Origin of the sequence: Peribacillus frigoritolerans (genome assembly GCF_040250305.1) — a bacterium.
In the GTDB taxonomy this organism is placed as follows: Bacteria; Bacillota; Bacilli; order Bacillales; family DSM-1321; genus Peribacillus.
The window spans coordinates 1,899,389-1,957,059 of record NZ_CP158190.1; the positions used below are offsets into that span (position 1 = coordinate 1,899,389).

Consider the following 57,671-nt stretch of genomic DNA (forward strand, 5'->3'; position numbering starts at 1 on the left):
CCTGGCTAAAGGCGATGTAGTGAAGTTGTTCGATTCGAAAGGAAAGCTATTTGCTACATCTAAACCTGTTTCAGGTTCCTCTACAACTTTTAACATCAAACAATTAGGAAAAAATGCCGGCTTTATTTATGTGTCAAACATCCGGAGTGGTATGCTTGAGAGTTCAAGAGTAAAGGTATCGTTTAAAGCTGAACCGAAGACACCTAAGCCAAGCGTTTCCAACATTACGGTTAAGAATAATAAAGGAAAGTCAGATTCAGTAATAGTCAAAGGATTGAAAAAAAGCGATGTTGTAAAACTATATTCATCCTCCGGGAAGTATCTATCAAAAAAAACATCAACTTCTTCCTCTGCAACCATTACGGTTAAGCAGTTAGGTAAGGGCTCAGGATCAGTTTATGTAACCCTGACACGCCCTGGAATGAATGAAAGCGACAAAGTGAAAAAAACATTTAAAGCAGAATAGCATATTAGAAGAGTAGAGTGTATTATCAAAAAGGATTAGCGGCTTACAAAGCAAGGGGAGAAAATTTGGTATTAAAAATTTATATCATGGGGAATAAAGAAAAAGGGAGACACTCAAATAGGGAGTGTCTCTTTTTAGGCGATGAAGAAGATTGTTCAGAGCTGTATTCTTCATGAAATGTTAATGATATAAGGATATCGACTGAAAGCCTCTTAGGATACAAAGGGAATGGAGACAACCGCAAAAATGAAGTGAATAATCTGTTGCTGTATTAGGGAGAGCAATTTAGAATTTCTTATATTATAAGAAGAAACTCGATAGAATATATATAAAATGTATAATGACCAATTGTATCTAAGTGTGTATAGGAGTGATAATGCTCATAAACCATGCACCAAGATGTAAGTTATTGGAGTAAATGAATTCGGCTTTTTAAGCGGATCATGAAAAAGCAATGGAGAACCCTAATGTAATAGGTTTCTCCATTGCTTTTTTCGATTTATAGACGTCATCCATGACATGAAGGGGGAAAGGCCTTGATCAGGGTAAACGGCTTCCCAACGTTATCTTCAATAATAATATGGGGGATTTGGCTGGTAATGATAATTGTATGCCGGGGCAGTATACATTTGGTTACCATAGGAATTATTATATTGCGGATATTGCTGCATGTCTTCTTCGGCCGCTCGATGGCAGTTGGCTGGCGGACCGATGAATGTTGATGGCTGAACCGGTGCAATTGCTTTTTTCCATTGGTTTTCATCCATGCAATAAGTATGTGCCATAATATTTGCAGGCGTCAATTTCAAGATATCGGAACCGAGGATCACCTCAGGTGTTGGTGCATTAAAAATGGCGAGCAAATGAGTATTATCCGTATTAGCCACTTCATAATGCCACCAACCTTGTGGGACGTTGGCTACTTGACCGGGTTTAATGGGATAATTTTGTATTTGCTTTGTAAAAGGATTCAGTAATGAAACGGTTGCCGCTCCAGAAATGCAATACACGAGCTCTGCTGCATTTTGGTGATAATGCGGTTCTACGACATTGTCTGTACTAAGGTAAATATCTAATAATGAAACATTTTCGAGTGTGTTCAATTGTTTGATGCCTAATACATTTATATAGTTTTGATTGTCTTTTTTCATTAAATTGCTTTTATTAATATCGAAAAAGTATTGTGTGGATGGTGAAGTATAGTCCATATAGGAGACCATGAATTTATCATTCCTTTTTTTAAGACTTGATTTTTCAGGATATGTTAAATCTCATTTTAATGTGCAATAACCCAGTGGGTTATTTGCCTATGGAGCTAATAAGGAGTATTGAAGATACTGTCATTGAATGAATGATAGGCAGTGACTTCGTGTAACGAATAAGCCAAAAAACCGATGGTTATTAGAATAATATTATTTTTAAATATTTTAAAACCGAATCTACTAAACTGAATTTTTGATATAATCAAACTTTTGCTAAGCGTAATTTTCCCATTGCATGACTTTAAATTACAGTGATATAATGTTCTCTGTGATTTTAAAGTTTAACATAGGAAGTGGCTAAATTGTCGAACAATTCAAAAGAGAGTAAATTCGTCCCGTACGTCTCTGCATCTAAATCTCTACCGGAATTGACTGCAACTGCAATCATTCTAGGGATCATTCTTGCAATCGTATTCGGGGCGGCAAATGCATACTTAGGCCTACTTATTGGTTTAACTGTCTCTGCTTCAATACCCGCGGCGGTAATTTCAATGGCTATTTTAAGAGGGGTTTTTCGCAGGGATTCAATATTAGAAAACAATATTGTGCAAACGATGACCACGGCAGGTGAGGCTATTGGTGCCGGTGCTGTATTTACCATTCCAGCATTATTCATGTGGGACATGGACGTGAGTCAAGCATTCATCATTTTCGTTGTTTTAACTGGGGGATTTTTAGGGGTCTTCATGATGGTTCCCCTTCGCCAGCTTTTAATTGTAAGGGAACATGAAACATTACCTTATCCTGAAGGTACGGCATGTGCCGAGGTCCTAAAGTCAGGAGAAAAGGGTGGTACAAGCGCGAAACTAATCGGAGCCGGTTTGGTTATCGGCGGTGTGGTTAAAGGGCTTGGTGATGGGTTTAAGCTTTTCAAGACAGAGGTTGAAACAGGAATCACGAATTTTAAAAATGCGGTGGTTGGTCTTGATGCCTTTCCTTCCCTTTTGGGTGTAGGTTATATTATTGGACCTCGTGTTGCAGGACAAATGCTAGGTGGGGGTTTATTAGCCTGGGTTGTTCTAATACCGGCCATCAGCTTTTTTGGCGGAAGCAATGGAACAGCCATTTTCCCTTCTGATGTACCGATCGGTGAATTGGATGCATGGGGAATTTGGGATAATTATATACGCTACATTGGTGCTGGTGCCGTTGCAACTGGCGGATTGATCACATTGATCAAAACATTACCAATACTTTTCAGTTCAGTTTTCGATACTCTTAAAGGTGTAAAAGCCAATAAAGGGCAACTAAAATCAGGTTCGATCCGTACAGAACAAGACATACCGGCTAAATACGTTTGGCTGGGAACGATCATCGTTATTTTAATCATTGCTTTCACACCTATCACGGATGTAGGAATCATCGGTGCGATTGCAATTGCGATTTTTGGGTTTTTATTCGTGACAGTAGCTTCAAGGGTTGTTGGGATCGTCGGAAGTTCTTCTTCCCCAGTCTCAGGAATGACGATAGCTACACTATTGATTGTAGCGATTGTCTATAAAGCTACTGGTTTTACTGGTACGACGGGGATGGTAGCCGCTTTAACCGTCGCTGCGATCATTTGTACGGCACTTGCGGTTTCAGGTGATGTTTCTCAAGATCTAAAAACAGGATATATCGTCGGCGGAACACCATGGAAACAACAAGTTGCCATGATGATCGGTGTTGTTGCATCAGCTTCTGTCATTGGTTTTATCCTGGTTCTGATGGATAACGCATATACGATGGGATCTGCAGAACTGCCTGCACCTAAAGCGGCACTGATGAAAATACTTGCTGAAGGTGTTCTTGGAGGAGACTTACCTTGGACACTCATCTTTATCGGTGCGGCTATTTCGATCACATTAGAATTTTTCGGTCTAAATTCACTTGTTGTTGCTGTCGGCATATACTTGCCGGTTCATACTAGTGCCCCAATCATGATCGGTGGATTTATTCGTTTCTTCGTTGAGTTCTTCTCGAAAACAAAAGAAGCGCTTAAAGCACGGGTTGATAGAGGTGTATTATTTGCATCTGGTTTAATAGCGGGTGAATCATTGATTGGTGTACTTATTGCCATATTGATCGCAGCAGGTGTCCAAGTTCCGGCTGCGGCTAAATTAGCCAGCAATTTGCTACCTTTCCTACTATTCCTTGCTCTAGCTGGATTGCTATGGTTCGTATCCAGCAAAGGGAAAAAAGAAGATGCTTCGTAAACGCCAATCAAAAAAGAGGAACCTGTTAACCATGGTTCCCCTTTTGGAAAAACGCGTCACTATGGTACAAGAATCTTCGGAAGCAACTTTTTTAGTCATTCAAAGGACCAATTTTGTGGAACGAATTACAATTCGTTTCTTTAAACAACCATCAGTCCGTAAAATCAAGCTTGATAAGTTTGGGGCATATGCCATTAAACAGATGGAGTTCCAAAGAAATGTAAATCAGATTTCTGAAGCGATGAGTGAACATTTTGGAGAGGAAGCAGAACCAACCTTACCGAGGTTGATGAAATTCCTGGAAATTCTTGAGGTTCATGATTGGATCATATGGGATGATGAAGAAGAAAAATGAAAAAAAGCTGAAGCTCTTTTGGATGCTTCAGCTTTTTTCTGTTTTAAATTTGATAAAAATCAAAAATTTTCATAGTTTACGACATTCTAATAATCTGTATTTTTACGAAAATGAACTATGAGTATAATTATTTGTAATAACTTTATATACGTTGTATTCTTGTACTATTAGTCATGATTAATAAAAAAAAAAATTCATATTATGAAGAGCAGGTGGGTTATTATGGGAAGAGTACAAGGTAAAGTAGCATTAGTGACAGGTGGAGCTTCAGGTATAGGCTTATCCATATCCACACTAATGGCTAAAGAAGGTGCAAAAGTCGTGATTGCTGATTTTAACGAAACAGGAGCGAAAGAAGCGGCTGAAAACATTAAAAAACAAGGTGGGGAAGCGGCTGGAGTATTCTTGGATGCTGGACAAGCTGATTCCATCCAGGCAGCAGTCGACTTTACCATTGAACAATATGGAACGGTTACGGTACTTGTTAATAATGTGGGTTTAACTAACCTGCATAAAGATCTGGATGTCGTGAATTTAGATTTGGAAGAATGGGACCGACTTATGGATGTGAATTTAAAAAGTGTGTTATTGGGAAGCAGGTTTGCAATTCCTCACATGATTAAAGCAGGAGGAGGGTCGATAATCAATACGGCCTCCATGGCTGGATTTACAGGTGACTCCGTACGATCTGCATATGGTGCGTCCAAAGCGGGGGTAGTGAATTTGACCCGTTATATCGCTGCACAGTATGGTAAAGATCATATTCGTTGTAATGGAGTGGCACCGGGCCTTATTTTAACTCCTGCAGCGAAAAATAATATGCCTCCGGCCGTACTCGATATTTTTGCCAAATTTAATGCATTGCCATATCATGGAGAAGCGGATGATATCGGTTATACCGTACTATTCCTTGCATCTGATGAGTCCAAATTCATTACAGGTCAGACGATCCAAGTGGAAGGCGGTCATTATATGGCCAACCCAAGCATCTCTGATTTTAATGATTATGTAACTAAAGCAAAATCCAAATAATTGTCTGGACATTCCTACAACAAAACCTTACCCTGGATAAGATCAACCTTTCCGGGGTTTTTAGTTAGGAAGCCCTTTATTGAAAAACCATGAAGCAGGTGCATTAACAATGGAAGAAACGAATTATGACGAAATGCTGAACATCAAAACGGAAGGTGAACAAAAAAAATTCAATGATTCCTTGCATTACCACCGATACGAACCTACGCCTTACAGCGCATTAGAACATTTATTCAAAAAATATGCACTGAAAAGAAATGATCGCATTGTGGATTTTGGATGCGGTAAAGGCCGCTTGAATTTTTTCATCCATCATTTATATCAATCATCTGTGGTTGGCGTGGAGATGAATGAAAATTTCTATAAAGAAGCGATCGAGAATCTGAATGACTACGTGAAGAAAAGGAAAAACATCGATGGCAATATAGAATTCCACTGCTGTTTGGCGGAAGAATATGATATCGATACGAAAGACAATCGCTTTTATTTCTTTAACCCGTTTTCGGTACAGATCTTCATGAAAATCATCAATAACATATTGCTTTCCTTTGAAAAAGAACCGCGCCAAATCGAACTGATATTATTTTATGCTTCACAGGATTATATTTTTTTCCTCGAAAATCAAACCGCCTTCGAGCTGAAAGACGAGGTGATGTTACCTGGCCTGACAGAATCTAATCCTTCTGAAAAATTCGTCATATACCAATTGTTAATTTGAATGGATACTCGTTTTTTGGTGATAATCAAGCAAATATTAAAAGCACCCAAGCGATATTTCAATGATGCTTGGGTGCAATGAGTGAAGTCAATAAAGGTGCTTAATCTAAAGCATATTGTAAAATCCTTATTACTTTTTTTCTTTTTGCATGCTCCTATTCCATTTTTTATCTTTAGTTTTATGCTCTTCTATTTCTAAGGATGAATCACTTTGTTTGTGGGGAGCGAGGTTCTAGTTTATAGTTTGTAAGCCATAGTAAACATAAAAAAATTAATTCAAATGCATTGGTAACAGCCGAACTTTTTATGGGAATAGGGATGGCACTTCCAGCTATCATGACTATAACTCCTAAAAGCATCCAAATCCAACGTGTTCTTATAAATATGTAGATGCTAATCACCAATAATATAAAGGTTACAATAAGCACCATTAAAGGCGGGCCTGAAGATTCCTCACTAACATATCTTAAAACACCATACTCGTAGATTGGTACAAATGTCTTATGCATATTTTCAATAAATTCATAGATGATAAGCCCAGCTGTAAGGAAAAGGAAAAAGTAGGGTGCTATCATTTTTTTTGTAAAAGGAATATGTATCCTTTTCGCCATTCCCCATCCAAACAAGATCAATGTGGGAGTGATAAATCCATGACTCCAGAAACGTAATGCATTTAATGACTCTAACAAAGGGCTATCACCAATGAACTTTCCAGAGGCAATAATTAAGTTATCCACGATAAGCCCGAAAGTAACTAGAAGAAGAAAGCTTGAATACGAAAAGAGTTTACGGTCCTGTCGAAGTAACATCATTCCCATGATAAAAAGAATAATATAAATGATTGAATAACAAAAATATAAAATAGTATCCAACTACTTCACCCCCTATTTTGTTTTTTCCATACTATAATAGAACAAAACATATCACAAAAAATAACTTTAAATAAAAGTGCCATTTAAATATAATTTTAGTTTAATGTGAAATTCATATTCAGGAAAGATTGTAAATATCTATATCGGAGAATATAATGGGTAGGCTTTATATGTGGTTTTTATAAGTATCAAAGGACTACATAAGAAACTTTATATTTAAACAAGAATGGAAGCATAGCATGAAAAATGCCCATAGAAATACGTGTACAGATTGTGTAATAACTCCCAATGTGGACTTGACGAACTACGTGTCAAAAAACATGTGGCAATGATCGATAGCTGGCATCCAAACAAAGAGAGAGAAGATTCGTACAGGGGGGTTACACCTAATAAGGTGAGACATAGCACAGCAAGTAAATATGTGATAATCCAAACGAGACCAGCCTAAAGGTAACTATAAGACTTGAAAATGATAGAGATAATCCTCCTTTTCCTGAGAAGAAAATAAATAAGCACGCAAAACTGTGATAAAGGAAAGCCTATATAATCGTTAATAACCAGCACATTTCGCACCTTGTTTCTTTTTTAGTCTAAGTAGAGATGACATATCCGTCTACATGAGGAAAATGACATAAAATATTCAAAAGAGAAGGAAGTTAGATGTAATGTTCGTTTTATATAGCCCATAAGGACAGGGTGAATGAAAAGCAATACTAGTAGCTGTGTGTGTTCGTAACATCACCTAGAAATAAATTTTAGGAACAGTGAGGTATAAAATGAAAAAAGTTATTAAATATATTCTCGTTAGTATAATTGCATTAATGATTATCGCTTTCGGCGGCTTTTACATATGGTCAGAACAAACATACAAACCATCAGATGAATTGTATGCGTTAGTTGGAAAGAGGAATATAACAAAGGAAAATGGGTTTGTCACATTTGAACCAACAAAAACTAAGAAAGTGGGCATTGTCCTGTATCCAGGTGCCAAGGTTGAGCCGGAAGCATACGGATATTATGCAAAAGAATTATCGAAAGAGGGATATACAGTCGTTATCCCAGATGTGAGGTTCAATTTCGCTTTGTTTGATAAAAATAAAGCGGTGGAAGCTAAAGATGCATATCCAGCTGTGGAGAAATGGTACGTTGCTGGACACTCGTTAGGAGGAGTAGCCGCCTCCGCATATGCTTATGAAAATCCAAAAGAGGTGGAAGGGATTATCCTCCTCGGTTCATATCCCAGTAACTCAAATGACTTTTCAAAAATGAAAGTTCCTATGCTATCGTTATATGCAGAACATGATGGGCTATCTACATTAGAGAAGATTGAGGAGACAAAGCACTTACTATCTAAAGAGGCAAACATGCATAAGATAGCAGGGGGAAACCACGGTCAATTTGGAGTATACGGAAAGCAAAAGGGAGATAATGAAGCGACTATCTCGGCTAAGAAACAACAAGAAGAAATGATAGTAGTCACAAAAAAATGGCTTAATCAGAATGGGGAGTAAGTAAAATTCAGCTTGAGCCATGGGAAAAAGGACCCGCTATTCTAAGATAATGTAGAAATGCCCTCAATGAATTAATTGGGGGCATTTTCATACTGAAGTTTATTTGGACTTGGAAACAATGAGCCAAAGGGATCCGGTATGCAGAAAAAGGGGGGATGTAGACTTAACGACAATTCCTTGAGGAAGGTGAAGTGAAATGCAGTAGCGGATTCCGATTTTCTCTTTTAATCTTGGTTTTGCCTCGATTTCATTCACGAACTTCAACTTATGCGATAGAAAAAGGCTTACTATTACTTAATTTACCGTGCCCTGTCCGCCGACTGTCTGCAAGGCCTCATCAATGCAAGCGGCTGTGGGGTGTCGGCTAGCCAGTTATTCGGCAGGAGTGTCGCAAATTTCTTCAATCCAATGAGGGCTTTATCCATAAAAAGGTAAAGCGTAAAGGATAAAAAAGTCTCTTTTAAAATCATGGTTCGGTGTGAGAGCATACTGAATTAGAATCAAAGTGCCGTAGTACACAAAAAAAATGGCTGCCTTAATCAATAAGGCAGCCGTCTTATTTTTATATAATAATATTCAATAGTTTCGCTCGATGACAAAGTGCGCACGATCGGCTCTAAAGAGAGTTTTTGAGAATTCAATGACCGATCCGTCATTCTCATATGTGTAAGTTTCCAATGAAAAACAAGGTGAGCCGTTCGGTACGTCCAATTTGTCAGAAATGGAATCGTCGGCAAGTGAAAACTCCAAGTGTTCGACCGTTTTTTTTACTTTTAAATTGAATTGTGTCTCAAGTACTTTAAAGAGTGATTTTTCGCAGGCTTCGATATTAAGCCCGGGTGTTTTATACCAAGGGAGAAAAGCAATTTCATATTGAAGGGGGATGTCGTTTACGTAACGTATCCGTTCCAGTTTATTTACGGGGTCTCCAATATTTTGTTTGAAAAGCTTGGCAAGGGTAGCATTTGCTTCAATCACCTTTAAGCTAATGACCTTTGTAGAAGGGTTTTTTCCTTGCATCGTGACTTGCTCAGAAAACTTTTCAACCGTGCTTGAAAGAAATTGCTTCACTTTATTTTCCGAAACGAAAGTCCCTTTGCCCTGAACACGGTAGATGTAGCCTTCGACGTTCAATTGCTGTAAGGCTGTGCGAACTGTTGTCCTGCTTACTCCGTATATTTTACAAAATTCGGCCTCAGTCGGTAATTTTGTATTTGTTTGATATTCGCCATTTTTTATGAGATCGATAATCGATTCCTTAACTATGGAATGCAATGCCGCTTCTTTATTCATGGTCTCCACAGTGATTCCTCCTATGTTCATTCCCAATATATACATATAGATTATCTCGGATAAGTTCAATAATCAACTTTAATTCACAAATTTGTAGTAACAAATTAAAAATTGTGTTGATATTTTTTTAATTTGTAACTACAATGTATGTATGGAGGCAATAATACCCATTTCATTCCAAGGGAAGTGATAAAAAAGTAACATCGATTATTATAAAAATGCGATTTAGTCTTACTTAAAAATACTGAATAATCAATTATTAAAAAGGGGGGGTAATTTCAATGAATATCTTATTATGTTGTTCTGCAGGGATGTCTACTAGTTTATTAGTTACCAAGATGGAGGAAAGTGCTAAAAAACAAGGGGTAGAGTGTCATATATGGGCGGTTGGTTCTACAGAAGTGAACAATGAAATAGATAAGGCGGATGTGATTTTATTAGGTCCTCAGGTTAGATATCTTCTTTCCAAGCTACAGGAAGCGGGGAAAGAAAAGGGAATTCCAGTCGCAACCATCAATCCAATGTTCTATGGACTATGTAATGGTGAAGAAGTGCTAAAACAAGCCACTACTTTAATAAAAGGAGAATAAGGATATGATGACTTTTATTGATAAGTATATTATGCCTGGGGCGGTAAAGGTAGGAAATAACCGGCATTTGCTTGCAATTCGTGACGCATTGATTGGAATGATAGCGATTACAATGATCGGGTCATTCGCCGTCCTGTTTAATAATCTAGGGCAAGTCATCAAGCCTTACGGAAGAATGATGGAGGCCATCTTCGGTCCTGCATGGAATACGCTCGGCGGTGATATTTGGTTTGGAACCTTTGCATTCATGACTGTATTCGCTGTATTCGGCATCTCTTATAAATTGGCGCGATCATACGGTGACGATGGTTTTGAAGCGATGCTGGTATCTGCAGCCTGTTTCTTCTTACTATTGCCTCAAATCGGAAATGTCACTTTAACCATCGATGATAAGGATGTTACTGGAGGGGCCTGGGGTTTTGTAAGCGTGAACTATTTTAATGCTACAGCCCTCTTTACAGGAATTGTCGTTGCCTTGATAGCCACTGAAATATTTGTGAGACTTTCCCGAGTGAAGTATTTAGTCATCAAGCTTCCTGATGGGGTACCTCCTGCGGTTGCCCGTTCATTTGCAAAGTTAGTGCCGGGTATGGCAACGATCTTTATCGCTGGTATATTCGGACTGCTATTCCGTAAAGCTACGGATGGGCAGGTATTGAATGACTGGTTGAGTAAAGTGATTGTATCTCCATTACAAAGTGCAGTAGATTCATTGCCATTCGCTATTTTACTAGTATTTCTTGTTCATTTATTATGGATGATCGGTTTGCATGGACCCAATATCCTTGGTGGGATAACGACACCGCTTTTTGAAAGTTCGGGAGTGAAAAATATCGATTTATATGCAAAAGGTGTCAAAGACATGGACCAATACGGGGTATTGGCTGGTTCTTTCCTGGATGCATTTGTTTATTTAGGCGGATCTGGTGCAACATTGGGCCTCATCATTGCAATGATCATTGCCGGCCGGAAACGGTATAAACAGATGATTGCACTCGGAGGGGCACCAGGAGTGTTCCAGATTAACGAACCCATTCTTTTCGGATTGCCTATCGTTCTGAATCCAATGTGGTTCATCCCATTTGTTCTCGGCCCGGTAATTACAACGGTGATCTCTTATATCGCGGTAAGCAGCGGAATGGTTTTCCCGATCGTCGCTAAGATTCCATGGGTTACCCCACCGATTGTGGGTGGATTCCTGGCCACGGGCGGACATGTATCTGGAGCGGTTTTGGCTGCAATCAATCTAGTCATTTCAACAGCTATTTATTTACCATTCGTTTATGCTCAAGTGAAGATAGACACCAAAAATGAAACAAAGCTTACAAAAGATTCAGAAACGCTAAGCGTTTAAGAAAGTAGTGATGAAAATGGAAAAAGAAGAATTATACCAACTATCCTTTCAATTGATTTTATATAGTGGGAATGCGAGAAGCTTTGCAATGGAAGCGTTGCAGGAAGCAAAGAAAAAGAATTTTGATTCTGCCCGTTTGAAAATCGCCGAGGCGGAAACGGAATTACTGCAGGCCCATAAATACCAAACCCAATTAATCCATGCTGAAGCGGGCGGGGACCATTTTGATCTTCCCATCATCCTAGTGCATGCACAAGATCATTTAATGACGGCGATGACAGTAAAGGATCTTGCAATGGAAATGATCGATCTACGCGAAGAATTCTTACATGCAAATGTTGTGAAGGAGAGGACTGCCGAATGAGCAAGGGGCTGAAGGTTGTCACGATTGGCGGAGGATCGAGCTATACGCCAGAACTGATCGAAGGTTTCATCAAATATCATGAAGAACTTCCCGTGAGTGAAATTTGGCTCGTGGACATCGAAGCGGGAAAGGAAAAGCTTGAAATTGTCGGGAATTTGGCAAGAAGGATGATTGAAAAGGCCGGTGTGAATATTGATGTACACCTCACGCTAGATAGAAAGAAAGCGCTTAAAGGCGCTGATTATGTAACAACCCAGCTGCGGGTTGGCCAGCTCGCAGCAAGGGCACTTGATGAAAAGATTCCATTGAAACACGGAGTGATCGGACAGGAGACGAATGGACCTGGAGGGCTTTTCAAGGCTTTTAGAACGATTCCCGTCATTCTGGATATTGCTCATGAAATGGAGGAATTATGTCCGGAAGCATGGCTGATTAACTTCACGAATCCTGCTGGAATGGTAACGGAAGCAGTTCTGCGTCACAGTAATATTTCCAAAATCATCGGACTTTGCAATGTGCCGATTGGTATGGAACGAGGTGTTGCGGATTTGATGGATGTAGAGCCATCAAGAGTCCGGATCGACTTTGCCGGCTTGAACCATATGGTTTACGGATTGGATGTATTCGTTGATGGCGAGAGTGTCAAAGATCAAATCATCAATTTGATTACGGATCCAGCTAAAGCTGTCACGATGAAGAATATCCATGCAATGGGCTGGGAGCCGGAATTCCTCAGAGCGTTAAACCTGTTTCCATGTCCATACCACAACTACTATTACAAAACGGGAGATGTGCTGGCCCAAGAATTGAAGGATGCAGAAAAAGGGGAAACACGTGCAGAGGTCGTTCAAAGACTTGAAGCAGGTTTATTCGAGCTATACAAAGACCAGGATCTGGCTATCAAGCCGCCGCAGCTTGAAGAGCGCGGAGGTGCGTACTACAGCGATGCGGCTGTCCGGTTGATTTGCTCGATGCATACGGATAAGCGAGATATTCAAGCGGTAAATACGGTCAACCATGGTGCGATTGAAGGAATTCCTTACGGCTCGGCGATCGAAACCAGTTGCGTGATAACTAAGGATGGTCCTAAGCCGATCAATGTAGGAGAGCTTCCTGTCGCTGTCCGCGGATTAATCCAGCAAATCAAATCCTTTGAAAGGGTAGCTATTGAAGCTGCAATTTCGGGGGACTATGATACTGCGTTGCTTGCCATGACGATCAATCCACTCGTTCCAAGTGACCGGGTTGCAAAACTTATCTTAGACGAAATGCTGGAGGCACATAAAGATTATCTGCCGCAGTTTTTTGAAAAAAAGGAGTTGCAGGATAATTTATCATGATTGAAGTCCTTGTAAATGCAGATGATTTCGGGTTAACTAAAGCGGTGAATTATGGGATTTTGGATAGCCACAAATATGGAATTGTCAATTCAGCAACGATCATGATGAATGCCAAAGCAACGGAGCATGCGATTGAAATCGCCAAGAAGACACCATCGTTGAAGGTAGGTATACACTTAGTGCTGACATGGGGGAAACCTTTGTTGAGTGATGTTCCGAGTTTGGTTGGTGAATCTGGTTTCTTTAAGAAGCAAGGGTTGGTATATGGGGATCCTGCCGGTATTTCCTTGAGCGAATTGGAGAGGGAGTGGTCAGCACAAATCGAAAGATTCTTGGAATTTGGTCTATTCCCGACTCATTTTGACAGCCATCATCATGTACATGGGATCACAGCATTTCTACCGGTTATTAAAAAGCTGTCAGATAAATATGGATTGCCAGTGCGAAATGCCGGAAGGCACCTTACTGGGATTCAAACCGTTACAGATGTATTCCTGGATGATTTTTATGGAGAAATGGTGGTTGAAGATTACTTTCAAAACTTGAAGGGGAGGGTAATGGATGGGGCGAGCGTGGAGATAATGACTCATCCTGCTTATATGGATGAAGAATTGATGGAAGTCTCCTCATATAATCATAAACGCTTAAAAGAAACCCGGATCTTGACAAATGCAAAATTACCTGAGGGATTTTTCCTTAGATTCAGCATCAACCAGGTTAACATTTGATTTCGATAAATATAGCCCTTTAATTGCAAAAGAGGACCATTCATCCAAATGATGAATGGTCCTTTTAAATTCAATGAGTGCTTTATCTTAAAATTAATAAGCCAAGCTGAATAGGGCTTTAATGTGTGATAGATAGCGAACATTACTTGCTTCTTTCATCAATGTAGCCGGAAGGCCTTTAAGGGACGTGTTATTGGCCCCAACCGTTGCCACCGCATCCTTACGGCCAAGGCTCGCAAGTGTACCTGAGTTTACAGGTGAAAATGCTTCAAGTTTCTTGCCTTCAAAGGCTGCAAATAGGTTGTAACCAACAAGCTCACCCATTTGCCAAGCATTTTGAGCAGTAGGTGCGTATGGACGGCCGCCTTCTGGAGGGAAAGCAACGGCACTGTCTCCGACAACGAATACGTCTTTATGGGATTTGGATTGCAAATACTCATTAACGGTTGCTTTGCCGCGGTCCACTTCAAGGCCTGATTCGCCTACGACAGGAAGAGCCGCAACTCCACCTGTCCAAACAAGCGTATTGGCCGTTATCGTTTGTCCATCTTTCAATTCGATTTGATTGCCTTTAACACCCGTTACAGGCAGACCTGTCAAGAACTCAACGCCGCGTGCTTCCAAGCTTGTCATCGCACGTTCGATTAAGTGGTCAGGCAGGACCGGAAGGATTTTTGGACCAGCTTCCACAAGCTTGATTTTCAAGTCCTTGAAGTCCACTCCGAACTTTTTAGCGATTTTAGGGAAGTGATCCACGATTTCACCGATTAGCTCGACGCCCGTCAATCCGCCGCCGCCGATCACGATGGTTGCGTCCGCTTCATTATTTGTTTGTGCATATTCGCGAATGCGATCTTCGATATGTTTGTAGATCTTGTTTGCATCATTTACGGATTTCAAGACCATGCTGTTTTCCTCAAGTCCCGGAATGCCGAAGAATCCTGTTTGGCTTCCCAAAGCAACGACCAGGGCATCATAAGATAAAGTGGAACCATTGGCAAGTTTCACTTCTTTGTTATCGACTGAGAAAGACTCCACTTTGGAAATGACAAGGTCGATATCTTTTCCTTTGAAAAGCTTTTCCAACGGAATGGAAACGGCTTGTTCGGAAATGGATCCGCCTGCAAGACGGTGCAATTCGGTGATGATTTGGTGCGTTGGAAATTGGTTCACCACTGTAACCTGCACTTCATCTCTTTTGTAATATTCACGTACGGATAAGGCAGATAGCAATCCAGCGTAACCCGCACCTAAGATGACGATTTGTTTTGACATAGTTAATCCCCCGTCCTTACTGATTGAAAGTTTATCAAATTATTTTTGGTTTTTACGTTCTGAAGAGACTTCAAGAAAAGCTTGGGCGAAACGGAAAAGCTTTTGTGCTTGCGGATCTTTCATCATTCTTAACAGACCAAAAAGACCGATCACATCAGTATTCGCTTCTGCACGATCCTTAGCTTCAATGGCATTAGCCGCAAGCCCTTTCACTGAGCCCACTACAGGTGTAGCGATCTCCGAAATGGCGCTGACCGTATCATTTTTCAAAACATCATCAGTCGCAACCGATTGAGCGAAATCATAAGACTTTGTTAAAATATTCACTAACTCAGTCAGTTTTGGTAACTGCTCAACTAAAGTGTTCAATGATTCCTGAACCTCAGGCTTTAAAAGCTGATCTAGGATATCCAATTGTTCTTGGTTTGCAGAAATATTAAGTGTTTCATGTTCAGGTTTTGTGGCTACATCTACCATATCTAATTCCCCTTTAAACTTATTTATTTTGATTTATGTGTTTTCCGCCGATACTACTAATCATACGACTCTAATCTCTTAATTTCAAATATTTCTTTTGTGATACGAATATAATTTTTATAGTTATAAATAAAAGTTTTTAGGTGTGTTTCGAGATTTATCTTAATATTCCGAGAAAATATTAAGATTATTCTGATGATAATACTTTCTTTCTCATTTCCTATCTATAATGTCCATAATCTTTGAGTATGCCATGCTTGAATGAGACCGAAGAATATTTTATCTGATTTAGGGTAAATAATATTATCGGAATTGGAGATGATGCCTTTGGTAGAACGCAGGATTTTAAAGATCCGTGGTGAGAATATTGAAATATCCTCTAAGTACAATGAAAAATATAGTAAATGGAATTGTACAGCTAAAATTCCCAATAGTTCCATCATTGCTTATTGTCGTGATAAGAATAAGCTACGTGCTGAGACAGTTTCTATGAGCAGGTTATTAATTACTTATGATGACTATAAAATTATCTGAGTTGTAAAAGGCGCCCAACCTTGAAGAGGAAGTGGGCGCCTTTTTTATAGAATAATATTTTTATCTGCGATATCGGGAATATATCTTCGAAAATGGAGATATATCATCGAAAACTCCTGATTTATCTACGAATTATTCGATTTATCGATTTTTCGACAAAAACTTCTTTTAAATAAGCTATTTTTTTATGAAAAGAAACGAAATTGTCAAAAAATATATCAGAAAATACTGAAAAGGATAGTAAAATTATGTTAATATATTTAAAAAAAGTATTATTTTCTAAATAATAATGAATAATTTATTTTTAAAGGATCTCCATAAATGGAGTGTAGGACCTGGCCATTTTATATGCAGCGAATAGCAAGTGAAATAGCCTAATAGAATAAGATTATCAATTAAATGGAAATGGAGTCGATACAATGGTTAATATTACTGGATATGGCAAAGCGACACAAGAAGCAGTGAATAATTTTCAGAAATTTGTGGGTTTTGAAATCCCTGCAGATTATCAACAATTTCTCCTTAAGCATAATGGCGGCACAACGGCGGTCCAAAACTGTAAGTTTTATGTAGATGGATTAGACACACTCGTTTGCTTAAATGTACTTTATGGATTAGAGCTTCAAGATAAAGAACTGGATTTACGGAAATGGCATGAAGAAAACAGAGATGACTTACATAAGAATTGCATTATAATAGGTAATGCTACATGTGCAGGTAAAATCTTGCTGATAAATAATGAAGAGGAAAAGGGAGTTTACTTCTGGGATCAGGGTTGGTATTCGGATCCATCAAGCCAGGATGAAAATATTTATAAAGTTGCATCGAGTTTTCAGTCCTTCATTGAGGGATTGAAAATCCCGGAGGAAATCTAATTTTATTGTAATCCCCTTGATTGGCTCATACCATTCAAGGTTTTTTATTGTCATGTTAATGAGGAGAAAAAGATGTATAAAATATTATTGGTTGAAGACGATTCCAAAATAGCTGGAATCTTGGTCAATTACTTAAAAAGGTATGGGTATGAGGTTTTTGAAGTGAATCAACTGGACCAAGTCTTTGCGGAGTTCCAAGAGATAAAGCCAGATTTGGTTTTATTGGATATTAATCTGCACTATTTTGATGGTTTCCATTGGTGCCGGCTAATAAGGACGGTTTCAAAGGTTCACATCATATTCATCTCTGCTAGGACAGATGAAATGAACCAAGTCATGGCCATTGAATATGGGGGAGATGATTATTTAACGAAACCGTTTCATTTGGAAATGGTACTGGCGAAAATAAAGAGTGTCCTACGTAGGGGAAAGAAAGAGCTTCCACCAAAGGATTTTAGATACGTTAAGCGTTTTGGGAGGAGTCTATCATGAACATCCGACTTCTCGCTAAGAGAAATATCCAAGGAAATGCACAACGTTATCTAGCTTATTTTTTCAGTATTGTCCTTTCGGTCTCAATCTTTTTTATTTATGCATCATTTATCTTTCATCCAGATGTGGTCCATGCGAATATCCCTGGGGGACAGTTAATTGGTAAGGGACTCATTGCAGCTGAAATAGTGATCATCATATTTTCAGTTTTCTTTATCGCTTATTCGAATGCTGCATTTATACAGCCGCGAAAAAAGAGTTTGGGGTGCTGACACTGCTTGGAATGTCCAAATCCCAATTAAGAAAACTGATTTACTTGGAGCAAACGATGGTTTCCCTCATACCTATCATTTTGATACTTTTTATCGGCTTGTTTGTCAGTTTATTATTCTTTATCGTCCAAGGAAGCATGATGTATCTGCGAGTTTTTACGAATTTAGAAGATAAAAAAATTCAAATTCACGCTCTTCATCGATTGGGCCTGACAAAAAAAGAAATACGGCAAATTTTAAGTGCGGAAATACGGATTCTCTTTTTCGCTCCTTTTCTGATAGGAATGATTCATGCCATAGTCGCCTACGTGGCATTAAGCAATTTATTGGGATCCAATTTGTTTGTCTATTCGGCCATCGTCATCGCAACTTATTTTCTTTTTCAACTACTCTGTTATCAAGTAACTAAAAAGATGTATGAGCGGGCAGTCATCAATTCGATTAAATAAAAGCTATCATAGTAAATGGAATCAGGGGGATCAGGCTCTGATTCCATTTTTTTATTCAGGAGATCTTCTCATGGAAATGGCGTTTTCATTAATGAGAAATTAGTTAATATGTACTATTGAAAGGGGATTGATCCGCTATTTTGCACAAATTATATGAATTATGGTGTGATTTTACAGATGAATCCTCTAGATTCTTGTAATATTTTCATATAAAGGGTAAAATTATTCATTTGAATCAAAAATATCGACTCCACATCATTAATTTTTTCCATTTTCACATATGTAATTATACTGATATAATTTTTTATATGGAAATAAAATGATTTATTAGAAATGATTAATAGTTAAAGTGGTTTAGATTAAAATATAAAAAGTTAGATGATTAAAAAATAGTGGGTAAACTGTTAATTACTTGATTAATTATAGTATTATATGCCTGGGATTACAGAGAATATTAGATTTTTCTCTATTTCTTTGACACTTTATATAGTAAACTCAGAATAGGTTCGTTAACTTTTAGCTGCTAGAGATGAGGTAAGTTTAATCCTATGAAAAATAAAAAGTTAAGGGCATTTCTTTATTTGACCATTCTTTTATTGATTGTTTTCATTCTTCTTAATATGTTTTCAACATATTTAAGCATTAAAAATTCTGTACAAAAATCCGTTGCAAATCAAAACTTGGTAGCTGCTAGATCTATCGCCGACTCGATGGATAAGGAGGCCTATCAGCGTTTTCTTAATAACCAAGTAAAGAGCCGGGATTATAGGGATATAAAAGCTTACTTAGAGGATGCCCGTGAAAAAATAGGAGCATTATATGTTTATACCATCATGATTGATAATCCGCGAGTATCTAAAGCTATGATCACTGGATTTTCTAAAGATCATAAAGGGGATTTTCCTATTGGTGGTGTATGTACTGTTCCCCGGGAGCAGGTCAAACAGGCGTATGAAGGGAAAAGCTTCATTACCGGGATTCTAGAAGATCCGGAATATGGAGAGTATTTGACTGTGGGAGTGCCAATGAAAAATCAAGATGGCGACATTATTGGTTTTTTGGGCATTGATATGAGCGCAGAAGATATTAATGCAATTAACGGCAAGGTATTGAAAAGCAGCATTGCCATTCTTGTTTATAATGGTGGATTTGTTATCATGCTTCTGGTTACCTTTTTTGTCATTCAAAAATGGTATCAAAAGGAACTGACACGTGAAGTGGGGGATACGGAAGATACGTATCAATCGGAATTTCAATCGCTCATTGCTTCAGTCCGCTCATTAAGGCATGATTTTTCCAATCATATTCAGGTGATACATGGACTGCTTAAATTAGAGGAGAACGCAAAAGCACTCGAATACTTAACAGGTCTTTCAAAAGAAGTGCATTCGATTGAATCGATGAAATTGGATGTGAGTCATCCAGGCTTATCCGTCCTGTTAGAGACGAAAAGGCTCTCGGCCCAGAATTATAACATCGATATTGAAATCGATGTATCACCCGAATCCTTCAATCGGGTCAAAACAACCGATTTGATAAAATTATTATCAAATGTTATCGACAATGCTATTGAGGCAACAATTGAATTGCCAGAGCAAGAACGCCGAATGAATATTGCATGCAAAGCTGATGATGAAAAGTATACGTTTATGGTCACCAACACCGGACCAATGATTTCGGAATTAGATCTGGAGAATATATTCGCCAGTGGTTTTTCAACCAAAAAGGCACAAAAGGGCAAAGTTCGCGGACAAGGATTGTTCATCGTCAAAGACTTAGTGAACAGATATGATGGAGAGATTCATGTACAATCCTCGGAAAAAGAAACGATCGTTACGATGATCATACCCGTAAATGGAAAAATGGGCTAAATTGAAAATTGATAAAAAGGCATGATTCCTCAAATACAGGAGGAATCATGCCTTTTTTATGATTCAATTATCGGGATTAGAATCCAATGCTATCAGGAGAAGGGGATTCATTTTTCCCCAGTCCGCAAATGGAGCTATGAGCTTCAAATGCATTTTCGGTATTTTACACTCTGACTATCTAAGAGTTATAAAGATGAAAAGTTGAATAAAAGTACCTGAATTGGACATAATGGGTAGATGTTTAGCTGCTTTCTTCGAGATTATGATAAGATAGGGAAAAAATCAATTAAGGCAGTGAGATTGTGAAACAACAAAAAGGAAAACTTCTCGTGATCATTGGACCGACTGCTGTTGGGAAGACAAAGATGAGCATTGAGATGGCAAAGTTATTTAATGGTGAAATTATTAGCGGAGACTCCATGCAGGTTTATAAAGGGATGGATATTGGGACTGCAAAAATCAAGAAGGAAGAAACAGAAGGAATTCCTCATTATTTACTTGATATTAAAGACCCGGATGAACCATTTAGTGCGGCGGAGTTCCAGGAGCGAGCTAATGCTTGTATTGAGGATATCCAAAGCAGAGGTAAACTCCCCATTATCGTCGGTGGAACAGGATTATACATACAATCGGTCATTTATGATTATCAATTTTCGGAGGCGCCATCCGACCCTGTTTATAGGGAGGGACTCGAAAAACAGGTAAGGGAGTCAGGAATCGATCCAGTTTTTGAACAATTACGCAGCGTTGACCCGGAAAGCGCGAATCGAATTCATCCTAATAATATAAGAAGGGTGATCAGGGCACTTGAGATTTTTCATTGTACCGGTAAAACGATGAGTGAACAACTGAATGAGCAGCCTACAGAATTGAAATATGATACGTGCATCATTGGGTTGACAATGGAACGTGAAAAGTTATATCAACGCATCGATCAACGTGTTGATGTCATGGTAGAAGAAGGGCTGATTTCTGAAGTGGAGTCATTTCATGAAAAAGGTTTGAGGGATTGCCAATCGATCCAGGCAATAGGCTATAAAGAAATCTATGATTATTTTGATGGAATGGCTTCATTGGATGAAGCGGTTGATACATTAAAGCAAAACTCCCGTCGTTATGCAAAAAGGCAATTGACCTGGTTTCGGAATAAAATGGATGTAAATTGGTTTGATATGACCGATCTCGATGGTTTTCCAAAAAAAATACATGAAATATCTGGATTTATAGCAGGAAAGCTTTTCAGTGAAGGCGAATACATAAATTTAGAGAGAAAAGAGGAGGACTAGTTCATGAAACAATCAGTAAATATTCAAGATCAGTTTCTTAATCAATTACGGAAAGATGGTACGTATGTGACGGTATTTTTATTAAACGGGTTCCAGATTAGAGGACAAGTGAAAGGGTTCGATAATTTTACCGTTTTATTTGAGTCGGAGGGCAAACAGCAATTAGTCTATAAACATGCGATCTCTACATTTGCTCCACAACGTAATGTTCAGATTGATTACGAAGTGAAGGAATAATCATATATATGTATGTAAAAAACAGGTTTAGCTTATAGCGACCTGTTTTTTTTTTTGCATGCAATTCGCTGTTCTTTTTCAAAGAATCGATAATTTTACGTACCTGTTTTGAATATATATCAAGGGACGGATTATTTTCCGGGAAACCGCAGGAAATGACATTCCCCCATATAAATTGGTGAAAGGGAACGGAGATTGTCGTAACACATCCTCCAAGGAAAGAATTCTGTCAGAATAAGTCGCTTTTCAGGAAGGGAATACGGCTTAAATAATCGAATTTTCCGATGGTTTAGTTGTAACCATCATAAATCGAATGAAAATTTGTGGAATTAGAGTAAGGGTCCAAGATGGAGAGGTGAATGCATTGGAACAACCGATCCGTATGAAAAATAACGGGCAAATCAATATTGTGTTTAATGCGGAAAACAGAAAAGCTCTACAAAAGGAACTGCCGATAAAAGAAATTTTGGTGCAGGAAATCCCCCACCAGCATGTGGCATTGAAAGAGATTGAAGATGAGCTGAAATCGCTGGTCGGGATGGAAGAAATGAAAAAGATGATAAAAGAGATATATGCCTGGATCTACATCAATAAACAACGTGAGGCAAAAGGGCTGAAGACTGGCAGGCAAGCACTGCATATGATGTTTAAAGGAAATCCCGGAACGGGGAAAACAACGGTTGCACGTTTAATCGGTAAGTTGTTTCAAAAAATGAATGTACTATCGAAAGGGCATTTAATTGAAGCGGAGAGGGCAGATTTGGTCGGGGAATACATTGGTCATACTGCCCAAAAAACAAGGGATTTAATTAAAAAGGCCATTGGAGGGATCTTATTTATTGATGAAGCCTATTCCTTGGGAAGAGGAGGGGAAAAGGATTTTGGCAAAGAAGCCATAGATACCCTTGTCAAGCATATGGAGGATCGGCAGCACGAATTCATTTTGATCCTTGCTGGATATTCGAGGGAAATGGATTATTTCCTCAGCCTTAATCCCGGACTTCATTCCAGATTCCCGCTTGTTATTGATTTTCCGGATTATACTATTGAACAGTTAATGGAAATAGCCGATCGGATGCTGCAGGAAAAGGAATATCTAATGAATCGGGATGCCGAGAGGAAATTAAAAGAACATTTAATCATATTGCGTTCATTTCGGGGACCTATTTCATTTTCTAACGGACGTTATATCCGTAATGTACTTGAAAAGTCAATTAGGGCTCAGGCAATGCGGCTTTTATTGGAGGATTCATTTGAAAAATCCGATTTACTGACGCTTACCAGCCAAGATTTGGTTTTCGAGGATGATGAAAAAGAATGACATGGAAAAGCCCACCAAGATGGCGGGCTTTTCAAATTTATGTTTTAGGCACCCATTTTTTATTAGGAAGATGCCAATTGTTGGTGTAGGAAAGGACTCGCAATATCGTGATGACGGCAAAGAGCGAATAAAGCTGCCATGACTGGGATAATACACCACTGCCTAAAGCCAAGCCAGCAATGATGGCCCATACTACGTAGATTTCTTTTCTGAAGACCAATGGCTTTCTTCCGGCCAGTACGTCACGGAGTATTCCGCCGCCGCACCCGGTTAATGCAGCTGATACAATGATGGCGCTTATTGGATGATTAAGTTCCACGGCATACATCGCCCCTTGGATGGCAAAGGCTGAAAGGCCAATGGCATCACTGAAGTTTCCCCATCTATCCCAGTGCTTTGAAAGGTTAGTAGGAAAAACAAAAACGATGGTGATGGATACTAAAGCGATGACAAAATAGAAACTTTGATCCCATAACGCTGAAACGGGGACACCGATCAGCAGATTGCGGATTGCCCCTCCGCCAAAGGCTGTAATTATTCCTAAAATATAAACTCCCAAAATATCATACTCTTCTTCCATGGCGATGATGGTCCCGCTAATAGCGAATGCAATCGTACCTATGAAGCTTAATACTTCCCATGTCATATGAATGTCCCTCTATGTCTTTTTGATTTTGATGGTAAAGCCAAATTTGATTTTAGCATGTTATCGGAATTTTTAAAACGGTTAAAAGCTACGTTTTCAGGAAATTTTTATATATTCAATTTTTTTGTTATGATTAACTGAAATCTATCCGAAGGTGGTGCATGTGATTTGGAAGAAGCAGTAAAGGAAACGGCCGTTTTGATTGGGTGTCAAACAACTGAGACTAATGAACGTTTTGAATATTCACTTGATGAACTGGCTTCATTGGCGAAGACGGCGAATGGTGAGGTTTTAATGACCATCACCCAGAAAAGGGAAAGCGTCGATCCAGCTACATATATAGGAAAAGGAAAAGTGGAGGAACTTCGGAATCTGGAAGAGGAGCTTGAGCCGGATTTATTTATCTTTAATGATGAACTTTCCCCGAGCCAGATTCGGAACCTTTCGAAGCAATTGGAGGCTAGGATCATAGACCGGACACAGCTAATATTGGATATATTCGCTCAGCGGGCGCGATCCAGGGAAGGGAAGCTGCAGGTCGAACTTGCTCAGCTCCAATATTTATTACCGCGTTTGGTCGGACAGGGGATGGCAATGTCCAGGCTGGGCGGCGGAATCGGCACCAGGGGACCAGGTGAGACGAAGCTGGAAAGCGACCGCCGCCACATTCGCGGGAAAATAGATGAAATCAAGCAACAATTAAGTGGCATAGTGAAGCATCGTGAACGTTATCGTGACAGAAGGAAACGTAATAAGACATTTCAAATAGCCCTTGTGGGATACACGAATGCAGGTAAATCAACACTGTTCAACCGTTTGACGGAGGCGGATTCTTACGAAGAGAACCAGTTATTCGCTACACTTGATCCCATGACACGAAAGGCGATTCTTCCTAGCGGATTTACCGTGCTGCTGACGGATACGGTTGGCTTCATTCAAGATTTGCCGACATCTTTAATTGCCGCATTCCGCTCGACCCTTGAAGAAGTGAAAGAAGCGGATCTATTGCTCCATGTGGTGGATTCGTCAAGTACAGATTACTTTAATCATCAGAAAACAGTGCAGGATTTGCTAAATGACTTAGATGTCCCTTCCATTCCACAGCTAACGTTGTATAATAAGAAAGATAAGGTTCACGCTGATTTTGTCAGGTCAGGCAGTCGTGCTTCATTAATGATCAGTGCCTATGAACAATCGGATCTGAATGAAATCATGGAAGAAATTGAAAAGTACGTGATTGAAGAAATGGTCCCGTATCATGTTTTCCTGCCATCGAGTGAGGGTAAACTATTATCACAGCTGAAAAATGAAACCATATTGCGCACTCTCTCCTTTAATGAAGAATCGGAAAGATATGAATGCAAAGGTTTTTGTCTAGCTGATCATCCAATAACCGGTCAGCTAGAGAAATATTCATTATAAAGGGGAATTTTGATGTATCAGCAGTTAACAAATGGAGAAGTGTTGAAAAACATTGCGCAGGAAGTGGAAGCAATGATTTCTCCATTACATAAGCAAGTGGACGAACGAATCGAAGAAAATCAATTTCGTGTATTACAAAGTTATCAAGCACATAAAGTGAGTGATTCCCATTTCATCCCGACTACAGGGTATGGATACGATGATATGGGCCGCGATACGCTGGAATTGATATACGCAGAGGTTTTTGGAGCGGAAGCTGGATTGGTGCGTCCCCAAATTATATCAGGCACACACGCCATCTCCACCGCTCTTTTTGGCATATTGCGCCCAGGGGATGAATTGTTATACATAACTGGAAAGCCTTATGATACTTTGGAAGAAATTGTCGGTATCCGGGGGTCGGGTATCGGATCTTTGCGTGATTTTCATATCAGCTATAAGGCCGTTCCGTTAGTGGAAGCTGGAACCGTTGATTTTGAAGCCGTCAAACAAGCCATACAACCAAATACGAAAATGATCGGTATACAACGGTCAAAAGGGTATGCTACACGTCCTTCCTTTACGATCGATGAAATAAAGGAAATGATTTCCTTTGTTAAAGGCATTAACCCGGAAATCGTCGTGTTCGTGGACAATTGTTATGGAGAGTTTGTTGAGACACAAGAACCATGTCATGTCGGAGCGGATTTAATGGCTGGTTCACTCATTAAAAATCCTGGTGGCGGGATAGTGAAAACCGGTGGATACATTGTTGGTAAAAAGTACCTGGTTGAAGCTTGCTCATATCGGTTAACATCACCAGGAATAGGGGCTGAAGCAGGTGCGTCGCTTTATAGTCTGCAGGAAATGTACCAGGGATTCTTCCTTGCACCGCATGTCGTGGGCCAAGCTGTTAAAGGAGCCATGTTCACAGCTGCCTTTTTAGAAAAACTTGGTATGAATACATCTCCTAAATGGGATGCGAAGCGAACTGACTTGATTCAATCCGTCCAATTTGATGACCGGGATAAGATGGTTGCCTTCTGTCAGGCCATCCAATATGCATCACCAATAAATTCACATGTGACACCATATCCTGCCTATATGCCGGGGTATGAGGATGATGTAATCATGGCTGCGGGCACCTTTATTCAGGGGGCCAGCATTGAACTGACGGCAGATGGGCCGACAAGGGCTCCATATGTTGCCTACGTTCAAGGCGGATTGACATACGCCCATGTTAAAATAGCTGTATTGACTGCTGTCAATGCGCTAATGGACAAAAAGCTGATTCAATTGTAAATGAAAATAATTAGGTAAGTCATGGGAATCCAGATACAATTGGATTCCAGCATAAAAAGTAGTCAAAATATTTGAGCAGTAACAAATCATTTAATTTTTCTGAAAAAAACACGTCATAAAATGTAACATCATATTGACAAGTTTAATAACATGATATAAGATTACTTTAAGATAAACAAAAGGAGGATGCTAAGAATGAGCGGCAACAACATTCGGCGTTCGATGCCTCTTTTTTCCATCGGAATCGTCATGCAGTTAACTGAGTTGTCTGCACGCCAAATTCGGTATTACGAAGAGCATCAACTTATTACTCCTATGAGAACAGATGGAAATCGTCGGGTTTTTTCATTAAACGATATCGATCGACTGCTTGAGATTAAAGATTTAATCGAACAAGGAGTCAATCTGGCCGGCATTAAAAAGATTTTCACTGTAAAGGAACAGAATTTACCTAAAACTCAAGAATTAGAACAAGCGGAAAAAATAAGGCATGACCTTAGTGACGAGGAGCTTCGCAAGCTTCTGCGTGCCGAGCTTTTACAAGGAAGCAAGCATCGAACATCTCTTAGACAAGGGGATATGTCCCGTTTTTTCCAATAAAAAATATGATTTATGAATTATTAGGGGGAATAGAAATTGGCAAAGTTCACACGTGAAGACATCACTCGTTTAGCGAAAGAAGAAAATGTTAAGTACATTCGTTTACAGTTTACTGACATTTTAGGGACAATTAAAAACGTTGAAATCCCAGTCAGTCAATTAGAAAAAGCACTTGATAATAAAATGATGTTTGACGGATCTTCCATTGAAGGCTTCGTTCGTATCGAAGAGTCTGATATGTACCTATATCCTGATTTAAACACATGGGTTATCTTCCCTTGGACTTCCGAAAAAGGTAAAGTGGCACGTTTGATCTGTGATATTTACAATACGGATGGAACACCTTTTGATGGAGATCCACGTGCTAACCTAAAACGTGTTCTTGCAGAAGCAAGAGAAATGGGCTTCACAGATTTCAATCTTGGACCTGAACCTGAATTCTTCCTATTCAAACTGGATGCAGCAGGCGAGCCGACGCTGGAATTGAACGATAAAGGCGGATACTTTGACCTTGCACCTACTGACCTAGGAGAAAACTGCCGTCGTGATATCGTTCTTGAGCTTGAAGAAATGGGATTTGAAATCGAAGCATCCCACCATGAAGTAGCTCCAGGACAACATGAAATTGACTTTAAATATGCAGATGCCATCTCAGCTTGTGATAATATCCAAACATTTAAATTGGTTGTTAAAACGATTGCCCGCAAACATGGTTTACACGCGACATTCATGCCAAAACCATTGTTCGGTGTTAACGGATCTGGTATGCACTGTAACGTCTCTCTATTCAAAGGCAACGAAAACGCATTTTATGATAAAGAAGGTAAATTGGAATTAAGCAAAACAGCTGAGCAATTTATCGCAGGTATCATTAAGCATGCTCCAAGCTTCACTGCGGTAACAAACCCAACTGTTAACTCATACAAACGTCTAGTTCCTGGTTACGAAGCTCCTTGTTATGTTGCATGGTCCGCTAAAAACCGTAGTCCATTAATCCGTATCCCAGCATCACGCGGAGTAAGTACTCGCGTTGAGGTACGTAGTGTCGATCCAGCAGCAAACCCATACTTGGCACTTGCAGTTCTACTAAAAGCTGGTCTTGACGGTATCAAGAACGACTTGACTCCACCGGCTCCAGTTGACCGCAACATCTATGTTATGAATAAAGAAGAACGTGAAGAAGTAGGTATCGTTGATCTACCAGCTACTTTATATGCTGCATTGGAAACATTAAAATCTGATGAAGTCATCAAAGAAGCATTAGGTGAACATTTACTTGAACACTTCATCGAAGCAAAAGAAATCGAGTGGGATATGTTCCGCACACAAGTTCACCCATGGGAACGCGAACAATATATGTCAATGTATTAATATCTCAAACCCTTGGCACCTCTGGTGTCAGGGGTTTTTTATTTATTGGGGTAATAATTAATATGAATTAGAGATAGAAGGTTTACCCCTTTTTTACCCCACTGACTCAATTTAAAATGTTTTTAGTATAATCCTTGCTTTGATTGTTGATGCTTATATTTGTGCTTCTCCTAGGAAGCACACACCCTTTAAAGACCCTTACTCACTGAGTAGGGGCTAATTTCTGTTTTAGAATTTGTTAAAGGATATGAATCTCTTAGGGAAATAACGTGGAAATTTAAATTCAAAAGCTAATTTATAAATTTATATGCCTTGGTAGTTTTTCTCGATAATTACAAATTAGAAATATACCTAAATATACTCCTTTTGTTTTTACCATGAAGCCGTTCCGCTCTTTAATCTAGTGCAAAGCAACGGGACCAGCAGGAGCAACAGGACCAGCAGGAGCAATCGGACCAGCGGGACCAGCAGGGGCAACAGGAGCAACAGGGCCACAAAGACCAGCAGGGTCAGTATTAGATTTTGCGGACTTTTATGCGTTGATGCCTGGTGATAATGCAACAACAGTTGGAGGCGGTCAAGATGTAGATTTTCCGCAAAATGGACCTACTAGCGCGGGTGGTATTGTACGGGCTACTGTCGATTCATTTACTTTGTCTGCAATTGGCATTTATCAGGTCTTTTTTCAGGTGAGTGTGAGCGAACCGGGCCAACTGATTTTAACTCTCAATGGCATTGACCTACCCTATACGGTGGTCGGGCGAGCCACCGGTACTTCTCAGATAGTAGGAATGGCTCTTGTTCAAACGTCAGTCATCAATTCAATACTGACTGTACGAAATCCTACTGGCAATTTCCCGGCACTAACCATCACTCCTCTTGCTGGAGGAACAAGGGCTGTTTCAGCACACCTTGTTATCACGCGACTCAGCTAGATGGGGAAAGGTGGGTTTCTTTCTCACTGACAACTCGTTATTAAACTGTGTTAGTTACATAGGAAGCAAAAAAGAAGACCCAATAAGTGGTCTTTTTTTTGTACAAAAATCAATATTAATCTTTAACAAAGCCTTTTATTTATATAAAAATTCTCTAGCCTGAACTTATGGGTATTCTGACTTTTTATAAGAACACCTGTTCGTAAATAAAGGATGTAAGGGAGGGATCTTTCTGATGAGTACAATTCGTGATAGAGGGCTTGTTAAATGGCAAGCAGCATTGATTATGCCAGAACATAAAGCTTTAAATAAAAAACTGGGAGAGGTTGATTATTTCCTAAATAAAAGGCCTGTCTTTGATGAATACGAGGTTGAAGAATTTGAAAACAACATTCATTATGCGATGGAATATCATTTACCAATTAGTTTTAGATTGCATAACGAGGTAAATCCACATGAATTGCAGGGTTACTGTGTGTACATACATCCTGTCACGAAAGAGTTACGTATTCAGAAGAAAGATAGTTCCTTTGAGTATATTCAGTAGTGATATCATTAGTGTAATCGTTGAGGATTAATAAAAGCCCATACTCGCTTTGAGTAGGGGCTTATTTTGTTTTGGCCCTGTTAAAGGGTGTTGTTGATTTTAGAAGTAAGAGAATCTATTCATGAATAGAACAGGGATAATCTAAAGATTTTTTTATTTTTTCCAATAACATTATTTTAACTAAGAAAGAAGTACTCTCGATAAGACAAGCGAGCATAGAGGATTGTAAGGATACAGTCTATTATCGGATAACAATATATGGTCTCATCATCTCATAATCCTCGTGCTCCAATATATGACAGTGCCAAACATATAATCCTGTATAGGGACCAAACTTCATGATAATTCGAGTTACTTGTTTAGGATTAGCTCTTACTGTATCCTTCCTTCCTCGTTCTTGTGGTTCGGGTGGCAACGCGGGACCCGTATAATGGATAATTCTCTCCTTGTTATACTTTTCTACATCGAAATCTCTCCGGTCTAATATTTGAAAATCAATTAAGTGGAGATGAATAGGGTGTGTATCCGTAGTTAAGTTAATTAGATACCATATTTCGGTTGATCCCAATTTTGGATTTTCTGTAATAGGAGCATCCCAAGTTTTATTATCTAATAACATGAATTCCCGTCCGTACTGATCCATATTATCATTTAAAGTTAAGTATCTTTCCTTTGAAGCCGACTGTTCAATTATCTTTGAAAAAGGCTCCATATACGATGGAATAACACTGGTATCAATACTTGTAAGAGGAAGAGAGACTCTAAATTCCATCACTATACCTACTGCACTTGCGGGATCTCCATCTGGAAAAGGGGCGGGGGCGTCATTTGTCACAATAATGTTCTTTCCCACAAGATTGGTAAAATCAATGATGACATCTGCTCTTTCTGCTGGAGCAAGTATGATTTCTTTGATCCCTATCGGATATTCCATTAATCCGCTATCCGTCCCGATTTGATAAATGAGTTGTCCTGAATCCAGCTTGATCCTATAAAAACGGGAGTTTGAACCATTTAACAGCCGAAATCGGTATTTTCGTGGTTCCACTTCTAAATAAGGCCATACTTTGCCATTAACCAGGATTGTGTCCCCAAAAAATTCAGGAACGATTGATGTTTCTAATCCCTTAATCGGTTTATCTTGCTGGTTTGGATAATAAAGAGCACCGTTTTTATGAAATGATCTGTCTTGGATAATAAGAGGGATTTCATAGTCACCGCTGGGTAAATTTAATAAACGTTCACGATTATCTCTTATGAGATAAAAACCTGCCAGTCCCGCATATACATTGAGTCTCGTAATCCCAAGTGCATGGTCATGATACCATTGAGTAACAGATTTCTGGTTATTATCATATTGATATACTTCCTTTTTAAAATAAGGTCCTACTCGTTCGAATCCTTTTGTAAACCAAGCCTCCGGGTAGCCATCGCTTTCCGGTTCAACACTAGCTCCATGAACATGTACTACCGTTCGTACTTCCGGTACATCCACATGGGCACCATGCACCGTATAGTCTACCGGAAAAAGATGTTTTTCTGGAAGATTGTTGATCCATTTAATAAAAACTTTTTCTCCGCTCTCTACTTCAATTGTAGGTCCTGGGTAGCTGCCTTCATAGCCCCATACAGTTGTATCATTTTGCTCACTATGGAGTGATTGTTTAAATTCTGTCATATTAACTTCATAATAAGTTTGAAGTTGATCTTTCCATCGAGGTTTTAAAATAGGTGGGATAGGAAGTTCATCTACAAATTTAGGGAGAAGCATATTTCCGCTCCATTCTGATCATAATTAACTTCTTTCTAAGTTTATAAAAAATACAAGCTTTGTATGACAAATTTAAATTGAACTAACGGGGCAGGTAGTTGAATAAGGAAAATGGTTTTTTGTGGTAAAAAAATAATAAAAGGTAACTTTTACCTTTTTAGTTTGTATTAAAAGAGTAGCAGGAAATAAAATTGTCCTTTGGGGGTGAAAAGGTGGATTATGGATTATTGGTTATTGGTATAGCTCTTTTACTTGTATCGTACTTAGTAGCGAAGAAAACAACATCACTGCCAAACACGAGAATAGTAGCCTTTTCAAGGCTTTCATTCCTTACATCCCCAATCAATTGTATTTGTGATTATCAAAATTGATAACACAAAACAACAGTAACACAAAACGACAAATAAATGTTAAATTATACCAAATGTTATAAGTATTTACATTTTATGATCTTTATCCATTCGCTTTTCTATAATGCCCCAAGAGAAATAAAACAATAGAGTGATGCCTAAAATTATGAAACCAGCTTGTGTGATATACATAAAGTCCCACTCTTTAACTTCTTTCTCTTCATGGCCATTAAAATCTTGAATTACATAGTTCGAAGTTTCATAGTTCATGAAAATGTAACAAATGATTCCTCCTATAATTACTCCACCTAATAAAGATAATATGAACTTTTTCAAAGTTGTGTCCTCCTGCCCTTTATCAAATATGAATTAAGGATGAGATTTACAATCCCAAAAGCAAGTGCTTCTCAACCAATTCTTTAAAAACTTCCAATTCGGCTTGCTTAAGTGAATTCCCTATTCAATCTCACCCCTAATTTTTACCATATTATATAGAGTTCTCTTAAGAGGGCTTTAATACCTTCAAAGTTAGGACAGTTATTAGATACATTCCTGCAACTTTGAATATTCGATTAGCTGTTTAGGTGCTTTTTTTATACTGTCCGTAAAAGGGGCACAATTCATTAATCAAGAGGGGCTTTTTTATTTATGCTATATTCATCAAATTTGACTGAGTATACTCGGCTAGTTCTTTAAAATCAATCAAAAACTGAATCCTATGAATCCACCAGATGGTTGGTACGGGGAAACAAAGATAATTTACAAAACGATATTGCCGTCCATGCCACAACTAAAAATTACAACACCTATAGGTAAGAAGGTTGGCAAAAAGAATTGTGGCAAAGAATGCTTAGATCACATTTAAAGTGGATAAGGAACACAAACTGCGACATAAGGGTTTGCGTTTTGGAATGATAATTATCTCTTCGTTACACTCGTTTTACATCTTAGACATGTTACTTCTTCGTAATGCATGAATCTAATCTTTCTTAGGTCCCTTCTTGTTAACATAGGGAATACTTGGTATCTGGCTCCGCACTCAAAAGTATTTTTGTCTTTAACTATGTGTCTATCTTCTGTACTAGGTAAATAAATAGTAGGAAAAATCATTTAAAACCCTCTTTTAATTATTATAAGCAAAATCAAAAAATATAAATGTGCAGCCTTGCACCTTAACAAATGAATCATTGGTTTAGGCGATTTATACTTTGCCTAACCAGAATTTTATCATGCATAAAGAATTAAATAGGATTTTTATAAAAACTTAACAAATCATTTACGAAACGAAGATAAAACAGTAGAGGAATTATGAAAAGAATGTGGGTGAGAATCCTAAAAAACTAATTAATAGGCAGAGAGAAGGGGAGTGATACTGCCTATGTTTAAAAATGGACCTTCTCTCTAGATACATTATTTCATTTTACTAGAACTATATAAAAAACGTCTGGCGAAGCCTAAGAAAAAAGAAGAATTAAACCAGTTGGTAGATCTATGAGGAGGAAATAAAAAAGCACCAAAAAGGTGCAGGTGCTCAGTTAAATATCTTTTTAAAGTAATGAATATTCATTATGTTAATAGCAATTCCGATTATCGTAAACATAATTATAATGATGTTTATGGCATGAAATTACTGTCATTTCTTTTAAAGTACTAAATTAAATCATGATGATACAGTTCTGCCAGGGCCAATTTATTTTGATTCTGGTATTTTTTATGGAACTGCTTTCAAGGGGATGAACCGGGGCATTGGTTACTGTATGGCAGTTGAACTCTTCCTCTTCCTAATTTAATTATAGCATATAAAAAATGGTAAAAATATACTATTTATTCTTATTTGCTACTGCTAAAATACAATAGACCTTTATTGAGATTTGTGGGAGGGGTATAGAATGGGTTCATTGGTTCTCGGTTTTCAGAAAATGGAAAAAACACAGCTATTGCTCGTTGGCGGAAAAGGATTAAATTTAGGGGAATTATCAAAAATTGAAGGAATACAAGTACCAGAAGGATTTTGTGTTACAACAGTGGGATATCAAAAAGCCATCGAACAAAACGAAACGTACCAAGCTTTGTTGGATCGACTGACAATGCTAAAAGTAGAAGATCGTGAACAAATTGGTGAAATCAGCAGGAAGATTCGACATATCATTATGGAAGTAGATATTCCTTCCGATGTTGTGAAAGCAGTTACTCACCATCTCTCCCAGTTTGGTGATGAGCATGCATATGCAGTGCGTTCCAGTGCGACTGCAGAAGATTTACCACATGCCTCTTTTGCTGGTCAACAAGACACCTATTTAAATATCATCGGCGTCGATGCCATCTTGCAGCATATCAGCAAATGCTGGGCTTCCCTATTTACGGATCGCGCTGTAATCTACCGTATGCAAAATGGATTTGACCACAGTCAAGTTTATTTATCCGTTATCGTTCAAAGGATGGTTTTCCCACAGGCTTCAGGGATTCTATTTACCGCTGATCCGATTACTTCAAACCGAAAACTGCTATCAATCGAAGCCAGTTTTGGACTTGGCGAAGCACTGGTCTCTGGCTTGGTATCAGCCGATTGTTATAAAGTAGAGGAAGAGGAAATCGTCGATAAGATGATAGCAACGAAGAAATTGGCTATCTATGGACGAAAAGAAGGCGGAACAGTGAAACAACAAATCGATCCGGATCAGCAAAAGAAACAAACACTTACTGATCAACAGATTTTACAACTGGCACGCATCGGAAGACAGATCGAAGCTTATTTTGGTAGCCCACAGGATATCGAATGGTGTTTGGTTGATGATACATTTTATATCGTCCAGAGTCGTCCAATCACTACTTTATACCCGATCCCTGAAGCGAATGATCAAGAAAATCACGTCTATGTATCTGTTGGTCATCAACAAATGATGACCGACCCCATGAAACCATTGGGATTGTCTTTTTTCCTGTTAACGACTCCTGCACCTATGCGTAAAGCTGGTGGAAGGCTATTTGTTGATGTCACACATATGCTGGCTTCACCTGACAGCAGAAAAATGTTATTAGATGCCATGGGACAACACGATCTGCTCATGAAAGACGCACTCTTTACCATAATAGAGCGAGGAGATTTCATAAAATCTTTACCAAATGTTAAGCAAGAACAGAGTTCCGGTAAAAGCAATAAAGGTGTGATGTCTGCGGATTCTAGGGCACAAATCGAAAACGACCCGACAATCGTTTCTGATTTGATTAAGAACAGTCAAACATCGATAGAAGAGTTAAAACAAAACATCCAAACGAAATCAGGGTCGGATTTATTTGATTTTATTCTGGAAGATATCCAGATATTAAAGAAGATTTTATTTGACCCACAAAGTTCAGCTGTGTTTATGGCTGCTATGGATGCTTCATCATGGATCAATGAAAATATGAATGAGTGGTTAGGTGAAAAAAACGCAGCAGATACGCTTTCTCAATCTGTACCAAACAATATTACTTCGGAAATGGGTCTGGCGCTATTGGATGTCGCAGATGTGATTCGTCCTTATCCGGAAGTCATTGATTATTTACAACATGTAAAAGATGATAACTTTTTGGATGAACTGGTTAAGTTCAAAGGTGGACAAAAAACGCAAGAAGCTATCTATGATTATCTCGGCAAATACGGCATGCGATGTGCCGGAGAAATCGATATTACCAGAACTCGTTGGAGTGAAAAACCAATTACACTTGTCCCGTTGATTCTGGGTAACATCAAAAACTTTGAGCCTAACGCCAGCAATCGGAAATTTGAGCAAGGGCGACAGGAAGCTTTGATAAAAGAACAAGAGTTATTAGATCGATTGAAGCAATTACCGGATGGTGATCAAAAAGCCAAAGAAACAAAACGAATGATCGACCTGATACGGAATTTCATCGGTTATCGTGAATATCCAAAATACGGCATGGTGAATCGCTACTTCGTTTATAAGCAGGCTTTACTGAAAGAAGCCGATCAACTCGTACAAATAGGCGTCATTCATGAAAAAGAAGATATATACTATCTCACTTTTGAAGAACTTGGCGAAGTAGTACGCACCAACAAACTGGATTACCAGATCATCAGGAAACGAAAAGACGAGTACAAATTATATGAAAAACTAACCCTACCCCGTGTGATCACGTCTGATGGTGAAATCATTGTAGGTGAGTACAAACGAGAAAATCTCCCAGCCGAAGCTATTGTAGGTCTGCCTGTTTCTTCCGGTGTCATTGAGGGAAGAGCACGTGTCATCTTAAACATGGAAGAAGCTAATCTAGAAGAAGGAGATATATTAGTCACTTCCTTTACTGACCCTAGCTGGACACCATTGTTTGTTTCCATAAAAGGATTAGTCACCGAAGTTGGCGGACTGATGACCCATGGAGCAGTCATCGCACGTGAATATGGCTTACCAGCAGTTGTTGGGGTGGAACATGTGACCGAACTGATAAAAGATGGGCAACGAATTCGAGTGCATGGGACAGAGGGGTATATCGAAATATTGTAATTGCTGAATACCTTACAGTATAAAGGATGTTATATTGAAATTCTTATCTTTGTTATAGAATAATAATTTTAATGTTCTCTAAGATCATTAAAATGCCAAAAATCCCTGCTTTTTGATCAGGGATTTTTTTCTATGTTAAATGATTGTAATTGATTTAAAAACACTACAATGGAGAAACACTTCATATGAGATGGATATCCTAAATTGTATGGAATCAGACTAACTGGAGTTGAATAAGAAACGTTTTAAAAAAACATACAAGGTGCATATAATTTTAACTAGTGTGTTACTTTTATGTTGAAAAACAGTTTAAATTTCTAAAATGGTTCAAACTACTATTATGTGACTTTAACTTGTTAAGTTTGCATGATACCGTTCCTTTGTCACGCAACCGTGCAGTTGCTTATGATTGACAAGCAACCGTAGAGTTGCTTATAATCGATATATGAATTGGGACAAAGACGCTATATTCAAAGCACTAGGCGATTCGACTCGTCGACTTATATTAGACGAACTATCCGAACGCAATGAGTTGACGCTGTATGAACTTACGGTACGTCTCATTATGAAGCACGACCTTTCCATTTCGAGACAGGCGATAGCTAAACATCTTTCTGCATTGGAAGATGCAGGGCTTGTAAATTCAAAACGAAAGGGAAAATATCGAGTACTTATGTTCAACAACGAACCACTTAAAAACTTGTTGAAAGGATGGATAGAGTAATCTTTTCGGAACAGGACTTCTGACGAATGTGGGTTGTTATGCTTGCAGCCAGATTGTTAGCAGAACACCATACGTTGCAAATATCTAAGGAGGAAAAACATTATGAAAATCATTGTTACCAGTATATTCGTACAAGACCAAGACAAGGCTCTGGAATTTTATTCAGAAAAGCTGGGATTTGAAAAAAAACAGGACGTTCCTATGGGGAAATTTAGGTGGATTACGCTTGTTTCTCCCGATGCTCATGACGGTACCGAGCTGTTACTCGAACCGAATGAGCACCCTGCCGCCAAGGAGTATCAAAAGAAGATATTTTCCGAAGGCATCCCAGCAACAATGTTTGGCGTGGCAGATATTAGTAAAGAGTACGAACGATTATTGGAAAACGGCGTGAAGTTTACTATGGAGCCGACAAAAATGGGCGAAGTCACAATAGCTGTCTTCGACGATTCATGCGGCAACCTTATTCAGATAATACAGCAGTAACTTTATGATGAAATACAAGTAATTGGTATATGAGTTTAAAGCTTTTCTTGTTCAATTAAATTCAAGGGCCCGATTGTGGAACTAGAAGTAAAAGGGTGGTACAAATATGTACCACCCTTTCTTGGCGGGGTAATCTAAGAATTCAGAGCATACTATACAATATTGTGTATTTGACGTAATCTATCATATTGGTCAAAAGGTAACACAAAAGATAACTCGATGGATGTACGGGAATAGCCCAGCTTGATTTAGTAAAACAAAAAGGGCTCGAAGGAATTGTCCAGATGAAGGTTTAATTAAAAGGACGTTGAAGTAGTAATCAAACATAATGAAAAGTTATAGAGAAGGGGAACAAAAACTAATGAAATACGAATGGAGAAAACAAGAGAAGAATATATATATCCCAAAACAAAAATCTGAACTTGTAACAATTCCAGAACAGAAATTCTTTTCGATAAAGGGAAAAGGAAATCCAAATGAGCACGAATTCGCTGAAAAGATAGGTGTTCTTTATTCAGTGGCTTATGCGGTCAGAATGATGCCGAAGCAAGGATACACTCCAGATGGATATTTTGAATATACCGTATATCCATTGGAAGGAATATGGGATTTAACAGAAGAGGGAAGAAAAAAAGATACTTTAAATAAAGATGAATTATTATATACGATCATGATTAGACAACCAGATTTTGTTACAAAAGAAGTAGTGGAGAGAGCATTTGAACATGTAGGAAACAAGAAACCACATCCATTCCTGAATGATGTAAAGTTCGGTACATTTCATGATGGATTATCTGTCCAAATGCTTCATGTAGGTCCATATGATGATGAACCTCAAAGTTTTAAATTAATGAATGAATTCATAAAAAATAATAATCTTGAAAGAACTTCATTACAACACAGAGAAATATATCTTTCAGATTTTAGAAAAGTCGAACCTGCTAAATTAAAAACTGTTTTGAGATATAAGGTTAAGCCAATAGAATAGAATAAACTCTTAGCTGTTAACATGCATTCATTATTTAATGTAGCAAAGATTGAAGGAGTGTACATAAAGTAAAAGGTGCATTATTTCCATAGGATGCAATAAAGTAGTCCTTAAAAAAATAAAGTGAACCTATAAAGTTTTCCATAATCGGGTGTGATAGTATGGCTCATTAAATGAGGCTGTAAAAGAGGACCTAACAGCCCGCCTTATTTTACCTATTGAAAAACATTAACATCTATTATTTTCGGGTGCTTTTCTTTGCAGGGAATTGGTCCCTTTTGTCAAATTAATTAAACAAAGGGGATGAAAAAATGAATGATGATGAGAAAATCGGTATTTTATTGTCCAATATGACAAACGAATTAGTGTCGAGTAGAGTAAGGGTTAGAGCTATAGTAGAATTACTGGAAGAAAAAGGTCTAATAACCCGCGGAGAGTACGAAAACAGGTTTAAAAAAGTTTTTGAACGTGATGCAATTTCGTATAGAAATGATCTATTGAAAGAAGTCAAAATTGATGAATAAAAGGAGGAGGCATCCATTAATTTGGGTGTTTTTTTTTGAGGTGAGAACGATGAACCATGATAAGAAAAATAACCGAAGCCAGTGAAACTAAGTCGTAGGATCTAAGAAGACCTAATGAATATGAAAGCTTTTACATATAAGGATTTTACAATACGAGATTTAAACCTAATGTGAAAAAAGAAAGAGCGTTAACCCTAATTTGATCAACACTCCCGATAGTTCAGTAACATTCATGTTATTTTTTAAGATTTGATTTCATTAATAATGAAATCTGTTGCTCATCCGTATTTGACATTTGTTCCAGTTGATCAACAATTAACTTTTGTCTTTGCAATGGATGATATTGACTTAACTTAGCTTTCCCTTCTATTTTGTTGATTTTTATTTTGAATCCTTGAATTCCTTTGTTCATACCAGCGAGAAACTCAGCATCTACATTATGCAAACTGTATGAGCTGTCAGGGGCTTCGTACTTCGATACCATATCATGTAGGGCGCTCATTAATTCATGTTCATCCTCTTGAAGTTCGACTTCTCCGTAAACATGGACGGTCACATAATTCCACGTTGGTACTGCATTTTTCGTCTCATACCAAGATGGAGAAATATAACAATGCGGTCCATGAAAAATAGCTAAGACGGTTTGATTTTTGATGTCTTTCCACTGAGAATTAGGACGGGCAAAATGTCCATATAAGCATGAATTATCCTCGTTCAATATTATTGGTAAATGAGTCGCGTAAGGCATTCCATTATGTTGAGAAAAAAGAGTCGCAAAACTATGTTCCTTCATAATGTCAAAGGCAAGTGTTTCGTCTTTAATGTTAAATTGTGCAGGAATATACATTTTTTCTCCTCTCAGAATCTTTTCTTAGCATTAAATTAATAATTCACCTATAAAATAAGTCAATATTCATGACAACTTCTTCATCTAATACAATTCTATAAGCTATATTTCATACAGTTAGCTTTTCCCTGATACAGCTACTTTTTTTGTTACGGGAGCATTTTTGCCTATTATGACAGAAAAGACAACAATCACTGTTGTTACAAGAGTGAAAGATGTGATGGATTCATCTAGAAATACTGTTGCAAATAGAATCATCAAAAATGGTTGTAAGTATTGAATCTGACTAACCCTTGATATTCCGCCCATAGCCATTCCGCTATACCAAGCAACATATGCTAGAAATTGACTAACCACTGCGAGATAAATTAAGCTAACCCAAGCTTGGATAGGGGCATGGATCATTTCAGTTGTAAGGTTTAGACCAACTGGAATAATGAAAAATGGAGCACCGATCATTATTGCCCAAGCAATCACTTGCCAGCTGCCTAATTCTTTCGCTAATTTCCCCCCTTCTGCGTAACTAAGTCCCAGTATGATCACTGCCGTTAGTAAAGCTAAATCGGCAAATTGCAATTGACCGAATCCAAGATGAAGTGCATACATAATGACAGCTAAAGAGCCGATTATACTTGAAACCCAGAATTTGATTGAAGGGATTTCACCTGCTCTAAACATAGCAAATCCCGCTGTTGCTAACGGTAACAGTGCTACTTCCACAGCTCCATGAGAAACAGGCAAGGATTCCATCGCCCAGGAAGTGAGGAGAGGAAATCCTAAAACTGCACCAACAGCAACAATAAGTAGACTTTTGAATTGGCTTGGAGAAGGCAGTTTTTCCTTTCGAACGATCAATACCACAGCTACTAAAATAGCAGCAACAACCGTTCTTCCTAAACCGACGACCGTAGTCCCAAAATACTCTACAGCAATACTTGTAGCAGGGAGCGTTAAGCTAAAACAAATGACGCCTGCTAATCCCAACAATAATCCTAATTTCTCCCTGGTTACTCCCTGCATCTTACCCAACCCCAATCTTTATATTTTGTATCACATCTGTACCATTGTTTATTTATCATAAAAAACAGTTTTGCTATAATTAACATACTATGAGTACATACAATAAAAATAAACCCATTTTTTACCCATCTGACCTGGTACAGTTTAAGGAGGATTAATTGATGAACTCAAAATATATGAAGATAATGGAAGAAATTAAGCTTCGACTAGCAGGTGGTTCACTAAATGCAGGCAGTAAACTTCCTTCTGTTCGTCAGTTATCCCAGTTTTTTTCATGCAGCAAGAATACGGTCATTAAAGCATACGACGAACTTGAAAAAGAGCATTTAATTTATTCTGTTCCTAAAAGCGGCTACTATGTTGTGAATGATTATCAAAAAGCAGCGGAAGAAAATGGGGTGATTGATTTTTTGTCTGCCGGTCCAGATAAAAATGTTATGCCTTATGTGGAATTTCAACATTGTATGAATCAAGCAATTGACCATTATAAGGAAGAGCTTTTTACATACTCTGATCAACAAGGGCTTTACCCACTGCGAGTGCAGTTGGTGAAATATTTGCAAAATTTACAGGTGTTCACTCAACCGGAGAGATTAGTGGTTGTTTCTGGCTCGCAGCAAGCCCTCCATTTATTAGTTTCTATGCCATTTCCAAATGGGAAAAACAATATTCTAATTGAACAGCCTACTTATTTTGGATTCATTGAGTCGATCAATCTGCATCAAGCTACTACTTTTGGGATTGAATTATCAATGGAAGGGATTGATCTGGATCGACTGGAATACATTTTTCGAAATAATGATATAAAATTTTTCTATATTATCCCGAGATTTCACAATCCACTTGGACATAGTTACACGAATGGCGAAAAGAAAAAAATCGTTGAGTTAGCTGAAAAATACGATGTATATATAGTGGAGGATGATATTTTAGGAGACCTTGATCCAAATCCAAAATCAGATCCTTTATTTTCTTTTGATCCTTCTGGGAGAGTGATTTATATTAAAAGCCTTTCGAAAATTTTTCTCCCCGGGTTAAGGATTGGGACTGTCGTTCTTCCTGCATTAATGATTAACAATTTCTTGCGATATAAATTCAGTTCGGATTTTAATAGTTCAGCACTTTCTCAAGGGGCGCTAGAAATCTACTTAAAAAGCGGTATGTTTAATAGTCATCTCAAAAAAGTAAAAGATGTATACCGTACTAAAATGCAAATCCTTCAGGAAGCATGTGATGAATTGCTGCCGGCTAATACTTCTTTTTCTAAACCGAATTCAGGATTCTATCTTTCCATCAGTTTGCCCGAGGATGTGAAAGCAAAACAGGTGGTTCATATGCTAAACGAGCAGCATATATATGTTGATGATGCCTCAAGGATGTTTTTAGCAGAATATAAAAAGGAAAATCTCGTTCGATTATGCATCTCTCAAGTGAACGAGAGTCAAATTAAACTAGGGGTAGAACGATTGGCTCACTGTATTGCTTTAATTGACAGAAGAAAAAATCATATTACTCCAAATAACTTTTTACTCATATAGTAATGGTAAGTTTTTATAGAGGGCAGTACCAGAGGATTATACGGTTTTCCAAGCATATATCAAAACGGTTGATTATGTAACTTAGAATTTGAGCAATCATTCGAGACATATTTACTTACTTTCAAAAACTGTAAACTATCCTTTGATGTTCTTTTTGAAATAAACCTTTATGTACTCCCATATTACAAAAGGCAAGATAAAGGGTTAAAGCTGTTTTCTGTGAGGTCTTTGAGGTACCCTAATAAACCTGCAATAATATACTATATACCAATTGATTTTAAGATGTAATATATGATTTACTTGAAAGGAGTTTTCCTCATGAATATTACATCTTTTTTAATTTACTGTTTTATTGTAACTTTTACACCAGGACCTACTAATATCGTGATATTATCCACAGTGCATAATATGGGGACAAAGAAGGCAATGGAATATACGTATGGAGCAACTATTGCTTTTGGTTTATTACTTGTTATTTCTGCTATGTTGAATACTATGCTAGTAACGATAATCCCAAAAATTTTGATCGTTATACAGATAATCGGAAGCTTTTATATGTTCTATCTCGCTTATCAAATTTATAAAATGGATACATCAAAACCAACTGTAAACCAAACTGCCACTTTTATGTCAGGCTTCCTTATGCAGTTTTTAAATCCTAAGGTGGTTCTATTTACAATGACTGTAATTCCCAGCTTTATTATGCCCCACTATACCGCAATGCCTGCAGTGACAATAAGTGTTGTTTCTATTACCATTGTTGGATTTTTAGCATTTATTACATGGGTTCTTTTCGGTACGATCTTCAAGGAGTTTTTACAGAAGCATGAAAAGTTTGTTAATGCCGTGATGGCATTATCTTTAGCTTATTCTGCTATAATGATTTGGTTGTAGATAAGGGGTGAATTAATTGGACAAATTTATCTATAAAAAATCTGCAGGTATTACAGCGTTGTCAGCCAGTATAACTGATTTTACGTATAAAAAGCACTCTCACAAGGAATATGCTATAGGTGTAACATTGCGTGGTATTCAACATTATAACTTGGATGGAAGTTTACAATTGTCATATCAAAATGGTGTTATGCTTTTTAATCCAGAACAGGCACATGACGGAATGGCACATGATGAGGCAGGTCTTGACTATGTTATGCTATATATTGAGCCACAATTGCTTTTAGAGGTTATTGAGAAAAAGGATTTAGTACGATTTTCAACTCCCATTGTGTATGATTATAGAATTGAACAAAGAATATTAAATCTTTCTAATGCTATTTTAAGTGATAAAGATGAGGCTTTGTGCAGTGAATTACTCTTATCCCTCGCAGATAGCCTTATTCAAACTAATCTTTCTACAGACTGTAAGAAAGATAACGCTTCAATTAGAAAAGCAAAGGATATGTTTCATACCAATTTAGACAATGTACTTAAACTTGACGAGATATGTAAAGAGCTTAATTTATCTAAATTCCAGTTTATCAGATTATTCAAGGCCCATACTGGAATTTCACCATACCAATACTTTCTTAACTGCAAGATAGAACGTGCAAAGCAGCTAATAGAAAAAAACGGAGATATTTATTCAGCTGTTGCTGATTGTGGTTTTGTTGATTTAACCCATTTAAATAAACATTTTAAAAGCGTATATGGAATAACGGCATTTGAATATATGTCACATTTAAAATGAGAAGGGATAAATTCAGACTGCTTTTAACAAGGTAAAACTAAACATTACAGCATTTTTAATGGGGAGAATTTGTGCACATTAGACGTTACCAGGGCTATCTATCCTGAAAAACTTCAAGTAATATAATGGCGACAATCGTTTAAGTCTACACGATTAAATTAGGATAAAAATACAAGGGGGTATAAAGTTGTCTTTAAACGTAGGGGATATTATTAAATTTGAACGGACTTTCACTAAAGAGGATGTTGAATTGTTCACAAAAGTATCCTGGGATGAGGGGAATCACCATATTACTCCCGATGAACAGGGGAGACTTGTTATTCAAGGGTTGTTGACTGCTTGTTTACCAACAAAAGTTGGTGGAGAAAACAATGTACTGGCTCGTACTATGAATTTTGAGTTTATTAAACCAGTTTTTACAGGAGATACAATAATATGTGAAGTAACGATCGAAAAGTTTGAAAAGAAAGATAATGGTAGAATATCTATATTGGCAACTTTCCTATGCGCAAATCAGAATGAGGAACAAGTATTAAGAGGAAGCTTTGCGGGAGTCATATTATAAACGTATATACTTAGCTGCTTAATTTTATTCTGATTATTGTTTTTGAACTGATTCTATAGCCTAGTAATTTTAAAGCATCCTGTCGAGGATGTTTTTTTGTTGGAATAAATATACAATGGCAAAAACTGTGATGTTAATTCCTGTAGGATGACAATAAAGTTGCTCCAATTACTATAAAGTCATTTAATTTTTAATAAAGCTGTTTAAAAATTAGCTTGTTTATAAGTGGAGGTTCTGATATGATTGTTTGATAATTTTTTAAAGGGTTTAGAGAGGGTGAGTCAATTGACTAAAAACCTTAGACAATTGAAAAACGTTTCGGTGTTCCAAACGCTTCTAACTTAGAAAAATAATTTAGAAGCGAGGAATAATTATATGAAAAATCAAAGAATCTTTAATAAATCATTTCTTTTTTTATTTATAAGCAACTTTTTAGTTTTTATTGGGTTTGAAATGTTGCTTCCTATTTTGCCTGCCTATTTGTTAAGTATGAATGCATCTTCCATTCAGGTTGGTCTAGTAACATCATTATTTACGATAGGTGCTGTTTTAATCAGGCCTTTTGTAGGTTACTATTTAATTGATAACCGGAGGAAAAGTCTAGCCATTTGTGCAAGTATAGCTTTAATGATCATTACGATACTATATCCGTTTCTAAATATTATTTGGCTTCTTCTATTGTTACGACTTTTCCATGGTGCAGCGTGGGGGGTATCAACCACAGCTAATAGTACAATAGTAGTGGATTTGATTCCTAAGACACGCTTAGGAGAAGGAATAGGGTATTTTTCTATATCCACAACAGTCGGGGCTATCGTTGCACCGAGTATAGGTATCCTTATCTATGACTCTTTTTCCTTCGCTATTTTGATATGGTCATCAGTAATACTGAGCTTGTTGGCAGTAATTGCGCTTCAATTTGTATATTCACCTACTATTGTAAAGCGTGAGAAGAAGCCATTTCGCTTTTTGGATATGATTTTTGAAAAAGACGTATGGTTCCCAGCATTACTTACAGTTATTACAACACTTGGTTTTGGGGCTATCATTACATTTTTGGTTCTTTTTGGAAAACAAAGGGAAGTAGATAATATTTTTCTATTCTTCCTTATCAATGCAACTGTCTCAACTTTACTACGTCCGTTTACCGGAAAATGGTATGACAAAAAAGGACCTTGGTCTATTATCATTATGTCAGCTGTGTTAGGATTTTTTTCACTTGTTATCCTGTCGTATACGACAAATGATTCTCAACTTATCATTGCGGCGATTTTATTTGGGGCAGGTTATGGAACTGTTATGCCATGTTTACAAACATGGACTGTTCAAAAGGTAAGTGAAGAAAAAAGAGGAGCAGCCAACGCAACCTTTTTTTCCAGTTTTGACGTAGGTGTTGGAGTTAGCGCATTTGTATTAGGTATTTTAGCTGAATGGATCAGTTTAGAGATGATCTTCAGGTTTGTTAGTCTAAGTTTTATTGTTGTTGCTGTTTTAGTCTATAAGGATTATTTAAATGAAAAGATAAGGCATAATAAATCGATCTAAAACAAATCCACCTCTATTTTAATAGAGGTGGATTTGTTTACTGGAATTACCAATTCTACTCGTACGCATTATAAGGGATGTATAATAAAAGCAGCTGATGACCTAGTCAGCAGGTCAAGTGTCAAAAATCAATAATTCTTTTTTAATTGACCGAATTTTCTTGCCAGTAGAAGTGCTTTGATTTTCGAATTCCACGCTGCAAAGCTATATCAAATTTCCCAGGTGCGAAGTTTGAGTTATAATAGTAAAAAACATCCGTCTATGTAGGATGGATGTCAGTAAGCTTCTTGATTAATACATAAAAAGGATTGGTGAATAAAAATGGCAATTGTTGATGTAACAGTTATTCCTGTCGGTACACAAACTCCAAGTGTTAGCAGCTATGTGGCAGATATTCAAAGAGTATTAAAGCAATATGAAGATAAGGGAGAAATCCGTTTTCAACTGACACCCATGAATACAATCATTGAAGGCGACCTGCCTAAATTGTTTGAAGTGATCCAAGCGATGCACGAAGTACCTTTTGAAAAAGGTCTTGCTAGAGTCTGTACGAATATCCGAATCGATGACCGTCGTGATAAAGAACGCAGGATGGAAGACAAAGTAAAGCGAGTGAAGGGCATGCTTGAGGAATAACAGCTTCTGCAGTAATAGGGTCTCGCAGTGAAATTAGTTCATAACTGTTTGGAACCATGGGAATCCTTAAGGAGACTTCATGCGGAAACTTTTTCCGTGTATTAAGCAATTATACAAACCAGTCCATGCGGCAAATCCTGGTCGCATGGACTTTTCTTATGGCAAAAATTATCCGAATACAGATATACCTCGATTTTCGTCTTTCGTCGATAAATTGCTTTTTTTCGGAGATATATCCTGCTTTTCGAAGATATATTGCTGTTTTCGGAGATATATCCTGCTTTTCGTCGATATATTGTTGTTTTTCGGAGATATATCCCGATTTTAAATTAATGTCAATGTATTAATAGCTTTAAAGCCTTGGTATTACTGATTTATCAGTTACTAAGGCTTTATTTATTAAATAATGAAAGGGAGCCGATTGTCTGACTGCATTTCATAGATTTCCATATTCTATCTTGCATAATCCTTGTATTTGAATAACCATTTCACTTTTTTCTTGTAATTAGCATACTACCGTGTCCTCTTTACCGACTTCTATCAGTTAACTGCATAAGTTGAGGTAGTGAGTGTATATAATTTATAAACGTTCGCCATAAAGTTCTTTTTCTTCAATTGGATGAAAAAGAGTGAATCCTTTTGAACAAAATACAAACCTTCTATCTATCTCGAATCCAGCCTTATTCAAAATTTCAACAGTTCCATGCGAACCTGTGCCAGCATACCCGCAACTACAACCTGATAGGTGCAGCTCATTTCCTTTTTTGTCTATAAGGATGAGATCGCTATCAAGCAAAATATTATCTTTATTAATTTCTTTAACAATTTTTGCAATTTTAAAACGGTCAAAATGATCTTTAACTGCTTCGAACAACGCAATACTTTTATTAGTATTACCGCGGTCTTCACCGTAATCTTTTATGACGAATACTTCCCGCTCATATGACTTCTTATATAGTTTGTATTTATGGTAAGTGATGTCATTAATTTTACATATAAGTGGACTATTACTATCCAGTTTTTGATTAAACATTGCACCCCTCCTAAATAGTTAGTTTATTAAGTTTATTAGGAGAAAAAGAGATTAGTACCAAGAAGCTGTTAATAGGCAAATTTTTTTCATTTCTGATTCTCTTTTAATTGATAGGGATGAATCGTGATATCGAATGGAGCTGTTAGAGGGAAGTGGAAAAATGAAAAAAATACCTAAAGGGTGCTTTCAGGTTGACGACAAAAGGAGGTTCGGAATCCTCCCACCCCGAACCAGGATTATAAAAGAAAAATTGATTATCGTTCATGTTCTTATATTGGATTAAACGAATGAAACCCTCACTAGATTGAAGAAATTTGCGAAACTCCTGCCGAACAACTGGCTAGCCGATACCCCACATACGCTTGGCAGACAGTCGGCGGAAAGGGAGCGGATTGCTGAAATCAGCTGGAACTTATTAAAAAAGAAAATTGTTCCTTCATGTAAAGGCATGACGAGTTTGTTAATATTCCAAATATAAATTTTTGTCTTTTTATGTAGTAGATTATCAGAATAATTATAGGGTAGGGTCCACTGAAAAGCATCTTAATTTAAAATCCCCTCATACTCATTACATCTTTTGAAGCATAAAAAATTCCGGAAAAGGGACACTTGTTCATGTGTGTCTCTTATCCGGGTATAATTCAAGCTAAATACTATAGCCCTTTTTTATTATCTTCAATGGAGTAGTTTTTTTGTTCACTTTGTATTTTTTTCATATATTTTTTACCCCAATCTCCCATAATGTCCAGTACTGGGATAAAGCTTTTCCCTTGTGGTGTTAGCGAGTATTCTACTTTAGGAGGAACTTCTTTATACACCTCTCTGTGAACCATTCCGTCCTCTTCCAATTCTCTCAGTTGTCTTGTCAATATTCCTTTTGAAATGCCCGGTAACAACCTTTGAAGTTCGTTAAATCTTCTTGTTTGTCGACTTATATACCATAAAATAACAATTTTCCATCTTCCAGAAATTACATTTTGAGTAAGTGTCAAAGAGCATACTTCTTCTTGTTCTTCAGGAGGCGGTTCTCCTTGGAAATTAAATCGAGCCATTGATTGTATTTTCCCCTCTCTCTCATAATGGTCCTATTTTTGTGACTATGTCATAAAAAAATGCCTACTTTTATTATTGTGACCGTGGATATAGTATATACCTGTACTTAATAATTCAACAAGTTCACGTATATCTCTGGAAAATGAAGGGGGCTATATAAATAAACTCATTAAAAATTATTTTACTAAGATGATCAATACACAATTATTAAGGGTTATTGATGGAGAAATTATTTAGATTCTATTGTCGCCCTCTAATACGAAAAAATTAAAATCGGAGGAAAAAGGATGAAAATATTAGTTACAGGTGCAACAGGGAAATTAGGGACAAAGGTTGTAGAAACGTTATTAAAAACTGTACCAGCGAGTCAATTAGCTGTTAGTGTACGAAATCCAGAGAAAGCAGAAGGATTACGAGCTCGCGGAGTAGAAGTTCGACACGGAGACTTTGATAAACCAGAAACATTAGATGCTGCTTTTTCAGGAATTGATCGGCTTTTAATAATATCTACGTTTGGGGATCATGAAACAATAATGAGACAGCATACGAATGCTTTAATTGCTGCTCAACATGCTCAAGTTAAATTTATTGCTTATACTAGTTTAACAAATGCAAGTCAAAGCAAATTTTTCCTCGCTCCATTACATCAAGCTAGAGAAGAAGCTATTTTGAAAACAGGTATTCCATACTCGTTTTTAAGGAACAATTGGTATTTGGAAAATGAAATCGGAAGCATACAAGGCGTGATGGCAGGAGCACCTTGGATAACATCAGCAGGAACAGGAAAAGCAGGCTGGGTACTTCGACAAGATTTAGCGGAGGCAGCATCAAATGTATTGACCGGAGAAGGACATGAAAATACAGTTTACGAACTTTCCGGTAAGCCAATGACTCAAGAGGAATTAACATCTGCCCTTGGAAATGTATTAGGGAAAGAAGTACCTCTACAGCATATCGATGATATTGCTTATGCGAACATGATGAAAGGTGCAGGGGTACCAGAAGCCTACCTCCCTATGCTTGTAAATACGCAAAAAGGTATTCGAAATGGTGGATTAGAGATTGAGAGCAACGATTTAGAAAAATTACTTGGTCACTCTTCTACACCAATAAATGAAGCTTTGAGTCAAATTGTCGATCAAATATCCCAAACAGGAGATTAAGTTTAATCAAAAACACCTCCTCATATGTAATGGAGGTTTCCTAACAATGGGAAAAATAAAGTATGCATCCTAATGAGTGTTGTAAGTTTATTAAACATCTCTAATACATTCTCCTGTATTTTTGAGGTTATTATAATTAAGATTTTTATAAGCGTACCATTCATTCCATCCATCATTCCAAGAATATTACGTGACCGTCTATCCATGGGTAGGCGGTTTTTTATGTTATTAGTAAAATAAGTGTGTGCCTAAACATCTTCTGTATGTTTTTATAAATCATTGAAAGGCACTCATTGTCTGGGTGCTTTTTCACTGTGTATTAAATGTGTAATTTAATTATTTTGGGGACAAGCACAAGCACAATTTAATAATTTCCATAATATAAAACAAAGCATGATATGGAGGTGAATTACATGGGACAAGAAAAAGAGGAAAAATATAATAGTAAGAAAGATAAATATTATAGTAATAAAGATAAAAATAATAGTAAGAAAGACCATAAGTCTAAAGAAGAAAAATGCTGTTTTAAATTGGAATATAGTTTTAAACTAGAGAAATGCAGTAATGAAGAGGATAATAAATGTTGTAAGAGTAAAGATAAAAATGGCAGCAAGAAAAAAGAAGATAAAAATGGCAGCAAGAATAAAGAAGATAAAAATGGCAGCAAGAATAAAGAAGATAAAAATGGCAGCAAGAATAAAGAAGATAAAAATGGCAGCAAGAATAAAGAAGATAAAAATGGCAGCAAGAAAAAAGAAGATAAAAATAACAGCAAGAAAAAAGAGGATAAAAAATGATGTTGTGATTGCAGTAAAAACAAGAAACAATTGCTAACACCATTAAGGGTTAGAACCCATTTCCTTGGAGCATCCATTCATTGGGTGCTCTTTCTTTTGGGAAAGTATCATACAAGGGTATGAGAGTTACTCATATGTATTCAGCTAAAAACATAATTTTGGTAAAATTTAAGTGAATCTATATGTTTTAGAAGAAGAGGGTTACCAGTTCCAGTTGACGGAAATCAGTTTTATTATAAAGGAAAGACATGGTGCAGAAGAATATGACAACCCCTCTTTGTCATACCCTTTATAAAAAGATAAGGGTGTGACAATTCTGAGTATGAAGAAAAACGACCAAATCGTTATTTATATAGTAAAAGGCTCAACAATTAAAAGGTTTTTAATCCTAGATCTAATTATTGGATCAGGAATTTTTTATGTGGTCAAATTCATTTCTTCAAGTATATTAATAGCGAGTGCGAGCAGTTTTATTGGAACAGAAGGAATAAAAAAGGCACCGAAAGTTCTAAAAAATGCAATTGGATTAATATCCTAAAGGTTATGAATTCCACGAAATGGAGCTTTGTTTAACAAGAAGAGAATACATATTATAAACGCCTGATATGTATTCTCCTTTTTATAATGATACAACGTTGGCGTTTCTACATATTTTTCCATACATTTGCATACTTCTTTTGATATTTTGCATCCTCTTCTTTTTCAACTAATTCAGTGCGATTTGCTTTATTTCTTCATCTTTTATTTCATTAAATAAGTTCCTAAGTCCTTGAATAATATCAAAACGAATTAACGTGTAGTTTTTTTCATGAACGCAATTTAAATACCGATCAACAAGACTTTTTATTACCATTTCTTTTTGCTCAGCGCCAGCTAGACCTATTTTCCATATAGATTGTAGGCTATGCCTTGCGGTGACGAATTTTTTATCTTTTGCCACTTCCCAAACCAATGGGAAATCCGTTAGCATTCTTTTTTCAGGATCACTTTTCGCCAAACTGCAAAGAAATTGTGCAGCCCTTGATCTTCGGTGGTTATCAGAATGAGTTAAATCCTCCTTCAATTGGTTCCATACATCAAAGCCCAGGCCACCTCTTCTTTGGAAGAAGCAAGGATATGATTGTAGGCTTCGTATTGTAAGTCCTTATCTTGAGAAAGTAAATTTTCAAAAGAAGTTTGTATAGCACTATCCATTAGAAACACTCCTTCTTAAAATATGATAGGCAGCCTCTCATCACTGTTGTTCTGTCCCGAATAGCCAGCTAGTCCAATTATAATTATTTCAAATGAAAAATATACTTACAATAAGTTTTTTCGAGAGGCGGGCCAGTTTAAGCCGGCATAAAGCTCGCTTGGTGAAATATTTGAAGTTGAAAATATACCAATAACCTAATTTGGCTGTACTGAACGTATACATATATAATGATTCATTTTAATTAGGAGGAAATTATGACAAATCCACATAAAGTGAAACCCTATTTATTGACACGAAGTTTGCAGCCGGAAAATCAGGAGACACCGATTCATTTCATCAATAATGATAGCATGGAAAACCAATTATTTTATAGAAGGAACCACTTTTCTTATCCGACTCTTTCCTATTCAAACTATTGGCTCCCTATAAATGGGTTAGTATCCGCCCCTTTGCTACTGTCCATGCAAGACATTCTTCAATACCCATCAAAAACTTTGGAAGTTGTCCTGGAATGCTCGGGTGACAAGCGTAATCTCTTCGAACCTAAAATATTTGGAGAACAATGGGGAAAGGGAGCTATTAGCCAAGGTAGGTGGAAAGGTGTACCATTACAGACAATACTTGAATTATCTGGAATAGGGGAAGGGGCAAAAGAAGTTGTCGTGGAGGGTTATGATTATGGAAATAGGAAAGATCTAGATGAGATTTATACCTATACCAGGAGTTTGCCTATCGAGAAAGCACTGCATCCAGATACCATTATTGCATATGAATATAATAACCAGCCAATTCCTTTTAAACATGGTTATCCATTGAGGTTAATCGTTCCGCAGTGGTATGCAATGGCATCTGTTAAGTGGATAAAGCAGATAAGTGTTATTAATTCTACATTCAATGGGCCGTTTCAAACAAATGATTATGTGTATTATCCAAATAAATACAATAATGAAGGCGCATACCCAGTTACTACAATAAATATCAATTCGACTATCCAAAAACCGCTGGATATGGAAATTATAAATACTGGTAAGCATGCAATAAAAGGAATTGCATGGACAGGAAAAGGAGTAATTACAAAGATGGAAATTAGTCTTGATGGTGGCTATACATGGAGAAACGCCGATATATTACCTCATCAGAATATTGGTTATGGATGGGTTAGTTGGTCATACGAGTGGAATATATTAGAAAAAGGTGAGTACACGATTAAATCCAGAGCAACAGATTCATTTGGTCAAATTCAACCGAATTTTCCTTTTTGGAATAAAAAAGGTTATGGGTATAATGCCATTGATCAAATTAAGGTTAAGGTAGAATGACTATTAATTTATTTTTAGATAAAGTAACGGGAGAATAAATTATTGAAGAAGAATATAAGTGATCCAATCGATAGGAAAAAAATCAGCCGTGATTATCTTTGAAATTGGTTAAATCAATTTAGTTAATCGTAGAAAGTTACCAGGAACGTCGGACAAAGAGTCGCTCGCTTCCGTAGCAAGAAACTCCTTCAGTGGATATAGTGTTAAGAAAATGAGAAAAGTCGTTCCTGGATTTGGCCAAATAACGGTTTTGTGTTACAGAGAAACACCCTTCCAAAAGAGTTTAGGAGGGTTTTTTGGCATGGCCAATTTAGACTGAATAAGGGAATTGTCAGCCTATTTAGCAGGGTAGTTGAGATGCGCGTGAAAAGCAGTATAGAATTCTCAAGTCTCCAAATATTAAATTAAAGGAGGGCTGCGATATCGACACTTCGTAATTCATTTTTGGGGACTAAAATGCATTGAAAATACAGCAATAGTTATTTTAATAGGAGTGAACCTAATGAAGTTAACAAGAGTATTTTTTATAGCAGTATTTCTTTTTACTTATTTACACCTTCAAACTTACTCTTATGCAACAGAAATTAATGTTTCTGAAAAAAGTAGAGTTTTGTTAAAAGTTAAAGATACTAAAGGGATTAGTTATGATGTTTATTTTTTTGCTCCTAAAGAAACTAAAACAGACTATTACCTTTGCAGCACAGGCGATGAAGTATTTATAGGTAATTATAGTTTTCTAATTCAAAAACAAGGTGAAAAAGAAATAAAAACGACATCCATCATATTAAAGGATTATCCTTATAACCAAACCCAAAGAACTGTGTTTCCGATAATATCAAAATCTTATCCTGATATCGTGGTGGTTTCAAATCAATTAGACTGTAACACAAAGGCGGGCTATCTGTATTATGTTGATAATGAAAAAATAGTATCAGTAAAGAGTGCTTTGTCCTATACTTTACCGCCAAGGTTCAATGAGAAAAATGAGTTAGAAACAATGAGTTATTACAATATGGAAGATTTACCTTGGGTATTAAATACTTATGAATTGGATTTAAAGAGTAATTCATTGAAAATGATAGATAAAAAATCTTTGTCTTTTGAGGAAGGTCAGAAGATAAAAAATAAATGGCAATGAATTAATTCCTTGATGAACTACTGCTAAAACGCCAAAATAGGCGTTTTTTTATTTGAAAACATGCAACACATAAAACTTCCGATTACCATTTGAACAAAAAAAGGAGCATTATGTTCCTAATCTAATTTAAAAGGTGAGATGTGAGAATTCCACTTAGGAATTGAGTGTCCTGGGTTTTTAATCGGTCTATTCCGTTTTAGTCTCCAATTCACCATTAACTCGATATATCTTTCTAGGTCTTCCTTTAGCTGTCGGTGCTTATTCACCAATTATTTCGGCAATCTCTTGCTCGACTAAACCGTATATCGAAAAAAAATAAAAACTTGTAAATTTAAAAATGAGTTAATAATGGCGGGTTTTAAAATTCTCAATGTGAAAAGATATCTGCAGGTCTTTTGAGAAAAGATTGATTGAAACGGAACATACCATCACTAACATCCCCATAGTTAAGGGAAGTACATGGATAAAAGTGAATGAATTAAAAAATTATACTCTTGTCTATATAACCGTATTAATATTAATAATTCTTTTATCTGGAGACACAAGGGGAGGGGTTGTTGTAATCCCTCTTTTTGAAATCAATATATTAATAGGAAGAAATACGTCTAAATTACCCCGAACAGAGGGTAAATGCTTTTAAAAAGTTTGTTAGCAAAGTAAGTAAAATAGAAATTTTTCGCTATTGGAAAAAATAACTTCATTGTTAAATTATTGTTATTACCTTATAATTTTCTAGAAACATATGAAATGTTATGAATAGGAGAAAAGTATGAAAAAACTGTGGACGATTTTAGTTTCATTTTCGTTGTTAATTAGCTTATTCCCGCAATTAGCATCGGCATCACCAAGCAAAAATTTTGAGCAAGAACTTACAAAGTATTTAAAAGAGGTAAGCCTTGTAAGGGGTTTTGAAGTGACGAAGGATGATATTGAAACATCTCTTTCTTTTTACGATGAAAGTATTAAAAACTTTGAATCTATTGGTGATTTAAAAGAAGCCTTAGGCGAAGTCATTAAGGCAGATTTAAGTAATTTAGATGCCATTTATGAAGATTATAATCTGACTAATGAGAGCCTAATTAATCTATTACACGAAAATGGCGAAGAACTAGACGATTATATCTTTATCTGGGACTTAGATGAAGCTGTTTATTTCTATACAGAAGAGGGCGATTTTGAACGCGATCCAAACTTTGACAAAGAATTAGTCAATTATTTAGCCAAAGTTAGCAAGGAAAGAGGCTTCGAAGTAACAAAAGAAGATATCGAAGCGTCATTGGAACTTTATGATTTTAGCCTGGAAGAATTTGAATCTGTCGAAGAACTTAGCGAATTCTTGGGTGATGTCATAAAGGCAGATCTAAGCAACTTAGATTATTTTAATGAGAATTATGGATTAGATAAACAAGCCTTGCTTCAAATGTTGGAAGAAAATGGTGAAGACATTAACGATTATATATACATAGATAATCTTGAAGAAACTGTTTGGAACCTTACTGGTGGTGGGATAGATGGTGAGATTGCAGAAGATCTGCTTCCCATTTTCGAGGAAGAACTCGGTTTGACGGAAGAGGAACTACAGCGGCTTGAAGAACACTTAATGTCTTTGGAAGAGCATCTTTCCAATCCGGAAACAGTCAAGCAACTAGAAGCATTGGGCAACCGCATGATGGCTTTCGAGGAATTCGATGTAGCAACCGAGCTTACAGCTGAACAGATAGCTGAAATGGCATCAATCTATGAAGAATTACTTTCAATCTTTAAGCTTAATGTATCCTATTCCCTTGTGAAAAGTGGCTCGGAATCACCTGTATCCCTTATGGATTTAATGAAATTGGAAGAATTGAAGGGTGCTAACCTGAAAATAGCGATATATAATACTGACGGAAAGTTCTTGGCTGATCTTTTAATAACAGGTGAAATGGTCGATTCTGACACTCTTACCAATGCAGGCGGGCAAATAAAGGAATCTGCAAAAGAGGTGCAAAAAACCATTGAAAAAACACCAGTTGCTAAACCAGTAAAGCAAAAGATCAGTACTCATACAAATTCAGAAAATCAAACCGTAAAAGGGGCTAAACTGCCAAATACCGCTTCCGATTATTTGCCTAGCGCCCTTTTAGGACTATTTCTTGTCTTGTTCGGAAGCTTGATGTATCGAAAAATCAGGAAAGCTTAATATGAAACAATTAAAGAAAAAGCGTTTGCTTCTGCTTTCTTGTACAATTGCCATTATTTTATTTGGAATTTGGTTTTCCACATCCAATATGTATAAGTTTGCAAAAGGCTACTTTCTTTACAAGACTCATGCTCCAAGTAGCCAAGTAGATGAAACTGTACAGAAACCACCAAGTAATAAAACAACAAAGAAAGAGCTATATCCTGTCCGCCCTAAAACGGGTGAAGAAATCGGGGAACTGTATATACCCAAACTAAAAACAAAACTCCCTATTTTCCATGGCACAAACGAGGATGAATTGGAAAAAGGCGTTGGTCACTTTGCAGGAAGTGTGCTACCTGGTGAAAATGACAATTCCGTTCTTTCCGGTCATAGAGATACGGTATTCCGTAAACTCGGGCAAGTTAGCGAAGGAGATTTGTTGATAGTAACAACATCGGCAGGAGAGTTCACATACAAAATCAAAAAAGTTCGAATTGTGGATGAGGATGATCGAACCGTGATCGTACCAAAACCACGGGCAACGCTAACCGTCAGTACCTGTTACCCCTTTGATTATATCGGGTCAGCACCTGAACGCTATATACTTGTCGCTTATTTGACTTCAAAAACAGTAAGTTAATCATCAAATTTCTTAA

General features: G+C 37.3%; 54 protein-coding genes and 2 pseudogenes (1 of these 56 cut by a window edge). 43 read left to right on the top strand and 13 right to left on the bottom strand.

The annotated features are described in order from the left end of the window. Positions 1-466: the final stretch of a hypothetical protein gene (locus ABOA58_RS09410; RefSeq protein WP_350302061.1), read on the top strand. Its footprint begins 1,223 nt before the window's first position; only the last 466 of its 1,689 coding nucleotides appear in the window; its start codon lies off the left edge, out of view; it ends in the stop codon at positions 464-466. A 569-nt stretch (positions 467-1,035) separates the two neighbouring features. On the opposite strand, the gene ABOA58_RS09415 is transcribed toward ABOA58_RS09410, so the two are convergent. After that, positions 1,036-1,686 carry a cupin domain-containing protein gene (locus ABOA58_RS09415; protein ID WP_350302062.1) on the bottom strand — a complete coding sequence of 217 codons (651 nt, stop codon included), beginning with the start codon at positions 1,684-1,686 and terminating at the stop codon, positions 1,036-1,038. Between the two features lie 344 nt (positions 1,687-2,030). Here ABOA58_RS09415 and ABOA58_RS09420 point away from each other — a divergent pair, with 344 nt between their 5' ends. The 4 genes from ABOA58_RS09420 (at position 2,031) to ABOA58_RS09435 (ending at position 6,028) form a co-directional block, all read left to right on the top strand. Beyond that, positions 2,031-3,923 carry an OPT family oligopeptide transporter gene (locus ABOA58_RS09420; protein ID WP_137020531.1) on the top strand — a complete coding sequence of 631 codons (1,893 nt, stop codon included), beginning with the start codon at positions 2,031-2,033 and terminating at the stop codon, positions 3,921-3,923. After that, positions 3,913-4,278 carry a hypothetical protein gene (locus ABOA58_RS09425; RefSeq protein WP_350302063.1) on the top strand — a complete coding sequence of 122 codons (366 nt, stop codon included), beginning with the start codon at positions 3,913-3,915 and terminating at the stop codon, positions 4,276-4,278. The genes ABOA58_RS09420 and ABOA58_RS09425 overlap by 11 nt, the downstream gene beginning before the upstream one ends. Positions 4,279-4,500: 222 nt before the next feature. After that, positions 4,501-5,310: an SDR family NAD(P)-dependent oxidoreductase gene (locus ABOA58_RS09430; protein ID WP_350302064.1), complete on the top strand. Its 810-nt coding sequence runs from the start codon at positions 4,501-4,503 to the stop codon at positions 5,308-5,310. 109 nt (positions 5,311-5,419) lie between these two features. Continuing rightward, positions 5,420-6,028 (top strand): methyltransferase, encoded by a 609-nt coding sequence (locus ABOA58_RS09435; RefSeq protein WP_350302833.1) that lies wholly within the window; start codon positions 5,420-5,422, stop codon positions 6,026-6,028. A gap of 205 nt (positions 6,029-6,233) precedes the next feature. Here the strand turns inward: ABOA58_RS09435 and ABOA58_RS09440 are convergent, their stop codons facing one another. Continuing rightward, on the bottom strand, positions 6,234-6,899 hold the full coding sequence (locus tag ABOA58_RS09440) for a hypothetical protein (RefSeq protein ID WP_350302065.1): 666 nt from the start codon (positions 6,897-6,899) through the stop codon (positions 6,234-6,236). Positions 6,900-7,675: 776 nt separating this feature from the next. Between ABOA58_RS09440 and ABOA58_RS09445 the strand changes: the two genes are divergently transcribed. After that, positions 7,676-8,410, top strand: a complete 735-nt coding sequence (locus ABOA58_RS09445) for an alpha/beta fold hydrolase (RefSeq protein WP_350302066.1) — start codon at positions 7,676-7,678, stop codon at positions 8,408-8,410. 576 nt (positions 8,411-8,986) lie between these two features. Here ABOA58_RS09445 and ABOA58_RS09450 read toward each other — a convergent pair. Further along, positions 8,987-9,703 carry a GntR family transcriptional regulator gene (locus ABOA58_RS09450; protein ID WP_350302834.1) on the bottom strand — a complete coding sequence of 239 codons (717 nt, stop codon included), beginning with the start codon at positions 9,701-9,703 and terminating at the stop codon, positions 8,987-8,989. A 281-nt stretch (positions 9,704-9,984) separates the two neighbouring features. Here ABOA58_RS09450 and ABOA58_RS09455 point away from each other — a divergent pair, with 281 nt between their 5' ends. Genes ABOA58_RS09455 through chbG form a run of 5 tightly spaced genes read left to right on the top strand, consistent with a single transcriptional unit; the run spans position 9,985 to position 14,079 of the window. Further along, on the top strand, positions 9,985-10,293 hold the full coding sequence (locus ABOA58_RS09455; protein WP_048684685.1) for a PTS sugar transporter subunit IIB: 309 nt from the start codon (positions 9,985-9,987) through the stop codon (positions 10,291-10,293). 4 nt (positions 10,294-10,297) lie between these two features. Continuing rightward, positions 10,298-11,647 (top strand): PTS sugar transporter subunit IIC, encoded by a 1,350-nt coding sequence (locus ABOA58_RS09460; RefSeq protein WP_350302067.1) that lies wholly within the window; start codon positions 10,298-10,300, stop codon positions 11,645-11,647. Positions 11,648-11,663: 16 nt separating this feature from the next. Continuing rightward, positions 11,664-12,011, top strand: coding sequence for a PTS lactose/cellobiose transporter subunit IIA (locus ABOA58_RS09465; protein WP_289317078.1), 348 nt, complete (start codon positions 11,664-11,666; stop codon positions 12,009-12,011). Then, on the top strand, positions 12,008-13,351 hold the full coding sequence (locus ABOA58_RS09470) for a 6-phospho-beta-glucosidase (protein ID WP_350302068.1): 1,344 nt from the start codon (positions 12,008-12,010) through the stop codon (positions 13,349-13,351). Before ABOA58_RS09465 ends, ABOA58_RS09470 begins: the two co-directional genes overlap by 4 nt. After that, positions 13,348-14,079: a chitin disaccharide deacetylase gene (gene chbG / locus ABOA58_RS09475; RefSeq protein ID WP_350302069.1), complete on the top strand. Its 732-nt coding sequence runs from the start codon at positions 13,348-13,350 to the stop codon at positions 14,077-14,079. Before ABOA58_RS09470 ends, chbG begins: the two co-directional genes overlap by 4 nt. A gap of 93 nt (positions 14,080-14,172) precedes the next feature. On the opposite strand, the gene ABOA58_RS09480 is transcribed toward chbG, so the two are convergent. Both ABOA58_RS09480 and ABOA58_RS09485 read right to left on the bottom strand, forming a co-directional pair. Next, positions 14,173-15,354 carry an NAD(P)/FAD-dependent oxidoreductase gene (locus ABOA58_RS09480; protein ID WP_350301444.1) on the bottom strand — a complete coding sequence of 394 codons (1,182 nt, stop codon included), beginning with the start codon at positions 15,352-15,354 and terminating at the stop codon, positions 14,173-14,175. Positions 15,355-15,393: 39 nt separating this feature from the next. Beyond that, entirely contained in the window at positions 15,394-15,831 is a 438-nt protein-coding gene (locus ABOA58_RS09485; protein ID WP_061462494.1) for a DUF1641 domain-containing protein, read from the bottom strand. Between the two features lie 953 nt (positions 15,832-16,784). On the opposite strand from ABOA58_RS09485, the gene ABOA58_RS09490 reads away from it, so the two are divergent. The 8 genes and pseudogenes from ABOA58_RS09490 to spoVK all read left to right on the top strand — a co-directional run bounded on the left by ABOA58_RS09490 (position 16,785) and on the right by spoVK (position 23,168). Next, positions 16,785-17,240, top strand: coding sequence for an SMI1/KNR4 family protein (locus ABOA58_RS09490; RefSeq protein WP_350302070.1), 456 nt, complete (start codon positions 16,785-16,787; stop codon positions 17,238-17,240). 72 nt (positions 17,241-17,312) lie between these two features. Further along, positions 17,313-17,687 (top strand): annotated as a pseudogene (locus ABOA58_RS09495) (response regulator); the annotation flags it as partial. A 41-nt stretch (positions 17,688-17,728) separates the two neighbouring features. Further along, positions 17,729-18,004, top strand: coding sequence for a hypothetical protein (locus ABOA58_RS09500; protein WP_350302071.1), 276 nt, complete (start codon positions 17,729-17,731; stop codon positions 18,002-18,004). After that, positions 17,998-18,453 (top strand): FtsX-like permease family protein, encoded by a 456-nt coding sequence (locus tag ABOA58_RS09505; protein WP_350302072.1) that lies wholly within the window; start codon positions 17,998-18,000, stop codon positions 18,451-18,453. The genes ABOA58_RS09500 and ABOA58_RS09505 overlap by 7 nt, the downstream gene beginning before the upstream one ends. Positions 18,454-19,001: 548 nt before the next feature. Then, complete coding sequence (locus tag ABOA58_RS09510) at positions 19,002-20,324, top strand: sensor histidine kinase (protein ID WP_350302073.1); 1,323 nt, start codon at positions 19,002-19,004, stop codon at positions 20,322-20,324. A gap of 365 nt (positions 20,325-20,689) precedes the next feature. Further along, positions 20,690-21,610 carry a tRNA (adenosine(37)-N6)-dimethylallyltransferase MiaA gene (miaA, locus tag ABOA58_RS09515; protein ID WP_434547788.1) on the top strand — a complete coding sequence of 307 codons (921 nt, stop codon included), beginning with the start codon at positions 20,690-20,692 and terminating at the stop codon, positions 21,608-21,610. A gap of 3 nt (positions 21,611-21,613) precedes the next feature. Beyond that, the gene (hfq, locus tag ABOA58_RS09520; protein ID WP_034313436.1) at positions 21,614-21,847 is read left to right on the top strand and encodes an RNA chaperone Hfq; all 234 of its coding nucleotides are present in this window, start codon (positions 21,614-21,616) and stop codon (positions 21,845-21,847) included. A 364-nt stretch (positions 21,848-22,211) separates the two neighbouring features. Beyond that, positions 22,212-23,168: a stage V sporulation protein K gene (gene spoVK / locus ABOA58_RS09525; RefSeq protein ID WP_241592858.1), complete on the top strand. Its 957-nt coding sequence runs from the start codon at positions 22,212-22,214 to the stop codon at positions 23,166-23,168. 37 nt (positions 23,169-23,205) lie between these two features. On the opposite strand, the gene ABOA58_RS09530 is transcribed toward spoVK, so the two are convergent. Then, positions 23,206-23,814 (bottom strand): trimeric intracellular cation channel family protein, encoded by a 609-nt coding sequence (locus ABOA58_RS09530; RefSeq protein WP_350302074.1) that lies wholly within the window; start codon positions 23,812-23,814, stop codon positions 23,206-23,208. Positions 23,815-23,982: 168 nt separating this feature from the next. Here ABOA58_RS09530 and hflX point away from each other — a divergent pair, with 168 nt between their 5' ends. The 6 genes from hflX to ABOA58_RS09560 all read left to right on the top strand — a co-directional run bounded on the left by hflX (position 23,983) and on the right by ABOA58_RS09560 (position 29,970). Then, positions 23,983-25,236, top strand: coding sequence for a GTPase HflX (gene hflX, locus ABOA58_RS09535; RefSeq protein ID WP_350302075.1), 1,254 nt, complete (start codon positions 23,983-23,985; stop codon positions 25,234-25,236). Between the two features lie 12 nt (positions 25,237-25,248). Continuing rightward, positions 25,249-26,517, top strand: coding sequence for an aminotransferase class I/II-fold pyridoxal phosphate-dependent enzyme (locus ABOA58_RS09540; RefSeq protein ID WP_350302076.1), 1,269 nt, complete (start codon positions 25,249-25,251; stop codon positions 26,515-26,517). 195 nt (positions 26,518-26,712) lie between these two features. Beyond that, positions 26,713-27,117 carry a MerR family transcriptional regulator gene (locus tag ABOA58_RS09545; protein WP_048680941.1) on the top strand — a complete coding sequence of 135 codons (405 nt, stop codon included), beginning with the start codon at positions 26,713-26,715 and terminating at the stop codon, positions 27,115-27,117. A 36-nt stretch (positions 27,118-27,153) separates the two neighbouring features. After that, on the top strand, positions 27,154-28,488 hold the full coding sequence (gene glnA, locus ABOA58_RS09550) for a type I glutamate--ammonia ligase (protein ID WP_053534438.1): 1,335 nt from the start codon (positions 27,154-27,156) through the stop codon (positions 28,486-28,488). A gap of 542 nt (positions 28,489-29,030) precedes the next feature. Continuing rightward, positions 29,031-29,423 carry a hypothetical protein gene (locus ABOA58_RS09555; RefSeq protein ID WP_350302836.1) on the top strand — a complete coding sequence of 131 codons (393 nt, stop codon included), beginning with the start codon at positions 29,031-29,033 and terminating at the stop codon, positions 29,421-29,423. A 235-nt stretch (positions 29,424-29,658) separates the two neighbouring features. Then, on the top strand, positions 29,659-29,970 hold the full coding sequence (locus tag ABOA58_RS09560) for a YolD-like family protein (protein WP_350302077.1): 312 nt from the start codon (positions 29,659-29,661) through the stop codon (positions 29,968-29,970). A 241-nt stretch (positions 29,971-30,211) separates the two neighbouring features. On the opposite strand, the gene ABOA58_RS09565 is transcribed toward ABOA58_RS09560, so the two are convergent. Beyond that, positions 30,212-31,741 (bottom strand): multicopper oxidase family protein, encoded by a 1,530-nt coding sequence (locus ABOA58_RS09565; protein WP_350302078.1) that lies wholly within the window; start codon positions 31,739-31,741, stop codon positions 30,212-30,214. 212 nt (positions 31,742-31,953) lie between these two features. On the opposite strand from ABOA58_RS09565, the gene ABOA58_RS09570 reads away from it, so the two are divergent. Next, complete coding sequence (locus tag ABOA58_RS09570; RefSeq protein ID WP_350302079.1) at positions 31,954-32,112, top strand: hypothetical protein; 159 nt, start codon at positions 31,954-31,956, stop codon at positions 32,110-32,112. Between the two features lie 66 nt (positions 32,113-32,178). Here the strand turns inward: ABOA58_RS09570 and ABOA58_RS09575 are convergent, their stop codons facing one another. Continuing rightward, on the bottom strand, positions 32,179-32,427 hold the full coding sequence (locus ABOA58_RS09575) for a hypothetical protein (RefSeq protein WP_350302080.1): 249 nt from the start codon (positions 32,425-32,427) through the stop codon (positions 32,179-32,181). A gap of 1,553 nt (positions 32,428-33,980) precedes the next feature. Between ABOA58_RS09575 and ppsA the strand changes: the two genes are divergently transcribed. The 5 genes from ppsA to ABOA58_RS09600 all read left to right on the top strand — a co-directional run bounded on the left by ppsA (position 33,981) and on the right by ABOA58_RS09600 (position 39,318). Beyond that, positions 33,981-36,596: a phosphoenolpyruvate synthase gene (gene ppsA / locus ABOA58_RS09580; RefSeq protein WP_350302081.1), complete on the top strand. Its 2,616-nt coding sequence runs from the start codon at positions 33,981-33,983 to the stop codon at positions 36,594-36,596. 445 nt (positions 36,597-37,041) lie between these two features. Continuing rightward, positions 37,042-37,320 (top strand): ArsR/SmtB family transcription factor, encoded by a 279-nt coding sequence (locus ABOA58_RS09585; RefSeq protein WP_350302837.1) that lies wholly within the window; start codon positions 37,042-37,044, stop codon positions 37,318-37,320. 102 nt (positions 37,321-37,422) lie between these two features. Beyond that, on the top strand, positions 37,423-37,806 hold the full coding sequence (locus ABOA58_RS09590; protein WP_350302082.1) for a VOC family protein: 384 nt from the start codon (positions 37,423-37,425) through the stop codon (positions 37,804-37,806). Positions 37,807-38,167: 361 nt separating this feature from the next. After that, the gene (locus tag ABOA58_RS09595; RefSeq protein WP_350302083.1) at positions 38,168-38,794 is read left to right on the top strand and encodes a GyrI-like domain-containing protein; all 627 of its coding nucleotides are present in this window, start codon (positions 38,168-38,170) and stop codon (positions 38,792-38,794) included. Between the two features lie 311 nt (positions 38,795-39,105). Beyond that, a complete protein-coding gene (locus tag ABOA58_RS09600; protein ID WP_350302084.1) occupies positions 39,106-39,318 on the top strand; it encodes a hypothetical protein in 213 nt (70 codons plus the stop codon). Positions 39,319-39,553: 235 nt separating this feature from the next. Here the strand turns inward: ABOA58_RS09600 and ABOA58_RS09605 are convergent, their stop codons facing one another. After that, positions 39,554-40,165: an FMN-binding negative transcriptional regulator gene (locus ABOA58_RS09605; protein WP_350302085.1), complete on the bottom strand. Its 612-nt coding sequence runs from the start codon at positions 40,163-40,165 to the stop codon at positions 39,554-39,556. Positions 40,166-40,282: 117 nt separating this feature from the next. Beyond that, entirely contained in the window at positions 40,283-41,185 is a 903-nt protein-coding gene (locus ABOA58_RS09610; protein ID WP_350302086.1) for a DMT family transporter, read from the bottom strand. A 161-nt stretch (positions 41,186-41,346) separates the two neighbouring features. Here ABOA58_RS09610 and ABOA58_RS09615 point away from each other — a divergent pair, with 161 nt between their 5' ends. The 6 genes from ABOA58_RS09615 to ABOA58_RS09640 all read left to right on the top strand — a co-directional run bounded on the left by ABOA58_RS09615 (position 41,347) and on the right by ABOA58_RS09640 (position 47,156). Continuing rightward, positions 41,347-42,723 carry a PLP-dependent aminotransferase family protein gene (locus ABOA58_RS09615; protein WP_350302087.1) on the top strand — a complete coding sequence of 459 codons (1,377 nt, stop codon included), beginning with the start codon at positions 41,347-41,349 and terminating at the stop codon, positions 42,721-42,723. A 318-nt stretch (positions 42,724-43,041) separates the two neighbouring features. After that, entirely contained in the window at positions 43,042-43,617 is a 576-nt protein-coding gene (locus ABOA58_RS09620) for a LysE family translocator (protein ID WP_350302088.1), read from the top strand. Between the two features lie 16 nt (positions 43,618-43,633). Then, on the top strand, positions 43,634-44,410 hold the full coding sequence (locus tag ABOA58_RS09625; protein ID WP_350302089.1) for an AraC family transcriptional regulator: 777 nt from the start codon (positions 43,634-43,636) through the stop codon (positions 44,408-44,410). 187 nt (positions 44,411-44,597) lie between these two features. After that, the gene (locus ABOA58_RS09630; protein WP_350302090.1) at positions 44,598-44,975 is read left to right on the top strand and encodes an FAS1-like dehydratase domain-containing protein; all 378 of its coding nucleotides are present in this window, start codon (positions 44,598-44,600) and stop codon (positions 44,973-44,975) included. 375 nt (positions 44,976-45,350) lie between these two features. Continuing rightward, positions 45,351-46,520, top strand: a complete 1,170-nt coding sequence (locus ABOA58_RS09635; protein WP_350302091.1) for an MFS transporter — start codon at positions 45,351-45,353, stop codon at positions 46,518-46,520. A gap of 321 nt (positions 46,521-46,841) precedes the next feature. Next, the gene (locus ABOA58_RS09640; RefSeq protein WP_053534483.1) at positions 46,842-47,156 is read left to right on the top strand and encodes an MTH1187 family thiamine-binding protein; all 315 of its coding nucleotides are present in this window, start codon (positions 46,842-46,844) and stop codon (positions 47,154-47,156) included. Between the two features lie 580 nt (positions 47,157-47,736). Here the strand turns inward: ABOA58_RS09640 and ABOA58_RS09645 are convergent. Further along, on the bottom strand, positions 47,737-48,189 hold the full coding sequence (locus tag ABOA58_RS09645; RefSeq protein ID WP_350302092.1) for a hypothetical protein: 453 nt from the start codon (positions 48,187-48,189) through the stop codon (positions 47,737-47,739). Between the two features lie 653 nt (positions 48,190-48,842). Further along, positions 48,843-49,241 (bottom strand): winged helix-turn-helix transcriptional regulator, encoded by a 399-nt coding sequence (locus ABOA58_RS09650; protein ID WP_350302093.1) that lies wholly within the window; start codon positions 49,239-49,241, stop codon positions 48,843-48,845. Positions 49,242-49,529: 288 nt separating this feature from the next. Between ABOA58_RS09650 and ABOA58_RS09655 the strand changes: the two genes are divergently transcribed. Together ABOA58_RS09655 and ABOA58_RS09660 are read left to right on the top strand one after the other, a co-directional pair. Beyond that, a complete protein-coding gene (locus ABOA58_RS09655) occupies positions 49,530-50,405 on the top strand; it encodes an SDR family oxidoreductase (protein ID WP_350302094.1) in 876 nt (291 codons plus the stop codon). 413 nt (positions 50,406-50,818) lie between these two features. Beyond that, positions 50,819-51,202 (top strand): hypothetical protein, encoded by a 384-nt coding sequence (locus ABOA58_RS09660; RefSeq protein ID WP_350302095.1) that lies wholly within the window; start codon positions 50,819-50,821, stop codon positions 51,200-51,202. Between the two features lie 644 nt (positions 51,203-51,846). Here ABOA58_RS09660 and ABOA58_RS09670 read toward each other — a convergent pair. After that, positions 51,847-52,396: pseudogene (locus ABOA58_RS09670) on the bottom strand (hypothetical protein). A 255-nt stretch (positions 52,397-52,651) separates the two neighbouring features. Here ABOA58_RS09670 and ABOA58_RS09675 point away from each other — a divergent pair. The 4 genes from ABOA58_RS09675 (at position 52,652) to ABOA58_RS09690 (ending at position 57,655) form a co-directional block, all read left to right on the top strand. Continuing rightward, the gene (locus ABOA58_RS09675) at positions 52,652-53,716 is read left to right on the top strand and encodes a sulfite oxidase (RefSeq protein ID WP_350302097.1); all 1,065 of its coding nucleotides are present in this window, start codon (positions 52,652-52,654) and stop codon (positions 53,714-53,716) included. Between the two features lie 502 nt (positions 53,717-54,218). Continuing rightward, a complete protein-coding gene (locus tag ABOA58_RS09680; RefSeq protein ID WP_350302098.1) occupies positions 54,219-54,854 on the top strand; it encodes a hypothetical protein in 636 nt (211 codons plus the stop codon). Between the two features lie 769 nt (positions 54,855-55,623). Beyond that, entirely contained in the window at positions 55,624-57,033 is a 1,410-nt protein-coding gene (locus ABOA58_RS09685; RefSeq protein WP_350302099.1) for a processed acidic surface protein, read from the top strand. A gap of 1 nt (position 57,034) precedes the next feature. Further along, positions 57,035-57,655 (top strand): class D sortase, encoded by a 621-nt coding sequence (locus ABOA58_RS09690; RefSeq protein WP_350302100.1) that lies wholly within the window; start codon positions 57,035-57,037, stop codon positions 57,653-57,655. The last annotated feature ends 16 nt before the right edge of the window (positions 57,656-57,671 follow it).

Bases quoted from the DNA above. Each gene is read 5' to 3' on its own strand.
- ABOA58_RS09415 (WP_350302062.1), bottom strand. From the start codon at position 1,686: ATGGTCTCCTATATGGACTATACTTCACCATCCACACAATACTTTTTC.
- ABOA58_RS09425 (WP_350302063.1), top strand. From the start codon at position 3,913: ATGCTTCGTAAACGCCAATCAAAAAAGAGGAACCTGTTAACCATGGTT.
- ABOA58_RS09430 (WP_350302064.1), top strand. From the start codon at position 4,501: ATGGGAAGAGTACAAGGTAAAGTAGCATTAGTGACAGGTGGAGCTTCA.
- ABOA58_RS09435 (WP_350302833.1), top strand. From the start codon at position 5,420: ATGGAAGAAACGAATTATGACGAAATGCTGAACATCAAAACGGAAGGT.
- ABOA58_RS09445 (WP_350302066.1), top strand. From the start codon at position 7,676: ATGAAAAAAGTTATTAAATATATTCTCGTTAGTATAATTGCATTAATG.
- ABOA58_RS09450 (WP_350302834.1), bottom strand. From the start codon at position 9,703: ATGAATAAAGAAGCGGCATTGCATTCCATAGTTAAGGAATCGATTATC.
- ABOA58_RS09455 (WP_048684685.1), top strand. From the start codon at position 9,985: ATGAATATCTTATTATGTTGTTCTGCAGGGATGTCTACTAGTTTATTA.
- ABOA58_RS09460 (WP_350302067.1), top strand. From the start codon at position 10,298: ATGATGACTTTTATTGATAAGTATATTATGCCTGGGGCGGTAAAGGTA.
- ABOA58_RS09465 (WP_289317078.1), top strand. From the start codon at position 11,664: ATGGAAAAAGAAGAATTATACCAACTATCCTTTCAATTGATTTTATAT.
- ABOA58_RS09470 (WP_350302068.1), top strand. From the start codon at position 12,008: ATGAGCAAGGGGCTGAAGGTTGTCACGATTGGCGGAGGATCGAGCTAT.
- chbG (WP_350302069.1), top strand. From the start codon at position 13,348: ATGATTGAAGTCCTTGTAAATGCAGATGATTTCGGGTTAACTAAAGCG.
- ABOA58_RS09480 (WP_350301444.1), bottom strand. From the start codon at position 15,354: ATGTCAAAACAAATCGTCATCTTAGGTGCGGGTTACGCTGGATTGCTA.
- ABOA58_RS09485 (WP_061462494.1), bottom strand. From the start codon at position 15,831: ATGGTAGATGTAGCCACAAAACCTGAACATGAAACACTTAATATTTCT.
- ABOA58_RS09490 (WP_350302070.1), top strand. From the start codon at position 16,785: ATGGTTAATATTACTGGATATGGCAAAGCGACACAAGAAGCAGTGAAT.
- ABOA58_RS09500 (WP_350302071.1), top strand. From the start codon at position 17,729: ATGAACATCCGACTTCTCGCTAAGAGAAATATCCAAGGAAATGCACAA.
- ABOA58_RS09510 (WP_350302073.1), top strand. From the start codon at position 19,002: ATGAAAAATAAAAAGTTAAGGGCATTTCTTTATTTGACCATTCTTTTA.
- miaA (WP_434547788.1), top strand. From the start codon at position 20,690: ATGAGCATTGAGATGGCAAAGTTATTTAATGGTGAAATTATTAGCGGA.
- hfq (WP_034313436.1), top strand. From the start codon at position 21,614: ATGAAACAATCAGTAAATATTCAAGATCAGTTTCTTAATCAATTACGG.
- ABOA58_RS09530 (WP_350302074.1), bottom strand. From the start codon at position 23,814: ATGACATGGGAAGTATTAAGCTTCATAGGTACGATTGCATTCGCTATT.
- ABOA58_RS09540 (WP_350302076.1), top strand. From the start codon at position 25,249: ATGTATCAGCAGTTAACAAATGGAGAAGTGTTGAAAAACATTGCGCAG.
- ABOA58_RS09545 (WP_048680941.1), top strand. From the start codon at position 26,713: ATGAGCGGCAACAACATTCGGCGTTCGATGCCTCTTTTTTCCATCGGA.
- ABOA58_RS09555 (WP_350302836.1), top strand. From the start codon at position 29,031: ATGCCTGGTGATAATGCAACAACAGTTGGAGGCGGTCAAGATGTAGAT.
- ABOA58_RS09560 (WP_350302077.1), top strand. From the start codon at position 29,659: ATGAGTACAATTCGTGATAGAGGGCTTGTTAAATGGCAAGCAGCATTG.
- ABOA58_RS09565 (WP_350302078.1), bottom strand. From the start codon at position 31,741: ATGCTTCTCCCTAAATTTGTAGATGAACTTCCTATCCCACCTATTTTA.
- ppsA (WP_350302081.1), top strand. From the start codon at position 33,981: ATGGGTTCATTGGTTCTCGGTTTTCAGAAAATGGAAAAAACACAGCTA.
- ABOA58_RS09585 (WP_350302837.1), top strand. From the start codon at position 37,042: ATGAATTGGGACAAAGACGCTATATTCAAAGCACTAGGCGATTCGACT.
- ABOA58_RS09590 (WP_350302082.1), top strand. From the start codon at position 37,423: ATGAAAATCATTGTTACCAGTATATTCGTACAAGACCAAGACAAGGCT.
- ABOA58_RS09595 (WP_350302083.1), top strand. From the start codon at position 38,168: ATGAAATACGAATGGAGAAAACAAGAGAAGAATATATATATCCCAAAA.
- ABOA58_RS09600 (WP_350302084.1), top strand. From the start codon at position 39,106: ATGAATGATGATGAGAAAATCGGTATTTTATTGTCCAATATGACAAAC.
- ABOA58_RS09605 (WP_350302085.1), bottom strand. From the start codon at position 40,165: ATGTATATTCCTGCACAATTTAACATTAAAGACGAAACACTTGCCTTT.
- ABOA58_RS09610 (WP_350302086.1), bottom strand. From the start codon at position 41,185: ATGCAGGGAGTAACCAGGGAGAAATTAGGATTATTGTTGGGATTAGCA.
- ABOA58_RS09615 (WP_350302087.1), top strand. From the start codon at position 41,347: ATGAACTCAAAATATATGAAGATAATGGAAGAAATTAAGCTTCGACTA.
- ABOA58_RS09620 (WP_350302088.1), top strand. From the start codon at position 43,042: ATGAATATTACATCTTTTTTAATTTACTGTTTTATTGTAACTTTTACA.
- ABOA58_RS09635 (WP_350302091.1), top strand. From the start codon at position 45,351: ATGAAAAATCAAAGAATCTTTAATAAATCATTTCTTTTTTTATTTATA.
- ABOA58_RS09640 (WP_053534483.1), top strand. From the start codon at position 46,842: ATGGCAATTGTTGATGTAACAGTTATTCCTGTCGGTACACAAACTCCA.
- ABOA58_RS09645 (WP_350302092.1), bottom strand. From the start codon at position 48,189: ATGTTTAATCAAAAACTGGATAGTAATAGTCCACTTATATGTAAAATT.
- ABOA58_RS09650 (WP_350302093.1), bottom strand. From the start codon at position 49,241: ATGGCTCGATTTAATTTCCAAGGAGAACCGCCTCCTGAAGAACAAGAA.
- ABOA58_RS09655 (WP_350302094.1), top strand. From the start codon at position 49,530: ATGAAAATATTAGTTACAGGTGCAACAGGGAAATTAGGGACAAAGGTT.
- ABOA58_RS09660 (WP_350302095.1), top strand. From the start codon at position 50,819: ATGGGACAAGAAAAAGAGGAAAAATATAATAGTAAGAAAGATAAATAT.
- ABOA58_RS09675 (WP_350302097.1), top strand. From the start codon at position 52,652: ATGACAAATCCACATAAAGTGAAACCCTATTTATTGACACGAAGTTTG.
- ABOA58_RS09680 (WP_350302098.1), top strand. From the start codon at position 54,219: ATGAAGTTAACAAGAGTATTTTTTATAGCAGTATTTCTTTTTACTTAT.
- ABOA58_RS09685 (WP_350302099.1), top strand. From the start codon at position 55,624: ATGAAAAAACTGTGGACGATTTTAGTTTCATTTTCGTTGTTAATTAGC.
- ABOA58_RS09690 (WP_350302100.1), top strand. From the start codon at position 57,035: ATGAAACAATTAAAGAAAAAGCGTTTGCTTCTGCTTTCTTGTACAATT.